Source organism: Coprococcus sp. AF21-14LB, assembly GCF_003458885.1.
Lineage (GTDB): Bacteria > Bacillota > Clostridia > Lachnospirales > Lachnospiraceae > UBA9414.
This window is the reverse complement of sequence record NZ_QRVX01000018.1, coordinates 1-48398: the sequence shown is the minus strand read 5'-3', so window position 1 is coordinate 48398 and position 48398 is coordinate 1. Positions and strand designations below refer to the sequence as shown.

Sequence of the window (48398 nt, the reverse complement as noted above, 5' to 3'; positions counted from 1 at the left end):
ACGTTTTATATTCTAACATATAAACTCCGTTTGTCAACGCTTTTATAAGGATTTTCTATCGACATATTATGGATGATTTGTCATTTTTTATACATAAAACATATAAATTATTACAAATTGTTACATTTTGCATGATTGTATTGACTTCTGTACATGAATAAACTAAAATACAATAAAAGTAATCATTACTATTATTAAAACTAGAAAGGAGGACATTGTATGGCTGCATTAAAATACAGCAGGCAGCGCGAATCGATCAAAGAATTTCTAAATTCTACGAAAGAACATCCAACTGCAGATATGGTATATACGCATGTTCGAAAAGATTTTCCGAACATCAGTCTTGGAACTGTCTATCGCAATCTGAATCTGCTTGCCGATATCGGTGAGGCTACAAAAATCACAACCTCCGATGGTGGTGACCGCTTTGACGGAAGGACTGAACCACATTACCACTTCTACTGTTCCGAATGTAACCGATTGTTTGATCTTGATATCGATACAATGGATCACATCAATGAACTTGCAGAGAAAAACTTTGACGGAAAAATCGAAAAGCACAATATTGTTTTCTATGGTAAATGCGGCGAATGCCTGAAGCATGCGGCTGAGCAGACGATCGAAAACCAAAAAGAAAAATTATCCAAAAAGTCTTGACATTACAGTAAGAATATGGTAAATTAATATCAGTAACAATTACTATTATCAATTCAAAACAAAAATAATTTTTTAATAAAGAAAAGGAGAATGATCACAATGAAAAAATGGGTTTGTACAGTATGCGGTTATGTTTATGAAGGAGAAAATGCACCAGCTGAATGTCCACAGTGCCACGTTCCGGCAGAGAAATTTCAGGAAATGGCTGGCGAAAGAACTTGGGCAGCAGAGCATGTTGTTGGAGTAGCTCAGGGCGTAAGCGAAGATATCATCGCTGATTTAAGAGCTAACTTCGAAGGTGAATGTTCAGAAGTTGGTATGTACCTTGCAATGGCTAGAGTAGCTCACAGAGAAGGATATCCGGAAATCGGACTTTACTGGGAAAAAGCTGCTTACGAAGAAGCAGAGCATGCTGCAAAATTCGCTGAATTATTAGGTGAAGTTGTAACAGACAGCACAAAGAAAAACCTTGAGATGAGAGTTGAAGCTGAGAACGGCGCTACAGCAGGTAAATTTGACCTTGCTAAACGTGCTAAAGCTGCTAACCTTGATGCAATCCATGATACAGTTCATGAGATGGCTAGAGACGAGGCTCGTCACGGAAAAGCATTCGAAGGTCTGTTAAAGAGATACTTCGGCTAATCAGAAGTCTTAATATCTAATAAGTAATTCAAAGGGATGCCAGATCAAATGATGATTGATTCGGCATCCCTCTTCTTTACTTCATTAAAAATAAAATTATTTCAAAGATTCACTATGCATTTCTGTGAACAGTTCCTCTCGTAACAAGAATTCCTGTTTTAATCAAAACCGGTCTAAGTGCATTGTACATAAATCCAACTAAAATTACAGAAACAACTGCATTAACAAATGTTGTTGCAGTACTCCATTTCGCCAGAACGCTTGCCATCTCCTGCGGCTGTCCCAGGATATATTGTTTATAGAAATATCCTACAAGCGGATCTGCCACAACATTGAATCCAAGTCCTGCGACTGACGCGATCACACTCCACTTAAATACATATTTTTTATCTGTACTCTCATTGATATGGGCAATTTGATGTGCCACAAATCCTGTAATCAATCCGATACATAATTTCAATACAAATGTCTTTGGCGCTCCTACGATATAGATTGGATCCATAAGATCGGCAATCGTCATACCGATGGCTCCCGCCATACCTCCATACCATCCGCCGAGGAAAAGCGCTCCTAATACGCAAAATGCATTTCCAATATGAAGAGACGTTGCATCTGCTCCGCCCGGCATCGGAATTTTAATCTGTAAAAATGTAAAAGATACATAACATAACGCTGCCATCAGTGCTGTCTGTGCCAGCTTCATAATTTTTCCATTTGTGTTTTTCATAGATGACTTCCTCCTTTTTCTGTACACCTATGCTAACACAATACTGGCTTTCTTAAAATATCCAATTTTTTCATTTTAAACCATGCCAGTTTTTCCATTCTTCCAATAGATTGATGTGTCCTGCAAATAATACTTTGAAATTCAAAAAAATAAGAATCCAGGGTTGATTTTTTCAACAAAAGAGTATAATATATACCATATCACATGACGTGGTTTTGAAAACTACTTACTGTTTATTGGAGGTAATGTTATGACTTTAGATAAGATTAAAGATCCCGGAAGTGCTATTACTCATTTTATTGCTATGGTTGCCGCAATTATTGGCGCATTTCCATTATTATTTAAGGCGGCGCACAATCCTGACCATACAGCTGTTTTTGCACTTACCGTATATATTATCAGCCTGATTCTTCTCTATGCTGCAAGTACGACTTATCATACATTCAATATTTCTGAAAAAGTAAATACTGCTCTGAAAAAATGGGATCACATGATGATCTTTGTATTGATCGCCGGAAGCTACACACCAGTCTGTCTTCTTGTACTCGACAAGCACACCGGCGTTATCCTGCTGACGCTCGTCTGGGCCATTGCCACAGTCGGAATCATTCTCAAGGCGTTCTGGGTATTCTGTCCGAAATGGGTATCTTCTCTTCTCTATATCGGAATGGGATGGACCTGCATCCTCGCTTACAGTCAGATTGTCGATGCTCTCAGTCCTGCTGCATTTGGATGGCTTCTGGCAGGCGGTATCATTTACACCGTCGGCGGCGTTATTTACGCATTGAAACTGCCAATCTTCAATAACCGTCACAAGAATTTCGGAAGTCACGAGATCTTTCATCTTTTTGTTATGGCTGGAAGTTTCTGCCACTTTATTTTAATGTATGTATATATTTTATAAGATACTCTCTCTGAGATGATTCACAAGCGTTCATAGCCCGGAATTTATCCTCCGGGCTATGCTTATGCTATCATCTATTATAATTAGCAGCTCTGACTATTATCTTAATTCATAAATCAGCTCTGTAATTCCATTGTAATGATTTACTTTCATCAAACGCAGTTTGTTCTCCTCATCCTTTTCTCCAAACAGCCGTATTCCTTTCCCGATTAATGTCGGCATAATTGAAATATGATAACGGTCAATTAACTCTGCCTCCCTCAGTTGTCGGACAAGCTCTGCTCCGCCGCAGATCCAGATATTTTTTCCTTCTTTCTCCTGTAACTCTTTTATAAGCTGTACCGGATCTTCTTCCGTAAAATAGATTTGTTCCGCAAATGGTAATGTTTCTGTATTCTTCCTGTGGGTAAAAACATAAGTATTCAGTCCCTCATACACCCACTCTTCCGGAGATAGCTCTGTTACGATCTGATGATAGGTATTCCACCCCATAAATACAGTGTCAATGTCTTTGATAAACTCAGAGTAAGTATCTACATTCTCTTCATCTGCTCCCTGTCCCTGCAGCCAGCTAACGCTGCCGTTCTTATCTGCAATATAGCCGTCCAGACTCATTGCAATAAATAAAATAACTTTTCTCATATCGTTCCATCCTTTCCTTTCTGTCTGCCTTTCTGATACTACTTGACTATTTCCGTCAATCAATTTTTCTTTCTGTCTGCGGCTGTATTGTTTGATCTCATATTCCCGCCGCATCGCCTCTTCTTTTGTCTCAAACATCTCATAATAGACAAGTGTAACCGGTCTCCTTGTCTTTGTGTATTTGGCGCCTTTTCCGCTGTTGTGGGCGTCAATTCTTCTGTCCAGATCATTTGTCCAACCTGTATAAAATGTTCCGTCACTGCACTCTACAATATATGTGTAATTCATTCTCTTCCTCCTGAACAGATTTCCCCGCGTCAGTTATTAGTTACTGTCATAATGTAACTTCCACTTTTCACTATCTGTCACAGAATTTATTATATCACAACTGTATAAAGAAAAACCGGCCTCCTTCACCAGATTTGAAATCTGCTTTTTAGAGACCGGCTTTCTGCCGCTTTTTCCCTTATAGTTTCTATTATTTTTTCCTGCTATGCTTCCAGATAATCAAGCGGATCTACGGCTGCACCATCTTTCAGCACCTGAAAATACAGATTACATCCTTCTACTGTATAATACCGGCTCGGCTGCTGCACATAACCGATCATCTCTCCCGCCTCTACAAGGCTGCCTTCCTGAAACTGCAGATCTTTGAGCTGTCCGTACACAAGTTCATATCCGCTTCCAATATCCAGTGTCATCGTCAGCCCGGTATCGGCCTTTTCTTCAATGGATTTTACGATTCCGCGTGCCGATGCGACTACCTGACTTCCCGCATCCCCGGCAATGATCATTGCCGGATTATACTTATACTGATCCAGCGTTGCAAAATAAACCGTCTGATCCATACTGTAATTCATAATCACATTTCCGTCTACCGGCCAGAGCATTTCTGTTGCTTCCGAATATGACAGCTGTGCAGCTGTTCCGGACGTACTTTTTGTATTCTCCGTCTGAACATCCGGCTCTTCCTTTACAGCATTATTTTCTGCCGCATGATCCTGTGCTGTCCCTTCTGTACTATCATTTTCCAACGAAGTATCTTCGGCACCTTTCTTTTCCCCTGCATTTTCCTGCTGCTGTTCCTGAATGACATTTGTTGTATTCGTTGTCTTTGATTCCTCTGCTCTTGCAAGCTCCTGTTCAAGCTTCGCCTGAGATTTTGCCATTTCGTCTGCAACTGAATTCTTATAATTCTTAAATGTATATGTGCCGACCATTGCCACTGCCGCCACGAAACAGATTACAAGACCTACAGATGCGCCCTTTTTTCCTTTTGTAGGAGTTTCATTGCTGTTGTTATTCATTATTCATCACCTCTAGCTATAGCTTTGCCAGAAAGCGATTTGCTTATTCTCTTCCGCTTCTCATTTCTTTTACAAAATTTCCGCCACTTCCCGAATCACTGTATCTGCAAAAAAATATGCCAATATCTCCTCATGCGTCTTTCCTTCTTTCGCCATTTCATTTGCCATATTCTGGCTTAATCCAATTCCATGACCATTGCCCTGCGTTGTTACTCTAATTTTATCCTCATATTCCTGAAGAGCGAAACACGCGGAAGCAAGTCCCTTTTCCTGGCGGAATTCTTCTCCGGTAATCGTCTTCTCTCCTTCTCTGATCTGCAATACATATCCGGCGCTGTCTGTAGAAATCACTTCATAGTCTCCTTTTTCAATCAGCATCGTCTGCGTCTGATCCATTGCCTCCACATCTTTCGGACATTCTCGAATCTGCAGATAAGGATATCCTTCGCCGCCAAACACTTCATTTCCTGATCTTGTCCTTCCATTGCTGAGCTGATGAAACGGCGTTGTGATCAGAACGTCTCCGTAAGTAAGCACCTGTCCCTCTGTTGCCTGCCACACATCCCTAAGCGCTGCCCGATATTCTTCATATTTTACTCTGCCCCACTGTTTCCTCATCTCTTTCTCTTCAAAATATTTGTCAGTAAAAATACTTGACTTTCCTTCCTCCGTAATCTGTTTATACATTCTGGTACGAAGCATGACCGCCTGAGCTTCCAGCGCCTCTTTCTCATATGTTACCGGAATTTCCCTGGCAAGAATCCCTATCGCATATTCTTCCACCGGAATTTCTCTTGATTTTCCATCTACTTCTACAAACAGATAGTCCTCTCCCACCTCTGCTCCGGTCAATACTGCCGGACCGTTGATAAATACTGTAACAATATACGGAAGGAGAATAATTGCCACTACCGTAGAAAAAAGTTGACCGTATCTATAATGTCTTCGCTGTCTCATAAAAAAATCCTCCATACAATACTATATGGAGGATTTCATTCATATATGCTGTTTACTCATATTTTCTACTGTAATAAAAGATGCAGACCGCTTCATAGCCAGGTACAAAAAGTCCTGCAACGGCATGGAATAACGCCATGCTGTCTTCTGTCGCTCCCTGATAAATTCTTCGGTTTACAAACACTTTCAACGCATGCTGCGCTACCATAATTCCCAGAGAAACTGCTGTGCCTGCGATTCCAAAGACGATAACAAATACCGGCAGTATTGCTGACAGAATAAAACTGCCTGCAACAAAATTCTCCAGCATTGCAAATACTACAGCGACAATTACGAACAGTACAAGAGCTGCTACAAGCAGATTTCCTGCAATCGGAAGAAGAAGCATCCAGATTCCCGGTCTTTTCAGTTTCTTTCTTCCTATTTCAATTTCTCCCGCAAGTTCTCCCTGATAGTATGTTCTCACAAATGGAATCCATGCAGCCCATGCATTTTCCATACCTTTTTTCTCTGCAATTTTATACAGTCCATAGCTTTTCAGGACATACGCTCCTACAGCAACAATCAGTACGCCCATGAGACATACAAGATAGATCATCACAAAGCTTTTAAGCATATGCTCTCCCAAATCACCATATCCATAGCTGTAACTATACATTTTCTACCTCTTCTTCTGTAACAGTTACCTGGTCGAGATGCCAAATTTCATCTACATATTCCTGGATTGTTCTGTCAGATGTAAATTTACCGCAGCACGCTGTCTGCAGGATTGCCATTTTAGCCCATCTGTCTTTATCCCGATATGCTTCCTCAACTTTTGTCTGTGCCTCTGCATAAGAACGGAAATCTTTTAAGATGAAATATCTGTCTGCAGGATCAAATCCCTGTCTGTTCAGAAGCGAATTGTAAAGCTCTCTGTACAGCTCTGGATTTCCGCAGGAGTAAGTTCCATCTACAAGCTGATCTACAACACGTTTGATTTCCCAGTCATTATTATAAATTGCTCTTGGATCATATCCGCCGTGATTTTCAAAATGAATCACTTCATCTGAACTTAATCCGAAAATAAATGCATTTTCTTTTCCGACTTCTTCTACAATCTCTACATTGGCTCCGTCCATTGTTCCGATTGTCGGCGCGCCATTCAGCATAAATTTCATATTGCCTGTACCGGATGCCTCTTTTGATGCAGTAGAAATCTGCTCACTCACATCCGCTGCTGCAAAAATCCATTCTGCATTAGACACACGATAATCTTCGATAAATACTACTTTCAGCTTTCCATTGATGCTTCTGTCATTGTTAATCACATCTCCTACAGAGTTGATCAGCTTAATAATCTGTTTTGCTCTTGTGTAGCCTGCTGATGCCTTTGCTCCAAAAATAAATGTTCTTGGATAGAAGGACAGCTCCGGATGCTCTTTAATCTTATTATACAGATACATCACATGCAAAATGTTCAGTAACTGACGTTTATATTCATGGAGACGTTTTACCTGCACATCAAAGATAGAATTTGGATCAATCTCTACACCATTATGTTCTTTAATATATTTTGCAAGACGCACTTTATTCTGGTATTTGATATCCATAAATTCTTTTCTTGCCTTTGCATCATCTGCAAGCGGTTTCAGCTTCTCCATTTGTGCAAGATCTGTAATCCAGCCATCTCCGATCTGTTCTGTTACCCAGTCTGCCAGAAGCGGATTTCCGTGAAGAAGGAAACGTCTCTGTGTAATACCGTTTGTCTTATTATTGAACTTCTCCGGCATCATCTCATAGAAGTCTCTTAGTTCCTGATGTTTTAAAATTTCTGTATGAAGTCTTGCAACACCATTTACAGAGAAACCTGCAACAATTGCAAGATGAGCCATTCTTACCTGACCATCATAAAGAATTGCCATCTTTTTGACTTTCTCTTCATTTCCCGGATACATTGCCCGCACCTTCATAACAAATCTGCGGTCAATTTCCTGAACAATCTGGTATACACGCGGTAGAAGACGCTGGAAGAGATCGATTGGCCATTTTTCCAGTGCTTCTGCCATAATCGTATGGTTCGTATATGCACATGTCCGCGTTGTAATATCCCATGCTTCTTCCCAGAGCAGGTTTTCATCATCAAGAAGAATTCTCATTAACTCTGCTACTGCCACTGTCGGATGTGTGTCATTCATCTGGATCACAACCTTATTCGGCAGCTCGCTCAGATCACTGTGTGTCTGTTTGAAGCGTTCCACAATTGTCTGAAGACTGGCAGATACAAAGAAATACTGCTGTTTCAGACGAAGTTCTTTTCCTGCGTAATGATTATCGTTCGGATACAGTACCTCAGTAATCGTTTTTGCAAGGTTTTCCTGCTCGATTGCCTTATGATAATTTCCACGGTCAAATTCATCTAACTGGAAATCTGTGATCGCTTTCGCATCCCAGATCCGGAGTGTATTTACTACATGGTTGCCGTATCCAACAATCGGCATATCATAAGGAATCGCCATAACAGATGAATAGTTTGTCTGGATAAAATGATTTCGTCCGGTCTTTTCATCCCAGGTTACCTGAATATCTCCTCCAAAACGTACTTCCTTTGCATACTCATCCCGGCGGATTTCAAATGGGTTTCCATTCTTTAACCAGTCATCCGGTTTCTCTACCTGGAAGCCGTCTTTGATCTTCTGTTTAAACATACCATAATGGTAACGGATTCCGCATCCATATGCCGGATAGCCAAGAGTTGTCAAGGAGTCGAGGAAACATGCTGCAAGACGTCCAAGACCTCCATTTCCAAGAGCTGCGTCCGGTTCCTGATCTTCAATGATATTCAGATCGATTCCCATTTCATCAAGCGCTTCCTTCACTTCTTTGTATGCACAAAGGTTGATCAGATTGTTTCCAAGCGCACGTCCCATCAGGAACTCCATTGACATATAGTAGACAGTCTTTGGCTCTTCATTTTTATAAGTCTTCTGTGTTGCAAGCCAATCATCAATAATTACTTCTTTGACAGCATAGGAGACAGCCTGAAACAGCTGCTCCTGTGTTGCCTCCTCTACTTCTTTTCGAAATAATGTCTTGACATTGTGAGTTACTTCTTTCTGAAATGCTTTTTTGTCAAACTTTCCTCTTAATTCAGAACTATAATACATATTGCCTTACCCTCTTCTTTTCTGGATTCTATCGTTCAACTCCAAGTGTTACCTTCTCACCGTTGATACTCCATTCTTTGACATATCCTGCCGGAGTCTGTTTCTTCACCTCTGTTGCTAAAACTTCGCTGCCGATTTCTTCCTTATGGGCTTCAAAAACTGCTTCTGCTTTCTCGCTTCCTTCATATGTGACTTTGATATGATCTGTCACCTCGAAGTCTGCTTCTTTTCTCATTGTCTGGATCTTGCTGATAATCTCTCTTACAAAACCTTCTTCCAAAAGTTCCGGTGTCAGATTTGTATCAAGTACAACGGTTACTCCATAATCACTTTCAGATACATAACCTTCTGTCTGAGCCATATCAATGAGCAGATCCTCACGAAGAAGCACTACCTCTTCTCCATTCACATTTAATTTTAACTGCTCTGTTGCATTTACTTCATCCATAGCTGCATTGCCATCCAAAGATGTGAGCGCAGCTTTGATACCGCCAAGCAGCTTACCGTATTTCGGTCCAACTGTCTTGAGCTGCGGTTTAAATGTATAGGAAGTAAAGTTTCTTACATCATCTGTAAATTCTACTTCTTTCACATTCAATTCTTCTGCAACAATTTCTTTATAGAATTCCGGAAGTTCTTTCTCTGCCTTCACAAACATCTTGCCGATCGGCTGACGGTTCTTGATATTTGCTGCATTTCTGCATGCACGTCCCATTACAACGATATCAAGCACTTCTTTCATGTTCTCTTCCAGCTCTTTATCAATATATGCTTCATTTGCCACCGGATAATCACAAAGGTGGATACTTTCCGGAGCATTTGCATCGATTCCTCTTACGAGGTTCTGATAAATATCTTCTGTCATAAATGGAATCATCGGAGCAGCCACTTTCGATACTGTTACAAGCGCTGTATACAATGTCATGTATGCATTGATCTTATCCTGCTCCATTCCTTTTGCCCAGAAACGCTCGCGGCTTCTTCTGACATACCAGTTACTCATATCATCCACAAAATCCTGAAGTGCTCTTGCACTTTCCGGAATTCTGTAATTAGCCAGATTATCGTCAACTGTCTTGATGAGTGAGTTCAATTTGGACAGAAGCCATTTATCCATAACCGGAAGCTTATCATACTCTAATGTATATTTTGTTGCGTCAAATCCATCAATATTCGCATACAGTACAAAGAATGCGTAAGTATTCCAAAGTGTTCCCATGAACTTGCGCTGTCCTTCTACAACTGCCTTTCCGTGGAAACGGTTCGGAAGCCATGGCGCACTATTTACATAGAAATACCAACGAATTGCATCTGCTCCGTATGTCTCAAGTGCGTCAAACGGATCAACTGCATTTCCTTTGGATTTACTCATCTTCTGTCCATTCTCATCCTGAACATGGCCAAGTACGATAACATTTTTATATGGCGCTTTATTGAAGATCAGTGTTGAGATTGCTAACAGTGAGTAGAACCATCCACGAGTCTGGTCTACCGCCTCAGAAATAAAGTTCGCTGGGAACTGCTGTTCAAATACTTCTTTATTCTCAAATGGGTAGTGATGCTGTGCAAATGGCATTGCTCCACTGTCAAACCAGCAGTCAATTACTTCCGGAACACGATGCATCTCTTTGCCACAGTGCGGACATTTGATTGTCACTTTATCAATAAATGGACGGTGCAGCTCAATATCATCCGGACAATTATCTGACATAGATTTTAATTCTTCAATACTTCCGATCGCATGCTGATGTCCACACTCACATTCCCAGATATTTAATGGAGTTCCCCAGTAACGGTTACGCTGATACCCCAATCCTGAACATTCTCAAGCCAATCGCCGAAACGTCCTTTACCGATACTCTCCGGAATCCAATTGATCGTATTGTTATTGCGGATCAGGTCATCTTTCACTTCTGTCATCTTAATGAACCATGACTCACGGGCATAGTAGATCAACGGTGTATCACATCTCCAGCAATGTGGGTAGCTATGCTCAAAATTCGGCGCTGAGAACAAAAGTCCTCTCTTTTCAAGGTCTTCTAATACCATTGGATCTGCTTTCTTACAGAATGTTCCTTCCCACGGTGTTTCTTTTGTCATCTCACCTTTCTCATCAACTAACTGTAAGAACGGAAGATCATATCTTCTTCCTACCTGAGAGTCATCTTCACCAAATGCCGGTGCAATGTGAACAACTCCGGTACCGTCTGTCAATGTAACATAGTCTGCACATGTCACATAGTATGCTTTCTTCTTCAGTTCAACAAACGGGAATAACGGCTCATATTCTTTATATTCCAGATCTTTTCCTTTGTAAGTTTCAAGAATCTCTTTGTCTCCCTCTAAAACAGTTTCAACAAGAGCTTCTGCCATATAATATGTGTATCCATCATTCTTTACTTTTACATAAGTTTCTTCCGGATTCACACAGAGCGCCACGTTCGACGGCAATGTCCACGGTGTTGTTGTCCATGCAAGGAAATAAGCATCTTCACCAACAACTTTAAATCTTACGATAGCAGAACGTTCTTTCACATCCTTATATCCCTGTGCAACTTCGTGACTGGAAAGCGGTGTTCCGCAGCGCGGGCAATATGGAACAATTTTATAGCCTTTGTAGAGAAGTCCTTTCTCCCAGATCTGTTTTAATGCCCACCATTCAGATTCGATAAAATTATTATCATAAGTAACGTATGGATTCTCCATATCAGCCCAGTATCCGACTGTCTTTGAGAAATCTTCCCACATTCCTTTGTATTTCCATACACTGTCTTTACAATGACCAATAAACGGTTCCAGACCGTATTCCTCAATCTGTTCTTTCCCGTCCAGTCCAAGAAGTTTCTCAACTTCCAGCTCAACCGGGAGTCCATGAGTATCCCATCCTGCCTTACGCGGAACCATATAGCCTTTCATAGTACGGTATCGCGGAATCATATCTTTGATAACTCGTGTCAGCACATGACCGATGTGCGGCTTTCCATTCGCTGTCGGAGGACCATCATAAAATGTATACGTCTCTCCTTCTTTGCGATGTTCCATACTCTTTTTGAAAATATCATTTTCTTCCCAAAACTTTTCTGTTTTCTTCTCACGCTCTACGAAATTCAAATTTGTAGATACTTTCTGATACATGATCTTTCTTCCTTTCCTGAATTTTCTTTCATGTCTTCTTTATTTAGGCACCTTCTGCAGTGCGCTTTTGCCTTGCGGAGGATATATCTCCGTAAAACAAAAAGCAGATTCCATCCCTGTAAAAGGACGAAATCTGCTGTTACTACATCATAAGCATATCGTTATACCACCTGTTACTGCATACTAACATATGCGCTCTTGTTAACGGTAGAATCCCGGCAGCGCTTAATCATTCCGAATCTTCTTCGTCCTTTTCAGCGTGCAGCTCAGAAGTGATCTTCGTATCTGCTTACTCGCACCGGTCTTGCACCCTCTCCGGCTCGCTTTGCCTTTCAAACAGATCTTACTGTCTTCTTCAATGCCTTTGTTATTTACACAATTCCTTTATATTATAGAAAAAAATCTGCGAATATGTCAAGAGTAAAGAGTGATTTTATTTAACCTTTACGATTTCTCGTATAATGATTTTGATTTGCAGAATGACTATGATCGTAGCGGCTGCGATACTGTTCATTTCTGTAATTCAAATCCGTTCTGCGTTTGATATCATTTCTTCCTGCTCTTCCTTCATAATTCGTTGGATAGCTCTGGCGGTTTCGCTGACGGTTTTGCTGATGCTTTTGTCTTTCTGCACTTCTTCGTCTTTCCTCTGCTTCCATTTCCCGCTGTTTCGCACGCTTTCTCTTCAGATTCCGGCGACGGCGTTTTTCCTTCTCACAACGAACATAAATATAAAGGATGATTCCGGCAATCAGAATGACTGCTCCGAGTCCAATCAAAATCTTTGCCCAGAATGGAAGTCCTTCTTTTTTTTCTTCTTTGGACTTCTCTGCTTTTCCATCAGCTTCTTCTGTTTTCTTCTCCTGCTTCAGAAGATATCCTTCCGAAAAAGTCAGTGTCGCTTTTCCAATCGGAACATCTCCATAAGTATAAGTAACTTCTGCTTCTTTTTTATTATCTTCTGCCGGAGAAACTGTCTTCTCTACCTTCTCCATCAGTTCATCTGTCGAAGCAGTTTTCGGAAGAATCACATATGCATCCTCCGGAATTTTGGAAAAATCTTTCGAAGTCTCTACATTTTTTAATAATACCTTTTGGAAATTATTAAATGCATATTCAAATAACGCCTGTGTATCCGTGTATGCAACGCCTCCTCTTGTGCGAAGCACCACACAGACAAGCTGCATCCCATTCTTCTCTGCATAAGATACAAGAGTTGTTCTGGCCTGATCTGTATATCCTGTCTTTCCACTTGTGCAGGCATCATAATAATACTGATTTCCTTCATAGATCATCTTATGATTCTGCTGAAATGTACGCTGTTCTCCCACTAAGTTTGTCGGCGGAATCGTATACTGCTGTGTCTTAATCACATTGCGAAACGCTTCATATTTATATGCCTCTGCACTAATCATTGCCATATCCTTTGCAGAAACATAGTGATTCGGATCATGAAGTCCATTTGCATTCATAAAATGAGTATTTTCACAGCCAAGCTCCTGAGCTCTTGTTGTCATTTTCTCAATAAATCCAGTGTAACCGATCCCCAATTTATTTCCAATATTCTCAGCAATGGCATAAGAAACTTCATTAGCAGACGCCAGAAGCATTCCATACATCGCATCATTTAGCGAAATTTCTTCTCCTGCCTGCATCCCAATATGAGCATCTCCATATTCAAGAAAATTAATACAGTCTTCTGAAAATGTAACGCGATCTGCATTTAGATCTCCGTTCTCTAACGCCAGAAGCGCTGTCATAATTTTTGTGATACTTGCCGGATACTCTTTCTTATCCACCTGTTTCCCATAGAGAATCGCTCCGCTGTTTATATCCATCACAATAGCGCTGTCTGCCGTCACATCCGGTCCCTGCGGCCAATTTTCAAGACTATTTGTCTCCGGCTTAATCGAGAGTTGAACCGCCATTTGCTTCTCAATATCTTCTTCTGTCATCGGCATCGCTGACGATTCTATCGTTACCGGATCAATTTTATATCCTGCATTCGGATCTGCTGCCTGTCCCTCTGTATTCTGTGCTGTCGGATCTTCCGATGGCTGCCCAGACTCATTCTGCGTATCCGTTGCCGATGCTGTGATTCCGCTGCCGGACAGAATCATAGCTCCTGCCAGAAATGCTGCAATTAATTTATTCCCCAATTTCATTATTTTCCTCCAAAGATATTCACATAAGCACGCAGTTATCCCCAAAAATATCTCGCACTTATCGGCATTTACAAAAAAGTTCCATTTGATATGATAGCTTATTGACAAGAAAAAAACAATATGAATTGCAAAAGCATTCGCAGAAAAATAAAAATTTAAATCACAAGTTCTATTTTATATATACGGCTCTATCGTAAACACCGTCTGTTCTCCAACCTTTTCACTCACCAATTCAAACAGATTTTCTTTCGTTGCAAACAGATTCTTCGGATTTCTTCCGATAATCAGATACTGATTTTTATCATCTAGTGAAATATATTTCCTTGTATTATCATCTAATAAGATATCCGCATTATCAATAACGATCAGTTCCCATCTGTCTGACCGATTATTTCTTTTATATTTTTCTGATAATCATAATTATCCAGGCACAGAATTTTCGGATTAATCGCCATGCATTCTCTTATAAATGAAAATGTGGCAGTTTTTCCGGTTCCCGAATCTCCCATTAAAATTGTTATATTATTGGTAAATGTAAAGTCTACTAAAAACGAAGTATGCACTGTTGAAAAATGTTCCATTACAATCGGTTTACTCTTCATTTTCCCACCACTCCTTTAGTTCCTCATAATCCTCGATCACTTTACATTCTCTAGTCTGAACCTTTACCCTTTCCATATCAAAAGGAATCATTGCATATTCACTATAGACATAGCCCTGCTCAAAACCATACAATATTTCCAAAGCATTATTTCCACATTCTTTTAGACAAAACACCTTATCTGGAAAATACAATACATTCAATATCGTTTTACAACCTGTAGAAAGTTGGTCTGTATTTAATGTAATGTCATCAAACCGTGACCTTATTTTATATTTACTGAGAAGTTCCGAGCCATCAATCATTTGAATATACTTTGCTGCTCTGTCATCTAGCTTTGTTGCCGTATTTTGATTAAAAAATATGTCATTCAGTTCTATATATTCTTTATCCAGAGGTATGTCTTTCTTATTTTTAAAAATCGTTATCATGCTACTACCTCCAATCCAACTCTCGAAAACTGCAGCTTCAATGAACTTCCCACATAAATTTTTTTCATTTTCTCAAACACAGATAATCTGTTATTATCTAATCCGCAGATGTCGTTTTCCTGCCGCTCTTCCCATTCACAGCATGATTTTATCCAACATTCTCCAAGCGTTCCTTTTGACACTTCAAATCCAGTATTTCTTGTCAGATCGAATAGCAGTCTCGCCGACAATTGTTCAATATTATGTTCATCAATTCGTTTATTATATTCTACAATTTCACGGATCCTTTTATAATTAAAATTATCCTCCTTGAACGCTTCTACAAGTTTATTCCTTGCCGCAATTACCCCAGCTCTTTTTTCCAAAAAAACATCTTCTGAAGCATAAATCCATTCTATCAGTTCTTCAAACTCTAAAAGAATATACTCAAAGCAAATAATATCCAGTAGAAAAATATTTTTCTTCTCATTCACGTATTTCATCAAACGCTTCTGTTCCATTAAAACCTGCAGATTATCAAAAGAATTATCAAACACAATAATATATTTATTCTCTGTATCCCGCAATGCCTTTACTGACTTTACCAACTCACTATTATTCTTTTTACTTTCAACTATTACCTCCGGACAAAGCTGTTTCATAAGACTTTCCCAAAACATATAGCTTGCTTTTCCTTTACGGTCTTCTATCCATAAAAATATTTTAGCCACGATTCCTTCACCTGCTTTCTGTGTCCTATTTTAACCGATTTCCATTCATAACACAATAAAATCACCAAAAGAAAAGACCGCATCTCTGCGATCTTTCCTTACTCTGTTTTTCCATCTCCAAACACTACTTTTTCAAGCTCTCCACAAGCTTCTGTGCTAATTCATCCAGCATTTCTTCCTGATTATCTTTCAGTGCAGATTTGATCGTTACTTTCTCCTCCAGCACTTCAACATTCTTAAGTCCTGCGATCAGTTCTGCCATCTGTTTTCCGGATGCAGGCGCCCAGGAACCATTTTCAATCAAAGCTACCGTACGATTCTGAACATTATGCGCTTTCAAATCGTGAAGCAATGTTTCCATTGGTGTAAAAATTCCATTATTATATGTTGCAGCTGCAAATACAATATGACTGTATTTAAATGTATCTGCAAGCACATAAGAAATATCTGTCTTAGAAATATCACATACTTTAATATGTTTGATTCCCTGATCTGCAAGCTTACCTGCAAGAACTTCTGCTGCATTTTCAGTATTGCCGTAGACAGAACCATACACAATTAAAACTGAATTTTCTTCAGCTGTGTAAGTACTCCACATCTGATATTTCTCAACAAATTTTTCTATATTTTCTCTCCAGATCAGGCCATGCAGCGGACAGATCATCTTAATTTCCAGAGCGGATGCCTTCTTTAATAATGCCTGTACCTGCATACCATATTTGCCGACAATATTCGTATAGTATCTTCTTGCCTCATCTATCTGTTCACAACAAAATTCTGTCTCATCCGCAAATACATTACCGCTTAGAGCGCCAAAGGAGCCAAATGCATCTGCAGAGAAGAGGATTCCTTCTGTCACATCATATGTTACCATTACTTCCGGCCAGTGTACCATCGGCGCCATCACGAATTTCAATTCGTGCTTTCCTGTAGAAAATGTATCGCCTTCTTTTACAATATATGCTCTGGAATCTACTTCGAAATCATAAAACTGTTTTACCATTCCGATTGTTTTGGCATTTCCGATAATCTGAAGTTTTGGATAGCGCAGGATTAATTCTTCAATAACTGCACAGTGATCCGGCTCCATATGATTAACTATTACATAATCAAGGGCGCGTTCTCCCAGTACACCTTTTATATTTTCCAGGAACTGTCTGCTGACAGAATGATCTACCGTATCAAGAAGTACTGTTTTTTCATCTACATAAAGATATGAATTATAAGAAACTCCATCTCTCAACGGATACACATTTTCAAATAATGCAAGTCTTCTGTCACTTGCCCCTACCCAGTATAAATCCTCTGCTATCTTTCTTACATTTTTCATTTTCTATGTTCCTTCCTATTTTTCTGTCTTAACACGTTGCCCCGCCTACAAGATGAAGTTTCGCTCCGATAATTTCATCTTTGCGTGCGAATATATCATCGCTCAAAAGCTGTGCTTCCACATTTTCAAATCCAAGTCTCTCAATCGTATCAGAAAATCTCTCTCCCGTCTCTCCCTGTTCACGGAAAAGGAGAATTGCTTTCTCAATCACATCAAGCGCCTGTTCTTTCTCTGTAAATACAACTGACAGCGGTTTTCCATGTGCAAATCTCTTGCCCCATCTTCCGCCGATATAGATTCTGTAACCGTATGTACCGTCCTCAATCGCTTTGAACGGACATTTTCCAACACAGAGACCACAGTTATTACACTCATTTTCATCAATACGAAGCACTCCGTCTACAACTTTTGCTGCTTTCACTTTACATGTATTTTCAATCTGGCATACTTTACAGCCACGGCACTTCTCTGCTTCAAACGCCGGAATTCTCTGACCGATAATTCCAATATCATTCAAATTCGGTTTTACACAGTTATTCGGGCATCCACCTACTGCGATTTTGAACTTATGCGGAAGTTTTACATTTGCATAACCGTGGAAGAATCTCTCATGTATCTCTTCTGACAACGCAAATGTATCGATCAGTCCATATTGACATGTTGTTCCTTTACATGATACGACCGGGCGCACCTTTGATCCGGTTCCTCCTGTTTCCAGACCAGCCTCTGCCACAAATGCTCTGAGATCCTCAATCTTATCAAACGGAACGCCCTGAATCTCTACTGTCAGGCGGGATGTCATCGCAATTTCTCCGCTTCCGAACTGCTCCGCTGCTTCCATAATGCATCTTACTTCACCTGCTGTAATCTTTCCATTTCTTGTAATAATACGGGCATTAAATTTGTTTGTACCTTTATTATGCAGGAATCCCCACGCTTTTACTCTTGTAATATCTTCCTGACTTACTGTAACTTCTTCCTGCACTTTAACAGTATTGACAAATAAACCGCCCTCAAGCACTTTCGTATTCGTATATCCGTAATATTTCAAACGGTTCTGAAGCAGATATCCACGTTTTCCTTTTGCACAGACAAGAAGTAATTTCTCATCTTTCTCAAGACCGTCAATTGGTCCGTCCACGGCAGTTACATCCACATACGGCGCTCCTGAAATAGACGGCTGCAAAGACGCATCCACGATTTTATATTCTTTTGCAGCGCCTTTGGCAAACTCTGCCGGAGTCATACTCTCAAGTGCTCCATCCAGTTTATTTACCAGAATATTGACTGCTGTCACAAATGGATGGATTGCTGTGGAAAATGGCGGTGCATACGCCAGATCCATATTCTGAAGCTGTAAAAGCTCCGCTCCCATTGTAAGTGCAACCACTCCAATATCTGTAACTTTATCCACTGCGCCCTGGCCAAGTACCTGAACACCCAGAAGTCTGCGGCTTGTCCGATCTGCAATTAATTTAATAATAAAGGAACCTGCACCCGGATAGTAGTGCGCTTTATCATCTACAACACAAGTCACTGTCTCTGTATCATATCCCTCTGCCTTCGCAGCTTCCTCGCTTAACCCGGTTCTTCCTCCGTTCAATTCCGGAAGACGAATGACTGCTGTTCCAAGTACACCCGAATAAGAAACTGATTTTCCTGCAATGCCTTCTGCCAGTGTACGCCCTTCCATATTTGCAGAAGAACCCATTGGGGACCACGCTGTTTTGCCTGTCATACGATTCTTTACGCATGCACAGTCGCCTGCTGCATATACATCCGGAACATTCGTCCGCAGCATCTCATCTACCACAATGGTTCCATTTGGCATCAATTCTACACCGCTGTCTTTCAAGAAGGCGGTATTTGGCCGAATTCCGAGAGACATGACTACCATATCTGCTTTCAGCTCACCCTGATCTGTCTTCACACCTTCAGCCTTTGTCTGTCCAAGAATTGCTTCGAGTTTCGTATTCAGAAGTACTTTGATCCCTTTCTTCTCCAAATGGCGTTTCGCATAATCTGCCAGTTCACGGTCAAATCCCGGCATAATCTGATCAGCCATATCAATTACTGTCACAGACAATCCCTGTGTCATCAGATTCTCTGCAATCTCAAGTCCGATAAATCCGCCCCCTGCAACAACTGCACGTTTCGCTCCGGAAGAATCATATATTCCTTTGTCTCAATAGCATCATCCGGTGTCCGCATTGTAAACACTCCCGGAAGATCTGCGCCTGATACTCTCGGAACAATCGCAGATGCTCCGGAAGCGATGATACATCTATCAAAAGAATAGCTTTCCTCTGCTCCTGTGCGCTGATTTTTCACAATAGCTTCTTTTGTATCCGGATGTAATGCAGTGACTTCTCGTTCCGTCAGCACTTTCACTCCTGTCAGCGCTGCAAATTTTGCCGGTGTATTTACAATAAGTTGTTCCTTGTCCGGAATCACATCCCCCACATAATACGGCAGACCGCAGCCTGCATAAGAAATATCCCTGCCTTTTGTCACGATCGTTACTTCTGCAGAACGGTCTTCTCTTTTTAATTTTGCCGCAGCTTTTGTTCCTGCTGCAACACCGCCAATGACCAATACTTTCATAAATATACACCTGTTCCTTTCCGAAATTTTCACTATCACTCTACTTCTATTATACGCAATCCAGAGAAAATGCCAAGAAAAAACGAACAGCAGATTGTATTTTTCTACATACCGGCAAGAATCACACTTGCTGCAAGTCCGGCAAATGTGGCAGCAAGTCCTCCGGCAAGAGTATATCTTGTCTTTTTGACACCGGCTGTCATAAAATAAATAGACATTGTATAAAAAATCGTTTCTGTACACGCCATAGAAATGGATGCAATCATACCAATATAGGAATCTGTTCCATATTGTTTAAACACATCCAGCAGAAGCCCCGATGCTGCTGAAGAGGAAAACATCTTTACTACCGTAAGCGGAACAAGTTCTCCCGGAAACCCGACTTTGCTGCTGACACGTCCGATGCAGGCTGCAATAAAATCAAGAAATCCGGATGCCCGCAAGATTCCAACAGCTACCATCAGACCAATCAAAGTTGGCATAATCTTCACAACTGTCAAAAATCCATTTCTTGCTCCTTTAATAAATTCCTGATACACATTGACCTGTTCCAGAAGTCCATACACCACAATAGACAGAATAATAAAAGGAACAATATAGTCTGAACAATACATTAACACGCTCATAAAGAAAACTCCGCACCATTCTTTTTACAGAATATGCGGAGTTTTCTTTAATATGTTCCAAATATTATGCTTCACTTCTCGGTTTAATTTTTCTTGCCAGATACACAAATGGAGTATCAATAAGACTTGTTACAAGATAAATCACATAGCTTGAACCAAGTACAGACAGAAGCGTTTTTCCGTCATACACTCCCCAGAAGGCTCCGAGCGTAAATAACACTGTATTTAAAAGCTGTGAGATCATTGTAGATCCATTGTTGCGCAGCCACAGAAAACGACTGTGATCGTGATATTTCCTATCTGTTAATTCCCACCATTTATGATACAGCCATACATCAAATTTCTGACAGATTGCATACACGGCAAAACTTACAAGCATCAGACGCGGTGTATTGGAAAAAATCGCCTGAATGCTCGGCATCGCCCAGTCCCCTTGCGCCGGTGTATATAGCAGCCATAACTGCGAGATTAAAATAAACATCATAGATGTCATAATCCCTATATTCACTGCGCGATTTGCTTTTTCTTTTCCTCCAATTTCGCTAATGATATCTGTTACGAGAAATGTAGATGCAAACATAACATTTCCCAACGTCTGCTCCATACCAAACGCTCTGATCAAAATCAATACTTCGATATTAGCAGAAATCGTTGCAAGTACCGTCCAGCAGTATAGCCCAGTAATTCCCATTAGATAGTAAAATAATAATGTTCCTCCAAACAAAAGTATTACAGAAATACATAACAGCACTTCATTAGACATGTTTTTCTCCTCCTACTCCAAAATCTGTATTTTCCATTAAAATATCTACCCGCTCATTTTCAATATAATCCGGATAGATCCGCTCCCGGAATACTTTAATTACATCCGGATCAGGTTTTATCGAAGTTGTATTCTCCACCATAACATTGAGACAGATCCGTTCAAAGTGTGCCAGTCCTGTTTCAATATCATATCGCATAGATGCCTCTGTCTGTCCACTCAGTCCAAACAGAAAACATGCTTCATCAAAATATTGTGCAATCACTTCCGGATCATTTTCCGGAAGCCCCTTTTTCATCACGTCTTGACGCATATGCTGATCAAATGTTTCAATTCCCGTTTTGATCTTTACAATCATTCCCTGATCAGCAAATCTCTTCCGAAAATCTGCCGCTTCTCTTCGGTGAATCCAGTGACATTCAAAATGAATTTCTCCGATTTCTTTTTCTTTGCAGACAGCAATAATCTTTTCAATAGTTCTTTCATCCAGATCACAAAAGCTTCCGGAATTAATTACTTCCAGCTTATGGTACAGGCCTGTTACTTTATTAAGCTCCTGCTCATTCAGCCGGAAATTCGCTTCCTCATCCTGAGAAGCATCAAAATGATAGTCACAAAATGCACAGCGTTTCCACTTACAGCCGCTTCCACGCAGCATCACAATCTCCCGCTTATTTTTCTCCCGAATCACACTGTATCGTTCCGGTTCAAACTTCTCTTCCATGCGTTCTTCCTCCTTCTTTCGCTGATCTCCTGTATTTCTCTATAATTTTTCACTATCTTTCCATAGAAAAAATCCCTCAGACGTAATCCTCCGCGCGCGCGTGACACGGCTAATGGATAATTTTCTATGAAATAAAAAAGACGCCTTTTTTCGAAAGCGCCATCATACCACAACAAAATAAAAGTACGCCCGGGCGTACTTCAATTTGCAATCCCTAGTTTTATTTATAGACAGGATGGTCACGAACTGTCTTATTGAATTATCCTTATCAAAAAAGCATGTGTTTTCCACAACACTCGTTTTATTATAACGTATTTTCCACAATATGCAAGTATTTTTTCCACATCTACTGATACTTATTTCTTCTTCCAATCCATCATTTTACAAAATAATATGCCTATCGCCGTACTCACAGCCGTTGCCACAATTCCTGCTCCAATAATTCCTGCCGGATTCACACTGCCGTACTGGCTTCGATAAGCTATGACATTTACCGGAATCAGCTGCAGCGATGAGATATTAATAATCAGGAAATTGCACATCGCATTGCTTGCCACTGCTGCAGAACCTCCATATCTTTTGCAGGACTGTTTGTTCAATTCCCGAAGCTCCTCCATCGCTCTAAGCCCCGCCGGAGTCGCTGCCCATCCAAGTCCCAGAACATTTGCAATCATATTTACTGCCATATGTTTCTGTGCCGGATGATCATCCGGTACTTCCGGAAACAGAAACCGGAGTATCGGCTTCATTCTTGCTGATAATCCTTTTATGATTCCTGCACTTTCTGCAATCTTCATAAGTCCCACCCACAAAGACATGACTCCCATCATCGTAATGCATAAGCTTACCGCCTCTCTGGAGGAATCCAGCGCCGCATTTGTAATATCCGCCATCCTGCCATTAAATGCTCCATAAATCACACCAATTAAAATCATACCGCCCCAAAGCCAATTCAGCATAGAAAAACCGCCCGCCATATTGTTTTCTCCAAACTATATGACGAACGGTTTTCATTTATAACTTAATTTTCTTTTGCTCCAAACGTGCATACACACTTCTGCGAAGCAGACTGTAAATAACAGAAGTAATCGGAATAAATACGAGCATTCCCACAATTCCCATTAAACTGCTTCCAAGTGTAACTGCTACAAGCACCCACATGGACGGAAGTCCGACTGAATTTCCAACTACATGCGGATAGATCAGATTCCCTTCAATCTGCTGCAGAACAAGGAATAATACGATAAATGCCAATGCCTTTACCGGACTGACCATCACGATCAGAAACACTCCGACTGCACAGCCGATAAATGCTCCAAAGATCGGAACAAGCGCTGTTACCGCAATCAGCATACCTACAAGCAGTGCATATGGAAACTTTAAAAGTCCCATTGTTACAAAAAACATCGTTCCAAGAATAACGGCTTCCATACACTGACCGGTTAAGAAGCTGGAAAATGTTTTGTAAGTCAATGAACAAACATCCAAAATCTTCTCTACCTGCTCTGTCTTTAGATATGCATACATCACTTTCCGAATCTGTACTGCTAATTTCTTTTTCTGAAGAAGAATATAACATGCAAATACAAATGCAATGAAGAATGTTGCCATACCGCTTACAATTCCCTTTGCTGCCTGATAAGTGCTTCCAAGCACACTTCCTGCACCATGACGGAAAAAGTCGATAATCGTTGTCAGAATATTATCCCAGTTCAGCTGCTTCCAATCTAACTGAAGTCCATTCAGCTCTCCCAGAATCTGCGGGTTATTTTCAAATAACGTTGCAATATCTGCCATAATCTTTGGGATAAATACTTCTATATTGCGCTTTAGTGTTACAAATGTCTTACCAAGCTGAGGCACAACGACAAAGATCACAACTGCTAAAATACTGATTACCAAAAAGATTGTAATGACAAGACTGACTGTATTTTCCAGTTTATCCCGCAGTTTCTTTCCTTTTTCAGTCTGAAAATACTTATTCTTTTCAAACAAATTCTTCTGAATAAAATTCATCGGTACATTCAGAATAAATGCAATCGCACCTCCGAGAATAAACGGCGATATAATTCCCCACACAAATCCAAGAATATCTAATACAACTTCATATTTCCACAATCCGATCAGCAATAACAACGTAAAGACAATCAGACTTCGTATCTGCTTAATATTTTCCTTAGAAAAATTCATTCATTATTTCCTTCCCTTGATGATCCATTTCAGAAGCTGAACGATTGGAAGTACAAGCACTGCAAGACCGCATACCATACCGTATTCTGTCCAGCTAAGTGTTACTACATCAAATACATTCTTCAGCCCTGGAATTAATAATACACCTGAAATTAGGATAAGTCCAATTAAAAATGCACCGATTAAATAAATATTGTTCCAGAATGCTTTCTTAAAGATAACAGGTTTATCTGATTTACAGTTAAATCCATGTACAAGTCTTGCTGTACACAATGTACCGAATGCCATTGTTGCTCCAAGATCTGCACCGCCTCTTGATAAACCGATTAAGAATGCAATACTTGTCAGGAATCCTACAACAAATCCTTCTGTTCCAATCTTTGCAAGGAAATCTTTTGTTAAGATAGATTCATTATGCGGACGAGGTTTCTCTTCCATAACTGTCTCAACGTGCGGCTCAAGTCCAAGTGCAATTGCCGGAAGACTATCTGTCAGAAGGTTAATAAATAACAAATGGACTGCTTTAAATGGTACTGGAAGGTTTGCAACAGAAGCAAATAATACTGTCAGGATCGCACCAAAGTTACCTGATAACAGGAACTGAATAGCGCTCTTAATATTTTTGTAAATATTTCTTCCGTTTTCTACTGCTTTTACAATTGTCGCGAAGTTATCATCTGTCAGGATCATAGAAGATGCATCTTTTGCAACCTCACTTCCTGTAATACCCATAGCAACTCCGATATCTGCCTGCTTCAGAGCCGGCGCGTCATTTACACCGTCTCCTGTCATAGCAACAATATTTCCTTTTTCCTGCCATGCTTTTACGATACGGATCTTATGCTCCGGTGAAACTCTCGCATATACAGAAATACCTTCTACAAAATCTTTCAGTTCTTCATCTGACATCGGATCGATCACAGCGCCTTCGCATGCCTCAGATTCATTTTCCAGAATACCGATTCTCTTTGCAATTGCTGCTGCTGTAACTTTATGGTCACCTGTAATCATGATCGGGCGGATTCCTGCCTTCTTACATTCTGCAACAGCCGCCATAGATTCCACACGCGGCGGGTCCATCATTGCTGTCAGACCTACAAATGTATAATCATATTCATCATTAACAGAAACACCATTCTTCACAAGCTCTTCAGACACTTCTTTGTATGCAAAAGCAAGTACACGAAGTCCTGATCTTGAAAATGCCTGATTCTGTTCTTCAATTGCTTTCTTATCTTCTTCTGTAATCTCACGAATACCGTCTTTCTCAATAATTCTGTTTGTTCTGTCAAGAAGTACGTCTACGGCTCCCTTCGTGATCATATAGAATGTATTGCCGCTTTCTGAGTTCGGATGAACTGTCGACATCAGTTTTCTGTCACTGTCAAACGGAACTTCAGCAACTCTTGAATTTTCTCCTCTGAGAACAAGTGCATCCACACCGTATTTATTTCCAAGAGCAACAAGTGCTGTTTCTGTAGGATCTCCGATTTCTTCTCCATCAATTACTGTGGCATCATTACATAAAATACTGTAATTCATAAGGCGTTTTGTCAGATCATCTTTCATATCGATTGCATCTGCCTCAACAACACTTCCATGTACATAGTATTTCTCAACTGTCATCTTATTCTGTGTCAGAGTACCTGTTTTATCAGAACAGATAATAGACACACTTCCAAGTCCTTCCACTGCCTGCAGCTTACGAATAATCGCATGTTCCTTCGCCATCTTCTGTGTACCGAAAGAAAGTACGATTGTAACGATAGAACTGAGCGCTTCCGGAATTGCTGCTACTGCAAGTGCAACTGCAAATAAGAAAGAATCTCCGATCGGATTACCGCGAAGTACGTTCATTCCAAATAATAATCCACAGAATACAAGAATCGCGATAGAAAGCTTCTTACCGAAATCATCAAGGCTTACCTGAAGCGGTGTTTTCTTCTCTGCCGCTGTCTCAAGAAGACCTGCGATCTTTCCTACCTCTGTATTCATACCTGTTTCTGTTACAATAAAGGATCCACGACCATATGTGACAAAACTTCCTGAAAATACCATATTCACTCTGTCACCTAACGGTACTTCGCTTGTAAGCACACTGTCATCTTTTTCTACCGGTAAACTTTCTCCAGTCAGCGCACTCTCGTCAATCTTTAAACTTGCATTTACAAGAATACGTCCATCTGCCGGTACATAATCTCCGGCTTCCAGCATTACTTCATCACCTACAGTAACTTCTGATGCCGGAACTTTAATTGCTGTGCCGTCTCTTACTACTTTTGCTTCAGGCGCTGACAGCTTCTTCAGGCTCTGCAGTGACTGTTCTGCTTTCACGGTCTGAACCGTACCAAGAATCGCATTCATTGTAATTACGATCAGAATTACAATTGCACTCTCAAAATCTCCTAAGAATCCGGAAACGATTGCTGCAATAATCAAAATAATAACGAGAAAATCTTTGTACTGTTCCAGGAAAATCTGGAAAACGCTTTTCTTCTTTCCTTCCTGAAGTTCGTTCTTGCCGTATTTTTCCTGATGCTGCTTCGCTTCCTGTGATGTCAGCGGATTACTGTGTCCATTTAATGTTTTCCGCACATCGTCGACATTTTTTTTGATACCATTCCTGCATATCCATGTCCTCCATTTCTTTTTTTAGTATTGACTGCCATTACAGTTTTTACGCTTTAGTGCAAGGTCTTTTTCCCGGCAGTTCAGAATCTGCATCACTTCTTCTGATCTTACCTTATAAAAAAAGACCTTTATTGCACTAAAACAGTACAATAAAAGTCTCACTATTTCATTACGATACGGATGATCTATTCATCGTATTGACGACATCGCAAACATTCCACGAATCTTCCGGAATGTTAGTTACTCCCTTTTATCTACACAGTAATATAACCTCAATTTTAAAGTTTGTCAAGAATATTTTAGCTCCCGCTCCGAAGAGCGAGAGCTTTTATATGCTGTCACTGATAGTTATCTTGCTTTTTTTCTTCTCATTACAAGAACAATTGCTGCCATAGAAAGAACTGCGAGTAATACAAATCCAAAGATCGGAGCCGTATCTCCAGTCGCTACTGCTTCATTTCCGCCTTGATTATTTGGTCTTAAACTTGACGGAACATCAGACTGTGACATTTTCTTATCTTTCATTACGATAACATAATCGGAAGCATGGTCAAACGATACAGTAACATTACCGTTTTCATCAATTTTTCCGGAGTTTCTGTATACCAGCTTTCCATCGCTGTCATAATAATATAAGTTACCGAACTTTCCGCTGTGTTCTTCTCCTACATTGACTGTCAGATCTGCCTTAAATCCAAATGGACCATTGTGTGTCAATGAAAGCTGACAGGTTGGATCATTTCCTGCAAGCGCCTGCACTGTTTTGCTTGGGATTGCATTGGAATTTACCGTTACTTCTAGATTGATATCTTTCAGATCGTTTGCTTTGATATCTTTTCCATTAATTGTCCATGTGTAATCACCCATGTTTAATTCTACTGTAACGTCCTTGCCTTTCGCAGCTTCCAAAATTTCTTTCGGAACTACTGTTGCCTGATCCATATCAATTTGAACACTTTCACCATTGTTAAGCTTATTTACCTGCTCTGTCACAACTTCTTCCGGAAGTTCTACTGCCGGTTTCTGTGGTTTTTCTGGTTCTACCGGTTTCTCTGGCTCTACTGGTTTTTCCGGTTCTACCGGTTTCTCCGGATCCACTGGTTTTTCCGGTTCTACCGGTTTTTCTGGATCCACTGGTTTCTCCGGCTCTACCGGTTTCTCTGATTCCACTACAGATTTTGTATCTAAGATAATGAAATTACGATTTAAAGTAACTGTGTACTGTCCTCCAGCATAAAGATCACTTGTCTCATATACTAAATTCTTATATTCTCCCACCTGGCTCGGAAGGGTAATTACCTCGCCTTTTTCTACAACTTGGAATGAGTATGCCTTATCTTTGTTATCTGCCTGATGGTAAACATTCGCTGCATTTTGCCAATCATCTACATTATCATATACATAAAAACCAATCATACAGTTTTCATATTCTGCGGTAGCGATGATGCTTTCATGTTCTCTTTCTAATACTCCCGAACCATTCGTTCCTGCGTACCATCCTACAAATCGTAAATCTTTGTATACCGTAGGTTTTGGTTCACTTTTTACAAGTTTTTCAATATCTTCGTATGTTGTATCTCTTGGAACAACTTTACATACTGTTTCTTTCGTATATCGTCCGGCTTTATCATAATAAAACTTATCCACTGAAACTGTTTTTACATCTTCATAAGTTGCCTGTAAATTCATATAACCGCTTAAACTATCCGGATATAATCCTGCAGAGCCCCATACTTGCCACTCTTTAAACTTTACTGACTCAGAGCCATCAGATGGTCTAAATTTTTTAAACTCTGCTTCCAATTCTTCACGAGTAGCATCTTTTGCAACCGGTATCGCGTTTTCTACTTCTACCCATTCATTTTTATTATTCAAATATCCATAAGTAACCGATACGATTTTTTGTTCATATTCTGCCTCTACAAAAATTGGCCAGTAAATATCTTCCATATTTCTTCCTTCAAGATCTACCTTCCAACCTTTGAATGTTGAACCTTGGTACATTTTACTAGGAGCCGGCTGAGATACTGCCCAATTCTCTATCTGTTCTCCTGACACATCTGCCGGAAAAACTTTCATCTTTTTCTCACACACATTCTTGCCCGCTTCATCGTAATACCAATATTCAAACGGAATTGCTGCACGATCATATTTTGCATGTAAATCAATATATGAATCGGAAATAATTTCTGTATCTTCTGTAAATGGCTGACCTTTCTCATCTACCCATCCAACAAATTTCAAATCCTTGTATGAGTCTTCTGGCACCGGAAGTTTTATTCCACATTCTTTTAATGTAGATCTCCGCTCCATTTTTACCTCTAAATCATTTCCAGAATACCACTCTCCATTATTCAATTGATAATATAAACGAATTCTCACATCTCTTGTTGGATTTACAAATGAATCTCCATTCTTTACTAAGACATAATAAAATGGATTATTTTTATCATCTTCAGTCTCCGTATCAGCTATATTTCCGGACATATCTCCTATTATAAGAAATTGGCAATACCATTCACACGGATATGTTTCTTCTGTGATCTGGAATTCGCTACATATGCATCCTTCTCTTCATCATAAGTCAAATAAACATATTTTCCACTCTCAGTAATATCCGTAACTGCTGCACGCATGTACACATATGCCTTATTAGGATCTATCGCATTATTATCTGTTGCTTTCACTGTAAATGTGACGGTATCACCAGGTTTTACTACTTCACCATTATGCGACATCTCAAAAGATGTGATTTGTGGCTTGATTGTATCTTCTTGAGGTTGTTCCGGTTCCACATATTCTTCCACTTCAAACCAACAGTTCTGAATGGAAGTAACATCTTGAGACTGAATCACACCATTCCATCTATGTGTGATTTCTTTAAAATTCCATCTTGCCCCACTCATATCAGAACTGATTCTAAATAATGCCTGAAATTTCTTTTCTGTTTCACTATAATCTGCCCTATAAGTTCTAACATCTTGCTGGTCTTCTCTTTCAAATACAACATCTAAAGAATGCAAACTCAAATCTATTCCTTCAAGATCTCCTGTTAATGAAAAAGAAACCAAAACTTCATCATTTACTTTTAAAGTCTCTTGATTCTTATTTAATTCAAAATCAATAACTTTTAATGGCGCAGACTCTACCCCATTAATAGAAAACGAATACATATCATTTAAGTTGTCATCTTTACTCTCATTTCCAGCATTGTCTGTCACTTTGATACTTTCAAGTCTACCTTCTGTATATCCAGTATTTTTTGGCAATTCATATGTAGCCTCATAATAATTCGTATCATCTTTCTTCACAAAATTCAGTATATGAAACTCATAGCTTTGCGTCTTTGGTTCTAATAAACCTAATCTAGCTTCTATACTTTGAATTCCGCTATCCGCATCATATGCTTCTACTACAACTCGGACAGTATCGCCAGGATTTAATGTTTCGCCTTTCTGATCAAAAACGATTCTTTCAATCACTGGGTTTGTCACATCATAACTATCTTTTGAGGTTGTCTCATTTTTATCCTCAGTTACTCTCTCTTCTGCTTCGCTTTGTACAACCGTCTGTACTGCTGTCTCTTCCTTTTCTGTTTCACCTTCAGCCGATGCAGAAATTGGAGATGCCATGCTTGCAACAAGTACAGTTGCAAGAAAGAATGCACCTGCTTTTTTATACAGGTTTTTCATCTTCCACATTTTCTTATTCTCCTTTCCTCTGTTTGAAAATGGTATCTTTTTCCATACCAATTCAAGTATACCCCCCCCCCGTAATTTTTTTCAAGTTAAAAATGTGTCTGTTTTATAGCGGAATAAAGTTGAAAATTCCTCTACATATCGAAATATGTTTTCGCCACTTTATATAAAAAAGATTCTCCGCACACGAGCAGTATCATTGACAGCTAATTTCTCTTTTGCTCCATAACAGACTTATGAATATTTTTTTCTATATCACATATATTACATATTAAATCACTACAAAATAGATTGACTTTTCTAAGTTTTTTCTATATAGTATCTGTAGTGGTTGTGCTGTGGAACCTCGAGATGCCCACAGCCCGGGGAGTCCATGCGTGGGCTCCCTTTTCTATATCACAAAATATTTAAAGGAGAGCAGCTATGTCGAAACAGTTTTTTACCTACGAGCAACAATTAAATAAACTGAAAAAAGAGAAGCAACTAACGATTTCCAATTCGGCATACGCTAAAGAAATATTAGAGAAATTAGGTTACTATTCTTTGATTGGCGGATATAAAATCTTTTTAAACATCCCACAGAAAAACGGTCAATATACAGGTGGAAAAAATGATCTGTTTGCCGTCATGCTTGCACTAAGATATTTAATTGATAATGAAGATTTCAAAAAATTCAAGCACACTCTGCTGCATGTCATTGACAATGTTTTGAAAAAATGTCCGCACCTTTCAAAAGAACAATTATTAAATGCCATGGGATTTCCAGAAAACTGGGACAATATACTAAGATATAAGAAATTTTAACAGTAAGAAACAAAACAAAGCTGCTGCTTTACAATCTATTATTGCAAAACAACAGCTTCTGTATCTTTCTCACAAATCAGATTAGTTTGTGATTGTCATCTCTGTTTCTTTATCAAATACATGGATCTTATCTGCGTCAAATGCAAACTTCACTGTATCGCCAGGTCTTGCTGGTGTTCTTGGCTCAACGCGAGCTGTCATGTTAGCTCCTTCGTAATCGAAGTATAAGTTTGCTTCTGCACCTAACATCTCGTATACACGGATTGTAGCTTCGATACATGTATCTGGAGATTTAGCAATGAAATCAGCCTCATCATGTACGTCTTCCGGACGAATACCAAGTACAACTGTCTTTCCTTCGTATCCACCTTCGATTAATTTCTTACCTTTTGCATCTGGAAGTGCAATGTTTGCAGCTCCAACCTGAAGACTTACTTTACCGCCATTTACTTTACATGTAGCATCTAAGAAGTTCATCTGTGGTGATCCGATGAATCCGGCTACGAATAAGTTACATGGTGTATCATATAATGCTTTAGGTGTATCTACCTGCTGAACAATACCAGCACTCATAACTACGATTCTTGTACCAAGTGTCATAGCCTCTACCTGGTCATGTGTTACATAGATGATTGTTGTACCTAATCTCTGATGTAATTTAGAAATCTCGATACGCATCTGACCTCTTAACTTAGCATCAAGGTTAGAAAGCGGCTCATCCATAAGGAATACTTTCGGGCTACGAACGATAGCACGTCCCATAGCAACACGCTGTCTCTGTCCACCTGATAAAGCTTTTGGTTTACGATCTAATAATGGTTCCAGGTCAAGGATTCTTGCTGCTTCATGAACCATTTTATCAATCTCATCTTTCGGAACTTTTCTTAATTTAAGACCGAAAGCCATGTTGTCATATACTGTCATATGAGGATACAGAGCGTAGTTCTGGAATACCATCGCGATATCTCTGTCTTTTGGTTCTACATCGTTAACTACTTTATCTCCGATCTTTAATTCACCGGATGTAATTTCTTCCAGACCAGCGATCATACGAAGTGTAGTTGATTTACCACATCCTGATGGTCCTACGAAGATGATGAATTCTTTATCTTCAATCTCAAGGTTGAAGTCTTTAACAGCTTCAAATCCGTTCGGATATGTCTTGTTAATGTGTTTTAATGATAAACTTGCCATTTCAGTGTTTCCTCCTAAAAATCTTTTTCCATAATTATTAATACAATCATTCACGCATATCTTTTCTCGTTGTCCTTAGTATATAGAATATTGCAAAAATACGCCATACTCTACTTGCACAAACTTTTTTTTCAATTCTGTACAAGATGCCAAAGAACATTTTTTGTCTGATAAATTTACATTACTTGGCTTGTTGTTTTTTATTTGTATTTCTCACCACTTTATGATAGAATCCGTATATAGTTGTACAAGATTTATTTATTCTATCTATAAAGGAGGTTTTCTTCATGAAAAAAATCGTTTTATTTTCAAGTTCACATTGACCGGGATGTCCACCAGTGAAAGAGGCTCTTTCCGAAGCAGGCATTAACTTTGTTACTGTCGATATTTCTTCCGGTATGCTTCCATTGAAGCAATTTCTTGCATATCGTGATACAAGACCTGAGTTTGATGCTATCAAAGAAAACAATCGTGTCGGTCTTCCTTGTATCGTTGTCAATAAAGGCGAGCAGATTCTGTTTGGTCTTCCGGAAAATCTTGACGATTTAAGATAATTCAAAGAAAATGAAAAACGTCTGTAAAATCCAGGCATATAAACCTGATTTTACAGACGTTCTTTTTTGTATTTTCCTAATATGTTCCTGATACTTATTTAATATTTTTACATTCAAAACAGGCATTTACTTCTTTTTATCCGCAAATGCCTCTTCATGTTTCTTAAAAAACTCATAATATGCCCGCACATTTTCAAGCTCACTCCACCGTTTTACATCAACGATTTCTTCATCCAGATCATAGATTTTTGCTCCCCGCATCGAAAGAAGAAACGGAGAATGTGTTGCAATTATGAATTGACATCCAAAGAATCTCACAGAATCTTCTAAAAAACGTAAAAGCTCCTGCTGTTTTGCCGGTGACAGACTATTTTCCGGCTCATCCAGCAAATAAAGTCCATTTTCTTTAATCTTTTCTGAAAAATAAAGAAACGCACTTTCCCCATTGGAGTGTTCTCTTACATTGTCTGACAACGTTTTTCTAATATATTTTGACTGTGTACTGCTTCTTGCCGCATTTACTTTCTTTAACTGCTCGTAATCATCTAAAGACTTCATCTGAAAATGGTTATATTTTGCCTGCAGATACTCTGCAAATAATTCTTCACGTTTTCTGTCTATGCCTTCGTTAATGCTGCGAAGATTCAGCATAAAGTCAAATACATCGTCACTTGTAATGATTGCACTGTCTTTTGGAACCCGCCGCTCTAACTTCATACCGCACATCTGAATATAATCTTCAAAAAAACTAGAACGATTGTACAAAGAATCTCTATGCAGTCCCAGCTTTTCTCCGATCACATTAAGCGCCGTTGTCTTTCCGGAGCCATTTCCACCATACAGAATTGTCATCGGTTCGAAATCAATTCTGCGAAATTGATGTTTTGATAAAATCTGAAATGGATAATATGTGTCATAGCAAGTCTTCTTCTGGCGAAAAATAAAATCATACTCTTGCTCAATATCAGGAAATTCAAAGCATGACAAATACAACATGCCTTTTCCTCCTAAAAAAGCGTGCTATTAACCAATATGCTATAAATGATTAACACATTCCGCCTACCATAATATCGATAATCTCTTCGTTTGTCTCTTTCATACCTTCTTTTCCGAGACGTCCTACATTGCGGATTGTTTCATCAGCTCCTTTTGTTACAATTCCGTCGCCCGCATAGAACTGCTGTCCGCGGATGTACATATTATATCCAAGAATTCCGGCATCAACTGCAGATGCAATCTTTGCTGCGCAGGAAGCTTTCGCTCCGTCACATACAATTCCTGATGTAATCGCAAGTGCATTTACCACTGTATGAGTCACTTCTTCAAATCCGCCTCCGCACAGATAGGCAATTCCTGTTCCAGCTGCTGCCCCTGCACATACAGCGCCACAATACGCACTCAGACGGCCAATTCCTGTCTTCTGGTGAATTGCCACAAGATTAGACAGCACCAAAGCACGATAAAGCTGCTCTTCACTTGCTTTTAATTCTTTTGCATATTCAATGACCGGAAGAGAACATGTCATTCCCTGATTTCCACTGCCGGAGTTGATAATAACCGGAAGTTCACATCCATTCATTCTCGCATCAGATCCTGCCGCTGCCTTTGCTTTCGCCCTTGTGCGGATATTATTTCCTTCCATATCAAGAAGAACGCTTCCGATATTAGCTCCATAGTTACCCCGAAGTCCTTCTTCTGAAATTGCTGTATTATACTCAATCTGCCGTCCGATCACTTCTTTAATATCTTCAATTTCCACAGAATTTACAAAATCCCAGATTCCTTCCATATTAAGAAGTGAACGGTCTGCCAACCCTTCCTCGTTCTCGCCTTTTACCGGAATTTCAAGCAGTTTTTCTCCGTCTTTCTCGATCAGAACAATATTTGTGTGATAGTTAGCGATTCTAACTTTCGCATAGGAATCCCCATTATATACTGTTACGATAATTTCAAATGTCAGCCCGTTATCAACATGTTTTACCTGAATCGGTACTTCTTCCAGAAACTGTTTCATTGTTGCAATCTCATCTGCTGTCACAACAGAAATGACTTCCAGCTCTTTTTCCGCTTTTCCTGCTACAATCCCCGCTGTCGCTGCTGCCGGAATTCCTTTTAAGCCGTCAGTATTCGGCACGATTACTGATTTGACATTCTTAATAATACTTCCGCTTACTTCAAGCAGTACTTTTTCCGGCATCGCACCAAGTACTTCCCGCGCTTTTGCTGACGCATACGCCAATGCGATCGGTTCTGTACATCCCATCGCCGGAATCAGTTCTTCTTTCAAAATCTGGACGTAGGTACCATATCTCTTATCTGTCTTTTCCATTCGTTCTTGTTCCTCCTCTGATATTATCACTGGTATTATCTACATTCTATTCTAAAGGATTTTTTCTCTTGAAGCAAACGATATTTACAAGCGCATTTATTTTTGGTAAAATTGACTGAAAACACATGTCTTTTTTAGACGAAGGAGACTTTAAATGAAAGCAAATCGTACAATAAAAGATACTGTCTACCAAAATATCATGAACAGTATCATTTCTTCTGAATATAAGCCAAATGATATCATTACAGAACGGGAGCTGATTGAAAAATACGGCTGCAGCAAGTCCCCGGTCCGGGATGCCCTGATTGCACTTTGCAATGAGAAAGTTCTCATCAGCCATCCTCGTTATGGATATGAAGTAGTCCGGCTTACCGGAGATGACATTCGCAATATTCTGGAATTTCGTTTCGCTCTGGAAGGCTTCTTATTAGAGAAGAGTTTTTCCTCTATTACCTCAGATGATCTGAATGAGCTTCGCCGGCTTGATGAACTCTGCGAACAGACATTGAAAGAAAGTATGTGGACACACTGGGAAGCAAATACCCAATTCCATTTGAAGCTTGCTTCTTTTTCACATAATACCTACGCACTGGAACAGCTTTCAGCTGCCATGACAAGATTAAAACGCGCCTACGCCCAATTCTACTGGGAGAATTGGACAACCGCTACTCCTCATAACGATGTCCGTTTCCACGAAAATATCATTCAGGAGCTGGAACACGGCAATATTCAAAAATGTATTTCTTATCTGAAAGATGATTTGAATGACTTTGGATTTTAGTTTTGAATCACTCTAACAAATTTTCTACAATTACTTACAAAAACGGCAGTTTTGAAATTCCCTTCAAAACTGCCGCAATATTTTAACTCTAAATCCTTCTAAACTATTCTACAAAAGCTGCTGATATACGTCTCTTTTACTGATTCCCCGATCTTTCGCTACACACTTCATTGCTTCTTTTCTTGACATTCCCTGCTGTTCATAATGTGTCATATGTTCTTCCAGGGAAATTTCTTCCCACTTCATCTGCTGCTCTTTTTTAATTTCTTCTCTGCTGCGCCCTTCTATTACAAGAACACATTCCCCTTTCGGTTCATTTTCTTCGTAATAGTCGATTGCCTCTCCCAGCGTCGTGCGAAATGCCGTCTCATGTTTCTTCGTAAGTTCCCGGCACACGGCAATCTTTCGTTCTTCCCCTAATGTCTCTGACAGTTCATGCAGTGTTTTGACAAGTCTGTGTGGCGCTTCATAAAGAATCAGTGTCCGCGTGTCATTCACCAGTTCCTTCAGAACTTCCTGCCGCTCTTTCTTATCTGTTGGAAGAAATGCTTCAAAAGCAAATCTTCTTGTCGCAAGCCCTGAGATAGTAAGCGCCGTTATACATGCAGCGGCTCCCGGCAGAGAGGTTACCGTAACCCCTGCCTCACAGCACATTTTCACAAGTTCCTCTCCCGGATCGGAAATCCCCGGCGTTCCGGCATCAGTAATCAGTGCAATATTCTGTCCTTCCAGAAGCTTCTCAACGAGCTTTCTTCCTTTTTCTATCTTATTATATTCATGATAACTCGTCATAGGAGTTTTTATTTCGAAATGATTTAATAGCTTAATACTATTTCTTGTATCTTCTGCTGCAATTAAGTCAACTTCTTTCAGCGTGCGTATAACCCGAAAGGTCATATCTTCCAGATTTCCAATGGGCGTTGCACACAAGTACAAAGTTCCTGCCATACTATTTCCCCTTGTTCTTCTATCTGCTCTTCTATCTTTATTTCGGCTGATACAATTCCAGCACTTCCTGCGTATAACTTCCGTCTTTCTCATAGACAATCAGCGGCTTCTCCACTGTCATCCGGGAATTTCCTCCGCGAACGCCTTCGATCAGCACCATATTCGGTTCCTTATCTACATACGGATATACAAGCCGCATACGCTTCGGTTCAATCTTATATGTTACCATTTTTGACAGAATTTCTGCCAGCCTGAATGGTCTGTGCACCATATAAAAACGCCCTTTAAACGGGAGCAGCTTCGCACTTTCCCGCAAAATATCATCCAGCGTACATAATGTCTCATGGCGCGCGATTGTCATGGCATCCGTTTCATTTTTTAACCCATGCTGTCCAATCATATAGGGCGGATTTGTCACAACAACATCAAAAGAGACATGCCCGAATATGGCGGATGCCTCTTTGATATCTCCTGTTATAATCTCAATCTTTTCTTCCAGATGATTGTGCAGGACGCTCCTTCTCGCCATATCTGCACTCTCTTCCTGGATCTCAAGTCCGGTAAAATGTTTTCCTTTTGTCTTTGCTTCCAGAAGAATTGGAAGAATTCCTGTTCCTGTGCCGAGATCAAGCACCCGATCCTGGGACTTTACTCTCACAAAACTTGACAAAAGTGAACTGTCCATTCCAAAACAAAATTTCCCCGGATGCTGAATAATCTCATATCCTTTGATCTGAAGATCATCCAGACGTTCTCCTTGTTTCAGATTAGTTATCATTTAATTTTGACGCTCCTTCATTCTTCTCTAAAGCAGCCAGCTCTTTCATCTCTTCTTTCGAAAGCTTCACTTCTTTCTTTCGATGTCTCGGCCGGAATTTCAGCTCGCTTACTTTATATTCCCGAATCTCTTTCTCGTCATTTTCCAGTGTCACTACGACTTTCACAAGCTGACGAAGAACACTCAGAGACTGTACCTCTCCTTTCAGTCCTTCTACTGTTGTTACAGTATCTCCGATTGACGGCAGACGGCTGTTCAGATATTCATATGTCTCTTCTTCGTTTGTCAGACAGCACATCAGACGTCCGCATACTCCTGAAATCTTTGTCGGGTTCAGTGCAGATTCTGTTCTTTTGCCATCTTGATAGATACCGGCGCAAATTCTGACAAATATGTGTGGCAGCAAAGCGGTCGTCCGCAGATTCCGATTCCGCCCCGGATCTTCGTTTCATCTCTGACTCCGATCTGTCTCAGCTCAATTCTTGTGCGGAACACACTTGCCAGATCCTTTACCAGCTCACGGAAATCAATTCTTCCGTCTGCTGTAAAATAAAACAATACTTTATTATTATCAAATGTATACTCTGCATCGATCAGCTTCATCTCAAGCCCATGCTTGCGAATCTTCTCAAGGCAGATCTTGAAAGCTTCTTTTTCTTTCTCCCGGTTCTTTACTTCAATCCTCTTATCTTCTTCTGTCGCGATCCGGATCACTGATTTGAGAGGCTGTGTGATCATATCATCTTCCACATCTTTCGGACCTGTTACAACATTGCCGAATTCTACTCCTCTTGCCGTCTCTACAATGACTGATCTCCCGTCTTTACCGGAAACTTTCCCGGTGCGAAGAAATATATTTTTCCCGCAGTCCGGAATCTGACTCCTATAATTGTGGTCATTCTCTAATTCTCCTTTATCGTCAATAATAACAATTCCATAACAAGATCAAAGTTTACATTGGCTTTCAATCTTGTCTTTGCAGTCTCAATTGCAGAAAGAATTGCTTCCAGCCCTTCATAAGAACTTCTCTTTACCTGTTCCTTAATTACGCCGAGCTGATCTGAGAAAATAACTCCATTCACATCTTTCGTTGCTTTATAAAGCAGTTCATCCCGATACCATACTGTAAACAGATCCAAAAGATCTGTAATCTCCAGCTTATATTCTCCAAGCTTCTTCACAGCCTGAACTACTTCATCAAGTTCCATATCTCTGATATACTTCAAAAGCTGAACTGTTTCTTCTTTGATCTCGTTAAAATGTTCAGAAGATGCCAGCATGATCGCTCTTCCCATATTGCCCTGGGCAAAGGATGCACAGATATTTGCCTGATAATCCGGAATCTCCAATTGTTCCATAAGATATTTCTTCACAAGCTTATCTTTGATATTTCTCAGTTTCAGCATAACGCAGCGTGACCGGATCGTTGGCAGAAGCGTCTCTGCATTCTCTGTCAGCAAAAAGATCACTGCATATGCCGGCGGCTCTTCAATTGTCTTCAGAAGTGCATTCTGCGCCTGTACTGTCATAAGATCCGCATTTGGGACAATGTAGATCTTATACGGATCACTGTATGGCTTGATCTGAATGTCTGCATTAATCTGTTCACGAATATCATCTACGCTGATCGTATTCGGCTTCTCATGTGTCACACGAATGACATCCGGATTGTTATCACTCATAATCTGCCGGCATGACTGACATTCGTAGCAAGGCTCCAGACCTTCTTTGTTCTGACACTGAAGTGTTATTGCGAATAAATTCGCCAGCAGTTTCTTACCTGAACCGCGTTCTCCGTTCAAAATATATGCATGAGAAACTTTGTCTTCTTTTACTGCTGTCTGAATATAATCAATAATCTCTTTATGACCAACGATTTTTTTAAATCCATTATTTACCATATTGATTCCTCTTTTCCAAAACCGTATATAAAATCACATAGAACGCAATTTTCATATCAAATACATCATAACATATTTTTTTGTGAATATATAGAATTATTTCCTGATTTCCAGATCAACCGCTTCCCGGATCATTCCCTGGATTGTATCAATCGGCTGCAGTTTGCCGTCTTTCATACAGGAAATTACCTTCACCTGAGGATTTTCTTTCGCAATTTCCAGATAAATCTGTCTCGCATCTGTGAGAAGATTTTTAGAACTTTCATATACATCTGCCTGCTCGCCAACATAATCCCGATGCCCTTTTTCTTTTACATTGCTCTTGCTGGCATCCAGATTCACGTCAAGAAACAGATAAAGATCTACCGCCGGAAGTCCGAATTCTCCCTGCTCCAGCGCAAAAATCCAGTCAACAAACTCTTTCCGGTAGCTCCCAAATCCTCTCGCGCACTGATAAACCGCATTGGAAAGTGTATAGCGGTTGAAGATTACATAATCATACTGGCTAAGATCAACCTTCCTGAGACTATTCCAGCGATCTGCCGCATACCACAAGCTCATCGAATACACATCCACTTCTGCCGCATTTACCGCATCCTTTCCTGAAAGCATCCGTCCGATTTCTTTTCCAAAGAAACTGTCATATTGCGGAAAATCAATCAAAAATACACTTTTCCCGCTCTGTTTCAAATATTCTTCCAATAATGTTGTCTGAACCGTCTTTCCGGAACCGTCAAGCCCCTCAAGACAGATGATTTTTGTCTTCTTATTCATTGTTTCTCTCTCCTGTTACTTTTAACATTCCTTCTGTCACAGATCCTTCAACCGAGAAGCCCATTTCCCGATAATGCACAAGCCAGGCAATAATTGCCCGAGTTATCCTCTCTCCCGGGGCAAGAAGCGGAATTCCCGGTGGATAAAGATATGCATATTCCGCCGAGATCCAACCCTCACAGTCTTCCCACGGTCTTATCTCAAAATCTGTTTCCGGAAGGCGTTCTATCTCTGCGCTTGTCATACATACATCCGCTTCCGGGAACCGTTCTTCTGTGAACACTGTATCAAAGTTCTGTTCTTTCAGTTCTTCATCAATAGAAAACAGCGCTTCCACAAGACGTTTCATTCCCTCTTCGCTGTCACATACTGTCGTCATGGCAAGTACATAACTTTCTGCTTTCATTTCCATCTGAAGATGATATTTTTCCAGAAGAATACGGTACAATTCTCCGCTTGTCATATTGCAGTTCAACGTCGAGATGATAATCTTTGACAGATCAAACTGCTCTGTTTTTATTACCTTCAAATGCTTTAAACCCGAAAGTCTCTCCCGCGCCGCAAGAAGCATGCTTTCATATTCACAAAACCATTTTTCTCCTTCTGTCTGAAGAAAATCCATGCACGCATCTATGGATGCCATCAAAACATAGGACGGACTGCTGCTCTGCAGCATGTGCAGATATTTTCGTACCCGCCTCCGATTTATACGTTCTCCATTAATATGAAGAATTGCCGTCTGTGTCATAGACGGCAATGTTTTATGAAGACTATGAATTACAATATCCGCTCCACATATATTCGAATTCTCCGGAAATATTGTTCCAAATCCAAAATGAGCTCCATGTGCCTCATCAACGATCAGCGGGATTTCATATCTATGAACGATTTCCCCAATAGCACGCACATCTGAAACTACTCCGTCATAAGTTGGAGACACGATCATAACTGCCCGTATTCCCTCATGTTCCCGGAGCGCTCTTTCAATCTCTTCTGCTGAAATCTCTCCATTCAAATGCATCTCGGTAAGAAATTCCGGATAAATATACACCGGCTGCAGTTCATTCATTTCAATGGCATGGTAGACGGATTTATGACAATTGCGCGCCACAAGAATCTTGTCTCCCCGCTTCGTTGTTCCGAGAATTGCACTTAATATTCCAACGGTACTTCCATTGACAAGAAAATGGCTCTCCTCTGCATGATAAATTTCTGCTGCTCTTTCCTGTGCCTCTTTTAAAATTCCTTCTGCATGATGTAAGTCATCAAATCCGTCAATTTCCGTAATATCCAGCCCATACGGCAATGGATATGGCAGCTTCCCGTTTCTCTTATGCCCCGGCATATGAAACGGATAACTGTCTCCGGCAGAATATTCTGCCAGTTTTTCATCTATCTCTTCATCATTTTTCTTCTCAATCTTCGTTACGCTGCTTCTGGCTACTTCTCAATCTTACAATGATAAACGCTGTCTATAACTTCATTCAGCACATTCTCATCCTCTGTCATCATTCTTGCACTGATAATATAGCAGTGATCCTCAAATCCAACGCCGCCTGATACCGCATATTTATATTCACTTTCTCCGGTATAGTGATAAACCGCATGAAAGGTATCCGCACCATTTTCAGATGCATTTTCAAAGCTTACCACTTCTCCCTCCATACTCGGAGAAGTTCCCTTCAAATAACTGACATATTCTTCCGGACTGTGATAAATACTTGACTGCACGGTTTCTACTCCGTCCATTCTGACAATTGAGATCAAACCTTCATCAGAAATAAACGTGGCGCTCCCCTCTGCATCGGACTCACATTGCCATGATTCATTCGGCAGCGTAATGGAGATTCTTCCGTCTGCTGAAGTATAGGTAAGTCCTTCTATCGTTCCTGTAATCTCCACATTATCTTTGCCGTCTACGATATTCTGCTGTTCTTTTTCCGGCTCTTCCGCCTGGATCGGTTCCGGCGGCTTTGGCGCTTCCTCTTTCTGACAGCCGGTCAAAATACTTGCTGAAAAGAACAATGCGATTGCAATTCTCCGGAACTCTCTCCTGCTTTGCTTCATATCTTTATCCTCTTTCTGCTTTTACTTATGGCTCTTTAGAATCTCTCCCAGCTTTCTGCTGAAAATATCTGCCATGTCTGTATACATATGCCCTTCGTAATCATTAAAGCTGTTTACAGACCTGTCAAATCCTTCTATTTCAATTTCATTAAAATTATAATATGAAATGTCTCTTTCTTCCATATACTTTGCAACAAAATCATAGGCATTTTCATATTCTTTTTCATATTTTGCTAAAGTCTCCTGCGGGATCGGTGTTGTCACAACAATCAGTTCCATCCCTTCTTCTTCGCAAAGCTTACGAATCTTTTCGAAATATTCGACGGACTCTTCATTTACCTTCTCGTCATCCCACACTTCAAATTCATAGTCAAGCGGAGGTCTTCCTGTTCTCTGCAGATTTAACGCTCCATTCGGTCCATAGACAGATTCTACATTGCTGTAAAGAGTATCTTCATAATTTTTATAAGCATCGCTTGTCCTTAATTTCAGATTCGCTATAACATTTTTATAACCCTGACGGTATACATACCACGGAAAAAGTGTAGCACGGAAATCAATATCCAGCATTTTATCCCGGAAATATTCCAATTTTACAAGCGATGGCTCTATCTCTTCATAGACAGTCGCATAGTCCGGTCCCAGCGAACATTCTGTGATCCAGTAGCCCGGGTCCAACTCATAGATTACTTTCTCCGGCTTCTGGTAACGAAGCATTTCTTTTAAAATATAATACGAATCAATCGTCCATTGACCTCCAATGCACATATTCACATTTTTCTTTCCGGTCACTTCATCAAGTACTGCCGGATGAAATGCTGCCTTTCCATGAGACGTTCCCACATATACATTGTCATACTGTTTTGTCCGAAGATTGTGCATATCATTTCGGAACAGGTTTAATGGCCGCAGCGCCATCAAAAGACATTCATTTGCAATCAGAAACAGGAGCAAAAATATTACCGGCGGTATCCATTTTTTAAAATTGCGCATAAATAAATCCTCCTGTAGAATCCGGCGGCTGTCCGAGCATAGCTGATGACATCAGAAGCGCCATATAAGCAATCCATCGAATTACCCACGGACGTGCTGCCAATGCATTTCTGATCTGTATTCCTCTCTCCTGTAACAGACTGACAACAAACACTGCCAGACAGGAAATCACAAGAATTCCAAGCGCCAGAATCGTATATTTTGCTCCTGCAGTTCCGGTTCCTACCTGAATCTCAAGAAGCTGTCTCGGCGCAAAGTTCGTTACAGCATTTTTCATCATCTGAAGCGCCTGCGGAATCGTATCTGCCCGGTCAAAAAACCAGCTGATATTCACAAGCAAAAAGGTTCTTACAATCTGAAATACTTTCCACCCATTGCTCTTATCATTGATGTGCAGACGTTTCTTCCATGACCGGTAATTCTGAACCATCAGGCCGCTGAATCCAATGATCAGACCATTGTACAAACCATACACAATGAATTTCCATGCAGCGCCATGCCAGATTCCGACTACGAGGAAAACAACAATATTTGCCAGACAGATCGGCAGCGCTCTCCCGTATGTCTTTCCAAATATTTTCTTAGCAGATTTTCCAAGTTTTCCCATCCATTTTGACAGAGACAGCGGATAGAAAATATAATCTTTCATCCATGTTCCAAGCGTAATATGCCAACGATGCCAGAAGTCTGTAATCGATACTGCGAAATACGGACGTTTAAAGTTCTCATCCAGCTCGATTCCAAATAGCTGGGCGATTCCGATCACAATATCCATTCCTCCCGAAAAATCTCCATAAAGCTGTGCCGAATAGGCAAGCACGCCAAAGATTGCAATTCCGGTATAGGTCGTATATTCATCAAATGCAGCATTTACAAAAATCGCAGCCGTATCTGCCACTACGAGTTTCTTAAAATATCCCCACAGAATTCTCTGCACACCGCGCTCTATCCGCACACGGTCAAAGGAATGTGATTCATAAAGCTGATGTGCCAGACGGTCAAATCTTCCAATCGGTCCCTGAAGAATCTGCGGAAAGAATGATACAAAAAGTGCAAAGCGCAGTGGATTGCGCTCCGGCTCACACCGTTTCCAATACACATCCATAAGATATCCCGCCGACTGAAATGTGTAGAAAGAAAGTCCGATCGGCAGAATCAGGTTCCGGAAGCTCAGTTCCAGATGAAATAGATAATCCAGATTCTCAATAAAGAAATTCGTATATTTTAAAATCGCCAGTAATCCAAAATCAAGAACAAGCGCCAGAATCAATACCTGTTTCTTGCGGCGCTTTTTCATTTGCTTATCAAGCGAATCTCTTTCCTCCACTGCATGAAGCGCAAGCCCTGCTCCGTATGTTACCATCGTCACATAGATGAGAAAGAGAGTCATCTTCCATCCGGAAGAAAGATAGTAGAGATAGCTGAATAACAACAGCCATCCCCACTGCCACTTCTTCGGAATCAAATAATATCCTGCTGCCGCAAAGAAAATGAACAGCAGGAATTTCATTGATATAAAAGACATTCCTTCCCCCTTTTATTCTTCCTGAAGTCTCTGCACCATTGCCCAAAGCGCCTCTGCGGAATTAAAATTCTCCGGAATAATCTCTGCCGGTGTCACTGAAATATCAAATGCATCTTCTAATTCCCCTACAATTGATAAAATCGCGAAAGAATCCAACAAACCATCATCAATCAATGTTGTACATTCGTTATAATCCACATCCGGCGCGATCTCTTCTAAAATTTCAATTAACTGTTCCATTTTCTTTTCTCCTGTCTTTTTCTTAATATTTTATACATAAACAATTTCATCATACATGAGTTTTTACCGCAATGCAACGGATTCAGAAATTCTTAAGGTTATGCTTCCGTCATTCAGCATATCTGATGCGATTTCCGGACGCAATACCTTCACTCCTTCTTTCTTCTCATAGGTAAGTATCTGCGGAAGATTCCTACTCAAAAACAGATAGATTCCTTCTGTCACAGAATAAGCTCCTACCCGTTCAAATACAAGAAGATCTCCCACCCTTCCACTGATAAGCGGAAGCTGCTTCACAATCACATCATTGACGGTACAGAGAGATCCGCAGATATTCCATTCTTCTGCTGCATCACTCTCTTTGATCTCATTTTCTGCCGGAATATGCTGATAATGCGGAAGCTTCATTGCCATCATCTGTCCAAAATAAGATAAATGATGAATTCCTCCATCCACAATTGCATAACGCTGTTCTTTATTGATCTTCTGATCCACGATCCGCGTCAGATAATAACCGCAATACGCTGCAATATAGCGCCCCATTTCCAGTGTAATATGTCCCCGGAAATGCAGCCCTTCCAAAATCGCTGCAAATGCTTTCAGCAGTTCCTGATCATCCACTTCCGGATCTCCGGCGAAATACGGCACATAAAATCCCGGTCCGTATTCCAATTCTTTCGCCTGATAACCATACGCTTCTTCTAACCTCTGTATAAATTCGTCCAGATGAACAAGCTCTTTTTCTATTTTTGACAGTTTCTTCTTCTGCGTACCGGAATAATACTGCAGACCGCAAAACTCTATATGAGGATATTGGTTTCTGCTGTCAATTATTTTACAAATTTCTTCCTCATCTACCCCAAACTGGTTGCCGCTTGTTACCCGGATTAACGCCGGAAGAATAATTCCTTTCTCCTTTGCCAGACGCTCTAGCAACTCCAAATGTGACCTTGATTCTATCGTATATGTTGCTTTATTTCCGCAAAGCTCTATTGTGTGGCGCACATCTTCCTCTGCTTTATAGACTCCTGACAATACAATCTTCTCCGGTGAAACTCCGGCCCGCTCGCAGATATGAAATTCCCCCGGCGAACATACTTCATATTTGCTGATTCCAAGCTCTCTGCACTGCACCAGAAATGGATTCGCCTTCATGGCAAAGCATATTTGCGCCCGCCCAAGAATTCCTTCCATCATCTGGATTCTTTCACGCAGCATGTCCAGATCAAACACATATGCCGGAGTCTCATAGCGCTCGCTGATCTGTTTCAGTACTTCTCTATCCATATTATTCCTCCAAACTGTTCTCATACTTCTCTCTTAACTGCTTCCGGTCAATCTTTCCGTTCTTCGTAACCGGAAGCGTCTCAAGCTGCACAAATACATTCGGTATCATAAAGCCCGGAAGCGTCTTTCCCAGTGTGCGGATAATCTGCTTCTTATCAATCTCCCCTTCATAGAACGCAATAATCTTATGCTCCTCTTCATCATAGATGCAGCAATTTCTCACAATCTCATCAATCTTCTCCAGACCAAGCTCAATCTCTCCAAGTTCAATCCGATGTCCCATATGTTTAATCTGAAAATCCTTCCGGGAGGCAAAGTACAGGTTCCCATCCGCACCGTAATAAGCCAGATCTCCCGTCCGGTAAATCCGTTCCAGATAACATCTGTTCAGCGGATTCTGGACAAATGCCTTCGCCGTCTGCTCTGAATTATTATAATATCCAAGTGCCAACGCTGTTCCGGCTACACAAAGCTCTCCCTTTACCCCTTCGTCAGTTACAAGGTGATCCTCTTCATCAAGGAGAAATACTTTCTCATTCGGAAATGCCCGTCCGATCGGAAGCACCTCTCCCGGGGCAAATTCCCGGTCAACTACATAGTAGGTGCAGTTGCATGTAATCTCTGTCGGACCATAGACATTGACATACATTGCATCCGGCAGCGCCTCTCTCCAGAGATTCAGATGCTTCACCGGCATAACTTCACCGCTGAAAATCACTTTCTTTACCTTCGTTGGTATCTTATATTCAAAGCCTTTCAGCGTTGTAATGATGCAGAGGGCGGATACTGCCCAGATTAATGTAGTAACTTCCCGCTCTACAAGAAAATCAAGCAGCTTCACCGGGAAAGAAAAATACTGTTTCGGAATAATCTGCATCGTAGCGCCCGTTTTCAAAGTCGAATAAATATCCTTCACAGATACATCAAAGTCAAAAGGTGCCTGATTGCCAATCACATCTTCTGACGTAATCTGAAATAATTGTGTAAATTCCTCTATAAAATCAATTACTGAGCGGTGACACACTACAACACCTTTCGGAATACCGGTAGAACCGGATGTAAAATTAGCATACAGCGGATCGGTATCCATACTGCCTGATCGTATGCTGCGAAGTATCTCCTCCTGCGACTCAACTTCCAATGCATCCTCCAGATCAACAACAGTCCCGGTAAATGCAAGCTTCTCTAACTGTTTGTGATAAGAAGCTGATGTTAGTATCAGATCCGCTTCCAGAGTAACCAAAATCTGCCTAAGCCTCTCTGCCGGAAGCTTCGGATCCAACAGAACATAAAAACAGCCCGCATGCACCACTCCCATAAACGCTGTCACTGCGGCAACTCCCTTCTCCATAAATACCGGAATCGGACTTCTTCTCTTCGTTCGCTGTGCAAGACAAGTTCCAACCACTCTTGCTCTCTCCAGCAGTTCCTGATATGTACATTTATCTTTATCATCTGCAAATGCTATTTTATCCGGATAACATTCTGCAGAATGTTCCAGATAATCCAATATATTTCGAATCATTATATACCTCCTGCGTTTTGTCTCATTATACCTTAACCAGATAAATATCTCAATGTGAATCCCATGACAAAACTCTTACATTTTAAAGACATTTTTTTCAATATATTT

41 protein-coding genes and 2 pseudogenes are annotated in these 48398 nt (G+C 40.4%); 6 read left to right on the top strand and 37 right to left on the bottom strand.

Translation table 11 applies throughout. From position 1 onward, the window contains the following. Positions 1-219: 219 nt before the first annotated feature. Together DWX73_RS06420 and DWX73_RS06415 are read left to right on the top strand one after the other, a co-directional pair. A complete protein-coding gene (locus tag DWX73_RS06420; protein WP_118347960.1) occupies positions 220-657 on the top strand; it encodes a Fur family transcriptional regulator in 438 nt (145 codons plus the stop codon). Positions 658-756: 99 nt separating this feature from the next. Further along, the gene (locus tag DWX73_RS06415) at positions 757-1299 is read left to right on the top strand and encodes an NADH peroxidase (RefSeq protein WP_118347958.1); all 543 of its coding nucleotides are present in this window, start codon (positions 757-759) and stop codon (positions 1297-1299) included. A gap of 112 nt (positions 1300-1411) precedes the next feature. Here DWX73_RS06415 and DWX73_RS06410 read toward each other — a convergent pair whose 3' ends face one another. Next, complete coding sequence (locus DWX73_RS06410) at positions 1412-2026, bottom strand: ECF transporter S component (RefSeq protein ID WP_118347956.1); 615 nt, start codon at positions 2024-2026, stop codon at positions 1412-1414. 250 nt (positions 2027-2276) lie between these two features. On the opposite strand from DWX73_RS06410, the gene trhA reads away from it, so the two are divergent. Beyond that, positions 2277-2930, top strand: coding sequence for a PAQR family membrane homeostasis protein TrhA (gene trhA, locus DWX73_RS06405; RefSeq protein WP_118347954.1), 654 nt, complete (start codon positions 2277-2279; stop codon positions 2928-2930). A 99-nt stretch (positions 2931-3029) separates the two neighbouring features. Here trhA and DWX73_RS06400 read toward each other — a convergent pair whose 3' ends face one another. The 21 genes and pseudogenes from DWX73_RS06400 to DWX73_RS06300 form a co-directional block, all read right to left on the bottom strand. Next, on the bottom strand, positions 3030-3860 hold the full coding sequence (locus tag DWX73_RS06400) for a dihydrofolate reductase family protein (protein WP_442871984.1): 831 nt from the start codon (positions 3858-3860) through the stop codon (positions 3030-3032). 203 nt (positions 3861-4063) lie between these two features. Beyond that, positions 4064-4879 carry a M23 family metallopeptidase gene (locus DWX73_RS06390; protein WP_118347952.1) on the bottom strand — a complete coding sequence of 272 codons (816 nt, stop codon included), beginning with the start codon at positions 4877-4879 and terminating at the stop codon, positions 4064-4066. 69 nt (positions 4880-4948) lie between these two features. Beyond that, positions 4949-5836: a SpoIID/LytB domain-containing protein gene (locus DWX73_RS06385; RefSeq protein ID WP_118347950.1), complete on the bottom strand. Its 888-nt coding sequence runs from the start codon at positions 5834-5836 to the stop codon at positions 4949-4951. Between the two features lie 52 nt (positions 5837-5888). Then, positions 5889-6494 (bottom strand): hypothetical protein, encoded by a 606-nt coding sequence (locus DWX73_RS06380; RefSeq protein ID WP_118347948.1) that lies wholly within the window; start codon positions 6492-6494, stop codon positions 5889-5891. Then, complete coding sequence (locus DWX73_RS06375) at positions 6487-8982, bottom strand: glycogen/starch/alpha-glucan phosphorylase (protein ID WP_118347946.1); 2496 nt, start codon at positions 8980-8982, stop codon at positions 6487-6489. The genes DWX73_RS06380 and DWX73_RS06375 overlap by 8 nt, the downstream gene beginning before the upstream one ends. A 28-nt stretch (positions 8983-9010) precedes the next feature. Further along, a pseudogene (gene ileS / locus DWX73_RS15505) lies at positions 9011-12117 on the bottom strand (isoleucine--tRNA ligase). 437 nt (positions 12118-12554) lie between these two features. After that, positions 12555-14282: a D-alanyl-D-alanine carboxypeptidase family protein gene (locus DWX73_RS06365; protein WP_118347944.1), complete on the bottom strand. Its 1728-nt coding sequence runs from the start codon at positions 14280-14282 to the stop codon at positions 12555-12557. A 365-nt stretch (positions 14283-14647) separates the two neighbouring features. Beyond that, positions 14648-14884, bottom strand: a complete 237-nt coding sequence (locus tag DWX73_RS13935; protein WP_242996667.1) for a hypothetical protein — start codon at positions 14882-14884, stop codon at positions 14648-14650. Then, positions 14874-15314 (bottom strand): DUF4869 domain-containing protein, encoded by a 441-nt coding sequence (locus DWX73_RS06355; protein ID WP_118347942.1) that lies wholly within the window; start codon positions 15312-15314, stop codon positions 14874-14876. The genes DWX73_RS13935 and DWX73_RS06355 overlap by 11 nt, the downstream gene beginning before the upstream one ends. After that, positions 15311-16024, bottom strand: a complete 714-nt coding sequence (locus DWX73_RS06350; protein ID WP_118347940.1) for a hypothetical protein — start codon at positions 16022-16024, stop codon at positions 15311-15313. The genes DWX73_RS06355 and DWX73_RS06350 overlap by 4 nt, the downstream gene beginning before the upstream one ends. Positions 16025-16148: 124 nt before the next feature. Then, positions 16149-17354 (bottom strand): FprA family A-type flavoprotein, encoded by a 1206-nt coding sequence (locus tag DWX73_RS06345; RefSeq protein ID WP_118347938.1) that lies wholly within the window; start codon positions 17352-17354, stop codon positions 16149-16151. A 28-nt stretch (positions 17355-17382) separates the two neighbouring features. After that, positions 17383-19467, bottom strand: coding sequence for an FAD-dependent oxidoreductase (locus tag DWX73_RS06340; RefSeq protein WP_330413514.1), 2085 nt, complete (start codon positions 19465-19467; stop codon positions 17383-17385). Next, positions 19452-19958, bottom strand: a complete 507-nt coding sequence (locus DWX73_RS14840) for an FAD-dependent oxidoreductase (RefSeq protein WP_330413509.1) — start codon at positions 19956-19958, stop codon at positions 19452-19454. The genes DWX73_RS06340 and DWX73_RS14840 overlap by 16 nt, the downstream gene beginning before the upstream one ends. A gap of 104 nt (positions 19959-20062) precedes the next feature. Further along, positions 20063-20584 (bottom strand): spore maturation protein, encoded by a 522-nt coding sequence (locus tag DWX73_RS06335; RefSeq protein ID WP_118347936.1) that lies wholly within the window; start codon positions 20582-20584, stop codon positions 20063-20065. A 64-nt stretch (positions 20585-20648) separates the two neighbouring features. Beyond that, positions 20649-21347, bottom strand: a complete 699-nt coding sequence (locus DWX73_RS06330; protein WP_118347934.1) for a queuosine precursor transporter — start codon at positions 21345-21347, stop codon at positions 20649-20651. Then, positions 21340-22071, bottom strand: coding sequence for a radical SAM protein (locus DWX73_RS06325; protein WP_118347932.1), 732 nt, complete (start codon positions 22069-22071; stop codon positions 21340-21342). The genes DWX73_RS06330 and DWX73_RS06325 overlap by 8 nt, the downstream gene beginning before the upstream one ends. Before the next feature lie 356 nt (positions 22072-22427). Then, complete coding sequence (locus tag DWX73_RS06320; RefSeq protein WP_118347962.1) at positions 22428-23030, bottom strand: nucleoside recognition protein; 603 nt, start codon at positions 23028-23030, stop codon at positions 22428-22430. Positions 23031-23085: 55 nt separating this feature from the next. Then, positions 23086-24261 carry an AI-2E family transporter gene (locus tag DWX73_RS06315; protein WP_118347930.1) on the bottom strand — a complete coding sequence of 392 codons (1176 nt, stop codon included), beginning with the start codon at positions 24259-24261 and terminating at the stop codon, positions 23086-23088. A 3-nt stretch (positions 24262-24264) separates the two neighbouring features. Beyond that, positions 24265-26856, bottom strand: coding sequence for a cation-translocating P-type ATPase (locus tag DWX73_RS06310; RefSeq protein WP_242996665.1), 2592 nt, complete (start codon positions 26854-26856; stop codon positions 24265-24267). Positions 26857-27240: 384 nt separating this feature from the next. After that, the gene (locus DWX73_RS13930) at positions 27241-29379 is read right to left on the bottom strand and encodes a hypothetical protein (RefSeq protein WP_118347926.1); all 2139 of its coding nucleotides are present in this window, start codon (positions 29377-29379) and stop codon (positions 27241-27243) included. 8 nt (positions 29380-29387) lie between these two features. Beyond that, a complete protein-coding gene (locus DWX73_RS06300; RefSeq protein WP_118347924.1) occupies positions 29388-30593 on the bottom strand; it encodes a hypothetical protein in 1206 nt (401 codons plus the stop codon). 420 nt (positions 30594-31013) lie between these two features. On the opposite strand from DWX73_RS06300, the gene DWX73_RS06295 reads away from it, so the two are divergent. Then, complete coding sequence (locus tag DWX73_RS06295; RefSeq protein WP_118347922.1) at positions 31014-31394, top strand: hypothetical protein; 381 nt, start codon at positions 31014-31016, stop codon at positions 31392-31394. A gap of 81 nt (positions 31395-31475) precedes the next feature. Here the strand turns inward: DWX73_RS06295 and DWX73_RS06290 are convergent, their stop codons facing one another. Beyond that, positions 31476-32588, bottom strand: a complete 1113-nt coding sequence (locus DWX73_RS06290) for an ABC transporter ATP-binding protein (RefSeq protein WP_118347920.1) — start codon at positions 32586-32588, stop codon at positions 31476-31478. A gap of 338 nt (positions 32589-32926) precedes the next feature. Between DWX73_RS06290 and DWX73_RS06285 the strand changes: the two genes are divergently transcribed. Further along, a complete protein-coding gene (locus DWX73_RS06285) occupies positions 32927-33142 on the top strand; it encodes a glutaredoxin (RefSeq protein ID WP_118347918.1) in 216 nt (71 codons plus the stop codon). A 126-nt stretch (positions 33143-33268) separates the two neighbouring features. Here DWX73_RS06285 and DWX73_RS06280 read toward each other — a convergent pair whose 3' ends face one another. Continuing rightward, complete coding sequence (locus DWX73_RS06280) at positions 33269-34138, bottom strand: AAA family ATPase (RefSeq protein ID WP_118347916.1); 870 nt, start codon at positions 34136-34138, stop codon at positions 33269-33271. 49 nt (positions 34139-34187) lie between these two features. After that, positions 34188-35471, bottom strand: a complete 1284-nt coding sequence (locus DWX73_RS06275; RefSeq protein WP_118347914.1) for an L-cysteine desulfidase family protein — start codon at positions 35469-35471, stop codon at positions 34188-34190. Between the two features lie 154 nt (positions 35472-35625). Between DWX73_RS06275 and DWX73_RS06270 the strand changes: the two genes are divergently transcribed. Beyond that, the gene (locus DWX73_RS06270; RefSeq protein WP_118347911.1) at positions 35626-36252 is read left to right on the top strand and encodes a GntR family transcriptional regulator; all 627 of its coding nucleotides are present in this window, start codon (positions 35626-35628) and stop codon (positions 36250-36252) included. Positions 36253-36360: 108 nt separating this feature from the next. Here DWX73_RS06270 and rsmI read toward each other — a convergent pair whose 3' ends face one another. The 12 genes and pseudogenes from rsmI to DWX73_RS06210 form a co-directional block, all read right to left on the bottom strand. Further along, positions 36361-37200, bottom strand: coding sequence for a 16S rRNA (cytidine(1402)-2'-O)-methyltransferase (rsmI, locus tag DWX73_RS06265; protein ID WP_118347909.1), 840 nt, complete (start codon positions 37198-37200; stop codon positions 36361-36363). 37 nt (positions 37201-37237) lie between these two features. Then, positions 37238-37978, bottom strand: coding sequence for a tRNA1(Val) (adenine(37)-N6)-methyltransferase (locus tag DWX73_RS06260; protein ID WP_118347907.1), 741 nt, complete (start codon positions 37976-37978; stop codon positions 37238-37240). After that, positions 37968-38877: pseudogene (locus tag DWX73_RS15500) on the bottom strand (PSP1 domain-containing protein). Before DWX73_RS15500 ends, DWX73_RS06260 begins: the two are co-directional and overlap by 11 nt. A gap of 3 nt (positions 38878-38880) precedes the next feature. After that, complete coding sequence (holB, locus tag DWX73_RS06250) at positions 38881-39879, bottom strand: DNA polymerase III subunit delta' (protein WP_118347905.1); 999 nt, start codon at positions 39877-39879, stop codon at positions 38881-38883. Between the two features lie 96 nt (positions 39880-39975). Next, positions 39976-40653: a dTMP kinase gene (locus DWX73_RS06245; protein ID WP_118347903.1), complete on the bottom strand. Its 678-nt coding sequence runs from the start codon at positions 40651-40653 to the stop codon at positions 39976-39978. Next, positions 40646-42037 carry an aminotransferase class V-fold PLP-dependent enzyme gene (locus DWX73_RS06240; RefSeq protein ID WP_330413512.1) on the bottom strand — a complete coding sequence of 464 codons (1392 nt, stop codon included), beginning with the start codon at positions 42035-42037 and terminating at the stop codon, positions 40646-40648. The genes DWX73_RS06245 and DWX73_RS06240 overlap by 8 nt, the downstream gene beginning before the upstream one ends. 56 nt (positions 42038-42093) lie before the next feature. Continuing rightward, positions 42094-42720, bottom strand: a complete 627-nt coding sequence (locus DWX73_RS06235; protein WP_118347899.1) for a hypothetical protein — start codon at positions 42718-42720, stop codon at positions 42094-42096. A 21-nt stretch (positions 42721-42741) separates the two neighbouring features. Further along, positions 42742-43713 (bottom strand): hypothetical protein, encoded by a 972-nt coding sequence (locus tag DWX73_RS06230; protein ID WP_118347897.1) that lies wholly within the window; start codon positions 43711-43713, stop codon positions 42742-42744. Beyond that, positions 43700-45238: an MBOAT family O-acyltransferase gene (locus DWX73_RS06225; protein ID WP_118347895.1), complete on the bottom strand. Its 1539-nt coding sequence runs from the start codon at positions 45236-45238 to the stop codon at positions 43700-43702. Before DWX73_RS06225 ends, DWX73_RS06230 begins: the two co-directional genes overlap by 14 nt. A gap of 12 nt (positions 45239-45250) precedes the next feature. After that, positions 45251-45478, bottom strand: coding sequence for a phosphopantetheine-binding protein (locus DWX73_RS06220; RefSeq protein WP_118347893.1), 228 nt, complete (start codon positions 45476-45478; stop codon positions 45251-45253). 63 nt (positions 45479-45541) lie between these two features. Then, on the bottom strand, positions 45542-46765 hold the full coding sequence (locus DWX73_RS06215; protein ID WP_118347891.1) for an alanine racemase: 1224 nt from the start codon (positions 46763-46765) through the stop codon (positions 45542-45544). Position 46766: 1 nt separating this feature from the next. Continuing rightward, entirely contained in the window at positions 46767-48290 is a 1524-nt protein-coding gene (locus tag DWX73_RS06210) for an amino acid adenylation domain-containing protein (RefSeq protein WP_118347889.1), read from the bottom strand. Positions 48291-48398 lie beyond the last annotated feature (108 nt).

What these genes read in the sequence shown, in the direction of transcription:
- DWX73_RS06420 (WP_118347960.1), top strand. Translation starts at nt 220, where the DNA reads ATGGCTGCATTAAAATACAGCAGGCAGCGCGAATCGATCAAAGAATTT.
- DWX73_RS06415 (WP_118347958.1), top strand. Translation starts at nt 757, where the DNA reads ATGAAAAAATGGGTTTGTACAGTATGCGGTTATGTTTATGAAGGAGAA.
- DWX73_RS06410 (WP_118347956.1), bottom strand. Translation starts at nt 2,026, where the DNA reads ATGAAAAACACAAATGGAAAAATTATGAAGCTGGCACAGACAGCACTG.
- trhA (WP_118347954.1), top strand. Translation starts at nt 2,277, where the DNA reads ATGACTTTAGATAAGATTAAAGATCCCGGAAGTGCTATTACTCATTTT.
- DWX73_RS06400 (WP_442871984.1), bottom strand. Translation starts at nt 3,860, where the DNA reads ATGAATTACACATATATTGTAGAGTGCAGTGACGGAACATTTTATACA.
- DWX73_RS06390 (WP_118347952.1), bottom strand. Translation starts at nt 4,879, where the DNA reads ATGAATAACAACAGCAATGAAACTCCTACAAAAGGAAAAAAGGGCGCA.
- DWX73_RS06385 (WP_118347950.1), bottom strand. Translation starts at nt 5,836, where the DNA reads ATGAGACAGCGAAGACATTATAGATACGGTCAACTTTTTTCTACGGTA.
- DWX73_RS06380 (WP_118347948.1), bottom strand. Translation starts at nt 6,494, where the DNA reads ATGTATAGTTACAGCTATGGATATGGTGATTTGGGAGAGCATATGCTT.
- DWX73_RS06375 (WP_118347946.1), bottom strand. Translation starts at nt 8,982, where the DNA reads ATGTATTATAGTTCTGAATTAAGAGGAAAGTTTGACAAAAAAGCATTT.
- DWX73_RS06365 (WP_118347944.1), bottom strand. Translation starts at nt 14,282, where the DNA reads ATGAAATTGGGGAATAAATTAATTGCAGCATTTCTGGCAGGAGCTATG.
- DWX73_RS13935 (WP_242996667.1), bottom strand. Translation starts at nt 14,884, where the DNA reads ATGAAGAGTAAACCGATTGTAATGGAACATTTTTCAACAGTGCATACT.
- DWX73_RS06355 (WP_118347942.1), bottom strand. Translation starts at nt 15,314, where the DNA reads ATGATAACGATTTTTAAAAATAAGAAAGACATACCTCTGGATAAAGAA.
- DWX73_RS06345 (WP_118347938.1), bottom strand. Translation starts at nt 17,354, where the DNA reads ATGAAAAATGTAAGAAAGATAGCAGAGGATTTATACTGGGTAGGGGCA.
- DWX73_RS14840 (WP_330413509.1), bottom strand. Translation starts at nt 19,958, where the DNA reads ATGAAAGTATTGGTCATTGGCGGTGTTGCAGCAGGAACAAAAGCTGCG.
- DWX73_RS06335 (WP_118347936.1), bottom strand. Translation starts at nt 20,584, where the DNA reads ATGAGCGTGTTAATGTATTGTTCAGACTATATTGTTCCTTTTATTATT.
- DWX73_RS06330 (WP_118347934.1), bottom strand. Translation starts at nt 21,347, where the DNA reads ATGTCTAATGAAGTGCTGTTATGTATTTCTGTAATACTTTTGTTTGGA.
- DWX73_RS06325 (WP_118347932.1), bottom strand. Translation starts at nt 22,071, where the DNA reads ATGGAAGAGAAGTTTGAACCGGAACGATACAGTGTGATTCGGGAGAAA.
- DWX73_RS06320 (WP_118347962.1), bottom strand. Translation starts at nt 23,030, where the DNA reads ATGCTGAATTGGCTTTGGGGCGGTATGATTTTAATTGGTGTGATTTAT.
- DWX73_RS06315 (WP_118347930.1), bottom strand. Translation starts at nt 24,261, where the DNA reads ATGAATTTTTCTAAGGAAAATATTAAGCAGATACGAAGTCTGATTGTC.
- DWX73_RS13930 (WP_118347926.1), bottom strand. Translation starts at nt 29,379, where the DNA reads ATGTCCGGAAATATAGCTGATACGGAGACTGAAGATGATAAAAATAAT.
- DWX73_RS06300 (WP_118347924.1), bottom strand. Translation starts at nt 30,593, where the DNA reads ATGTGGAAGATGAAAAACCTGTATAAAAAAGCAGGTGCATTCTTTCTT.
- DWX73_RS06295 (WP_118347922.1), top strand. Translation starts at nt 31,014, where the DNA reads ATGTCGAAACAGTTTTTTACCTACGAGCAACAATTAAATAAACTGAAA.
- DWX73_RS06290 (WP_118347920.1), bottom strand. Translation starts at nt 32,588, where the DNA reads ATGGCAAGTTTATCATTAAAACACATTAACAAGACATATCCGAACGGA.
- DWX73_RS06280 (WP_118347916.1), bottom strand. Translation starts at nt 34,138, where the DNA reads ATGTTGTATTTGTCATGCTTTGAATTTCCTGATATTGAGCAAGAGTAT.
- DWX73_RS06275 (WP_118347914.1), bottom strand. Translation starts at nt 35,471, where the DNA reads ATGGAAAAGACAGATAAGAGATATGGTACCTACGTCCAGATTTTGAAA.
- DWX73_RS06270 (WP_118347911.1), top strand. Translation starts at nt 35,626, where the DNA reads ATGAAAGCAAATCGTACAATAAAAGATACTGTCTACCAAAATATCATG.
- rsmI (WP_118347909.1), bottom strand. Translation starts at nt 37,200, where the DNA reads ATGGCAGGAACTTTGTACTTGTGTGCAACGCCCATTGGAAATCTGGAA.
- DWX73_RS06260 (WP_118347907.1), bottom strand. Translation starts at nt 37,978, where the DNA reads ATGATAACTAATCTGAAACAAGGAGAACGTCTGGATGATCTTCAGATC.
- holB (WP_118347905.1), bottom strand. Translation starts at nt 39,879, where the DNA reads ATGGTAAATAATGGATTTAAAAAAATCGTTGGTCATAAAGAGATTATT.
- DWX73_RS06245 (WP_118347903.1), bottom strand. Translation starts at nt 40,653, where the DNA reads ATGAATAAGAAGACAAAAATCATCTGTCTTGAGGGGCTTGACGGTTCC.
- DWX73_RS06235 (WP_118347899.1), bottom strand. Translation starts at nt 42,720, where the DNA reads ATGAAGCAAAGCAGGAGAGAGTTCCGGAGAATTGCAATCGCATTGTTC.
- DWX73_RS06230 (WP_118347897.1), bottom strand. Translation starts at nt 43,713, where the DNA reads ATGCGCAATTTTAAAAAATGGATACCGCCGGTAATATTTTTGCTCCTG.
- DWX73_RS06225 (WP_118347895.1), bottom strand. Translation starts at nt 45,238, where the DNA reads ATGTCTTTTATATCAATGAAATTCCTGCTGTTCATTTTCTTTGCGGCA.
- DWX73_RS06220 (WP_118347893.1), bottom strand. Translation starts at nt 45,478, where the DNA reads ATGGAACAGTTAATTGAAATTTTAGAAGAGATCGCGCCGGATGTGGAT.
- DWX73_RS06215 (WP_118347891.1), bottom strand. Translation starts at nt 46,765, where the DNA reads ATGGATAGAGAAGTACTGAAACAGATCAGCGAGCGCTATGAGACTCCG.
- DWX73_RS06210 (WP_118347889.1), bottom strand. Translation starts at nt 48,290, where the DNA reads ATGATTCGAAATATATTGGATTATCTGGAACATTCTGCAGAATGTTAT.